Origin of the sequence: Sphingomonas sp. PP-F2F-A104-K0414, from assembly GCF_004340945.1 — a bacterium.
In the GTDB taxonomy this organism is placed as follows: Bacteria; Pseudomonadota; Alphaproteobacteria; order Sphingomonadales; family Sphingomonadaceae; genus Sphingomonas.
Genome location: NZ_SLYD01000004.1, coordinates 396,675 through 454,345 on the forward strand (window position 1 = coordinate 396,675; position 57,671 = coordinate 454,345).

At 66.6% G+C, this 57,671-nt stretch carries 47 protein-coding genes and 1 tRNA gene (1 of these 48 only partly in view); 15 read left to right on the forward strand and 33 right to left on the reverse strand.

Annotation, left to right across the window (positions count from 1 at the left end):
* Positions 1-71: 71 nt before the first annotated feature.
* The 3 genes from rmuC to recR all read right to left on the reverse strand — a co-directional run bounded on the left by rmuC (position 72) and on the right by recR (position 3,143).
* Positions 72-1,523, reverse strand: coding sequence for a DNA recombination protein RmuC (gene rmuC / locus C8J46_RS11840; protein ID WP_132739167.1), 1,452 nt, complete (start codon positions 1,521-1,523; stop codon positions 72-74).
* 450 nt (positions 1,524-1,973) lie between these two features.
* Positions 1,974-2,498, reverse strand: a complete 525-nt coding sequence (gene def, locus C8J46_RS11845) for a peptide deformylase (protein WP_132739170.1) — start codon at positions 2,496-2,498, stop codon at positions 1,974-1,976.
* Between the two features lie 48 nt (positions 2,499-2,546).
* On the reverse strand, positions 2,547-3,143 hold the full coding sequence (gene recR, locus C8J46_RS11850) for a recombination mediator RecR (protein WP_132739173.1): 597 nt from the start codon (positions 3,141-3,143) through the stop codon (positions 2,547-2,549).
* Between the two features lie 53 nt (positions 3,144-3,196).
* Between recR and fmt the strand changes: the two genes are divergently transcribed.
* Both fmt and truA read left to right on the forward strand, forming a co-directional pair.
* On the forward strand, positions 3,197-4,123 hold the full coding sequence (gene fmt, locus C8J46_RS11855) for a methionyl-tRNA formyltransferase (RefSeq protein WP_132739176.1): 927 nt from the start codon (positions 3,197-3,199) through the stop codon (positions 4,121-4,123).
* Positions 4,120-4,866, forward strand: coding sequence for a tRNA pseudouridine(38-40) synthase TruA (truA, locus tag C8J46_RS11860; protein ID WP_132739179.1), 747 nt, complete (start codon positions 4,120-4,122; stop codon positions 4,864-4,866). The genes fmt and truA overlap by 4 nt, the downstream gene beginning before the upstream one ends.
* A 140-nt stretch (positions 4,867-5,006) precedes the next feature.
* Here the strand turns inward: truA and C8J46_RS11865 are convergent, their stop codons facing one another.
* From C8J46_RS11865 to dapA, 11 genes are all read right to left on the reverse strand, one after another.
* A complete protein-coding gene (locus C8J46_RS11865; protein ID WP_132739182.1) occupies positions 5,007-6,203 on the reverse strand; it encodes a class I SAM-dependent RNA methyltransferase in 1,197 nt (398 codons plus the stop codon).
* A complete protein-coding gene (locus C8J46_RS11870; RefSeq protein ID WP_132739185.1) occupies positions 6,200-7,684 on the reverse strand; it encodes an NAD(P)H-hydrate dehydratase in 1,485 nt (494 codons plus the stop codon). Before C8J46_RS11870 ends, C8J46_RS11865 begins: the two co-directional genes overlap by 4 nt.
* A complete protein-coding gene (locus C8J46_RS11875) occupies positions 7,681-8,082 on the reverse strand; it encodes a hypothetical protein (protein WP_132739188.1) in 402 nt (133 codons plus the stop codon). The genes C8J46_RS11870 and C8J46_RS11875 overlap by 4 nt, the downstream gene beginning before the upstream one ends.
* A gap of 154 nt (positions 8,083-8,236) precedes the next feature.
* A complete protein-coding gene (ilvD, locus tag C8J46_RS11880; RefSeq protein WP_132739191.1) occupies positions 8,237-9,958 on the reverse strand; it encodes a dihydroxy-acid dehydratase in 1,722 nt (573 codons plus the stop codon).
* A 217-nt stretch (positions 9,959-10,175) separates the two neighbouring features.
* Entirely contained in the window at positions 10,176-10,526 is a 351-nt protein-coding gene (locus C8J46_RS11885) for a response regulator (RefSeq protein ID WP_132739194.1), read from the reverse strand.
* Between the two features lie 49 nt (positions 10,527-10,575).
* Entirely contained in the window at positions 10,576-12,951 is a 2,376-nt protein-coding gene (locus C8J46_RS11890) for a response regulator (protein WP_132739197.1), read from the reverse strand.
* Between the two features lie 340 nt (positions 12,952-13,291).
* On the reverse strand, positions 13,292-15,340 hold the full coding sequence (locus C8J46_RS11895) for a M13 family metallopeptidase (RefSeq protein WP_132739200.1): 2,049 nt from the start codon (positions 15,338-15,340) through the stop codon (positions 13,292-13,294).
* A 177-nt stretch (positions 15,341-15,517) separates the two neighbouring features.
* On the reverse strand, positions 15,518-17,584 hold the full coding sequence (locus tag C8J46_RS11900; RefSeq protein ID WP_132739203.1) for a M13-type metalloendopeptidase: 2,067 nt from the start codon (positions 17,582-17,584) through the stop codon (positions 15,518-15,520).
* Between the two features lie 83 nt (positions 17,585-17,667).
* Positions 17,668-18,162 carry a DUF2062 domain-containing protein gene (locus C8J46_RS11905; protein ID WP_132739630.1) on the reverse strand — a complete coding sequence of 165 codons (495 nt, stop codon included), beginning with the start codon at positions 18,160-18,162 and terminating at the stop codon, positions 17,668-17,670.
* Between the two features lie 94 nt (positions 18,163-18,256).
* Positions 18,257-18,739 carry an SsrA-binding protein SmpB gene (gene smpB, locus C8J46_RS11910; RefSeq protein ID WP_132739206.1) on the reverse strand — a complete coding sequence of 161 codons (483 nt, stop codon included), beginning with the start codon at positions 18,737-18,739 and terminating at the stop codon, positions 18,257-18,259.
* Positions 18,740-18,910: 171 nt separating this feature from the next.
* Positions 18,911-19,795: a 4-hydroxy-tetrahydrodipicolinate synthase gene (dapA, locus tag C8J46_RS11915; protein ID WP_132739209.1), complete on the reverse strand. Its 885-nt coding sequence runs from the start codon at positions 19,793-19,795 to the stop codon at positions 18,911-18,913.
* A gap of 111 nt (positions 19,796-19,906) precedes the next feature.
* On the opposite strand from dapA, the gene C8J46_RS11920 reads away from it, so the two are divergent.
* The 4 genes from C8J46_RS11920 to C8J46_RS11935 all read left to right on the forward strand — a co-directional run bounded on the left by C8J46_RS11920 (position 19,907) and on the right by C8J46_RS11935 (position 24,005).
* Positions 19,907-21,904 (forward strand): lytic transglycosylase domain-containing protein, encoded by a 1,998-nt coding sequence (locus tag C8J46_RS11920; RefSeq protein WP_132739212.1) that lies wholly within the window; start codon positions 19,907-19,909, stop codon positions 21,902-21,904.
* Between the two features lie 235 nt (positions 21,905-22,139).
* Positions 22,140-22,616 (forward strand): transcription elongation factor GreB, encoded by a 477-nt coding sequence (gene greB, locus C8J46_RS11925; protein ID WP_132739215.1) that lies wholly within the window; start codon positions 22,140-22,142, stop codon positions 22,614-22,616.
* 233 nt (positions 22,617-22,849) lie between these two features.
* Positions 22,850-23,230, forward strand: a complete 381-nt coding sequence (locus tag C8J46_RS11930; protein WP_132739218.1) for a DoxX family protein — start codon at positions 22,850-22,852, stop codon at positions 23,228-23,230.
* A 10-nt stretch (positions 23,231-23,240) separates the two neighbouring features.
* Positions 23,241-24,005 carry an NYN domain-containing protein gene (locus tag C8J46_RS11935; RefSeq protein ID WP_132739221.1) on the forward strand — a complete coding sequence of 255 codons (765 nt, stop codon included), beginning with the start codon at positions 23,241-23,243 and terminating at the stop codon, positions 24,003-24,005.
* 97 nt (positions 24,006-24,102) lie between these two features.
* On the opposite strand, the gene C8J46_RS11940 is transcribed toward C8J46_RS11935, so the two are convergent.
* The 6 genes from C8J46_RS11940 to C8J46_RS11965 form a co-directional block, all read right to left on the reverse strand.
* Complete coding sequence (locus C8J46_RS11940; RefSeq protein WP_243643363.1) at positions 24,103-25,500, reverse strand: MATE family efflux transporter; 1,398 nt, start codon at positions 25,498-25,500, stop codon at positions 24,103-24,105.
* Positions 25,501-26,038: 538 nt separating this feature from the next.
* Positions 26,039-28,957, reverse strand: coding sequence for a valine--tRNA ligase (locus C8J46_RS11945; protein WP_132739224.1), 2,919 nt, complete (start codon positions 28,955-28,957; stop codon positions 26,039-26,041).
* Between the two features lie 53 nt (positions 28,958-29,010).
* Complete coding sequence (locus tag C8J46_RS11950; RefSeq protein ID WP_132739227.1) at positions 29,011-30,615, reverse strand: histidine kinase famiy protein; 1,605 nt, start codon at positions 30,613-30,615, stop codon at positions 29,011-29,013.
* Between the two features lie 222 nt (positions 30,616-30,837).
* Positions 30,838-31,440, reverse strand: coding sequence for a DUF2497 domain-containing protein (locus tag C8J46_RS11955; protein ID WP_132739637.1), 603 nt, complete (start codon positions 31,438-31,440; stop codon positions 30,838-30,840).
* 35 nt (positions 31,441-31,475) lie between these two features.
* Positions 31,476-33,005 (reverse strand): TolC family outer membrane protein, encoded by a 1,530-nt coding sequence (locus tag C8J46_RS11960; protein ID WP_132739230.1) that lies wholly within the window; start codon positions 33,003-33,005, stop codon positions 31,476-31,478.
* An 8-nt stretch (positions 33,006-33,013) separates the two neighbouring features.
* Positions 33,014-33,694, reverse strand: coding sequence for a protein-L-isoaspartate O-methyltransferase (locus C8J46_RS11965; RefSeq protein ID WP_132739233.1), 681 nt, complete (start codon positions 33,692-33,694; stop codon positions 33,014-33,016).
* Between the two features lie 435 nt (positions 33,695-34,129).
* Between C8J46_RS11965 and C8J46_RS11970 the strand changes: the two genes are divergently transcribed.
* Positions 34,130-34,203 (forward strand) — tRNA-Cys (locus C8J46_RS11970).
* Positions 34,204-34,493: 290 nt separating this feature from the next.
* On the opposite strand, the gene C8J46_RS11975 is transcribed toward C8J46_RS11970, so the two are convergent.
* Complete coding sequence (locus tag C8J46_RS11975) at positions 34,494-34,922, reverse strand: (deoxy)nucleoside triphosphate pyrophosphohydrolase (protein ID WP_132739236.1); 429 nt, start codon at positions 34,920-34,922, stop codon at positions 34,494-34,496.
* A gap of 49 nt (positions 34,923-34,971) precedes the next feature.
* On the opposite strand from C8J46_RS11975, the gene C8J46_RS11980 reads away from it, so the two are divergent.
* Both C8J46_RS11980 and C8J46_RS11985 read left to right on the forward strand, forming a co-directional pair.
* On the forward strand, positions 34,972-35,157 hold the full coding sequence (locus tag C8J46_RS11980; protein ID WP_132739239.1) for a Flp family type IVb pilin: 186 nt from the start codon (positions 34,972-34,974) through the stop codon (positions 35,155-35,157).
* Positions 35,158-35,304: 147 nt separating this feature from the next.
* Entirely contained in the window at positions 35,305-35,469 is a 165-nt protein-coding gene (locus C8J46_RS11985; protein ID WP_132739242.1) for a Flp family type IVb pilin, read from the forward strand.
* A 97-nt stretch (positions 35,470-35,566) separates the two neighbouring features.
* Here C8J46_RS11985 and C8J46_RS11990 read toward each other — a convergent pair whose 3' ends face one another.
* From C8J46_RS11990 to C8J46_RS21410, 4 genes are read right to left on the reverse strand one after another with little or no spacing between them, the layout of a single operon-like run.
* Positions 35,567-36,514 carry an acetyl-CoA carboxylase carboxyltransferase subunit alpha gene (locus C8J46_RS11990; RefSeq protein WP_132739245.1) on the reverse strand — a complete coding sequence of 316 codons (948 nt, stop codon included), beginning with the start codon at positions 36,512-36,514 and terminating at the stop codon, positions 35,567-35,569.
* 31 nt (positions 36,515-36,545) lie between these two features.
* A complete protein-coding gene (locus tag C8J46_RS11995) occupies positions 36,546-37,445 on the reverse strand; it encodes a tyrosine recombinase (RefSeq protein WP_279388900.1) in 900 nt (299 codons plus the stop codon).
* A complete protein-coding gene (locus C8J46_RS12000) occupies positions 37,442-39,283 on the reverse strand; it encodes a hypothetical protein (protein ID WP_132739248.1) in 1,842 nt (613 codons plus the stop codon). Before C8J46_RS12000 ends, C8J46_RS11995 begins: the two co-directional genes overlap by 4 nt.
* A complete protein-coding gene (locus C8J46_RS21410) occupies positions 39,267-39,401 on the reverse strand; it encodes a hypothetical protein (RefSeq protein ID WP_267904487.1) in 135 nt (44 codons plus the stop codon). Before C8J46_RS21410 ends, C8J46_RS12000 begins: the two co-directional genes overlap by 17 nt.
* Positions 39,402-39,494: 93 nt before the next feature.
* On the opposite strand from C8J46_RS21410, the gene C8J46_RS12005 reads away from it, so the two are divergent.
* Genes C8J46_RS12005 through C8J46_RS12015 form a run of 3 tightly spaced genes read left to right on the forward strand, consistent with a single transcriptional unit; the run spans position 39,495 to position 41,295 of the window.
* On the forward strand, positions 39,495-40,058 hold the full coding sequence (locus tag C8J46_RS12005) for a shikimate kinase (protein WP_132739251.1): 564 nt from the start codon (positions 39,495-39,497) through the stop codon (positions 40,056-40,058).
* Entirely contained in the window at positions 40,055-41,155 is a 1,101-nt protein-coding gene (gene aroB / locus C8J46_RS12010) for a 3-dehydroquinate synthase (protein ID WP_132739254.1), read from the forward strand. The genes C8J46_RS12005 and aroB overlap by 4 nt, the downstream gene beginning before the upstream one ends.
* Positions 41,155-41,295, forward strand: a complete 141-nt coding sequence (locus C8J46_RS12015) for a DUF2256 domain-containing protein (RefSeq protein WP_132739257.1) — start codon at positions 41,155-41,157, stop codon at positions 41,293-41,295. The genes aroB and C8J46_RS12015 overlap by 1 nt, the downstream gene beginning before the upstream one ends.
* A 10-nt stretch (positions 41,296-41,305) precedes the next feature.
* Here the strand turns inward: C8J46_RS12015 and C8J46_RS12020 are convergent, their stop codons facing one another.
* From C8J46_RS12020 to C8J46_RS12035, 4 genes are read right to left on the reverse strand one after another with little or no spacing between them, the layout of a single operon-like run.
* A complete protein-coding gene (locus tag C8J46_RS12020) occupies positions 41,306-42,718 on the reverse strand; it encodes an amino acid permease (RefSeq protein ID WP_132739260.1) in 1,413 nt (470 codons plus the stop codon).
* Positions 42,719-42,737: 19 nt separating this feature from the next.
* On the reverse strand, positions 42,738-43,391 hold the full coding sequence (locus C8J46_RS12025) for a GntR family transcriptional regulator (protein WP_132739263.1): 654 nt from the start codon (positions 43,389-43,391) through the stop codon (positions 42,738-42,740).
* Between the two features lie 49 nt (positions 43,392-43,440).
* Entirely contained in the window at positions 43,441-44,439 is a 999-nt protein-coding gene (locus C8J46_RS12030; RefSeq protein WP_132739266.1) for a 4-hydroxyproline epimerase, read from the reverse strand.
* Positions 44,439-45,341 carry a dihydrodipicolinate synthase family protein gene (locus C8J46_RS12035; RefSeq protein WP_132739269.1) on the reverse strand — a complete coding sequence of 301 codons (903 nt, stop codon included), beginning with the start codon at positions 45,339-45,341 and terminating at the stop codon, positions 44,439-44,441. Before C8J46_RS12035 ends, C8J46_RS12030 begins: the two co-directional genes overlap by 1 nt.
* Positions 45,342-45,418: 77 nt before the next feature.
* Between C8J46_RS12035 and C8J46_RS12040 the strand changes: the two genes are divergently transcribed.
* Both C8J46_RS12040 and C8J46_RS12045 read left to right on the forward strand, forming a co-directional pair.
* Positions 45,419-46,654 (forward strand): FAD-binding oxidoreductase, encoded by a 1,236-nt coding sequence (locus tag C8J46_RS12040; RefSeq protein ID WP_132739272.1) that lies wholly within the window; start codon positions 45,419-45,421, stop codon positions 46,652-46,654.
* Positions 46,651-47,826, forward strand: a complete 1,176-nt coding sequence (locus C8J46_RS12045; RefSeq protein WP_132739275.1) for a Xaa-Pro peptidase family protein — start codon at positions 46,651-46,653, stop codon at positions 47,824-47,826. The genes C8J46_RS12040 and C8J46_RS12045 overlap by 4 nt, the downstream gene beginning before the upstream one ends.
* Before the next feature lie 142 nt (positions 47,827-47,968).
* Here C8J46_RS12045 and C8J46_RS12050 read toward each other — a convergent pair whose 3' ends face one another.
* Genes C8J46_RS12050 through C8J46_RS12060 form a run of 3 tightly spaced genes read right to left on the reverse strand, consistent with a single transcriptional unit; the run spans position 47,969 to position 53,120 of the window.
* Positions 47,969-49,732, reverse strand: a complete 1,764-nt coding sequence (locus C8J46_RS12050; RefSeq protein WP_243643346.1) for a DUF885 family protein — start codon at positions 49,730-49,732, stop codon at positions 47,969-47,971.
* A gap of 2 nt (positions 49,733-49,734) precedes the next feature.
* Entirely contained in the window at positions 49,735-50,736 is a 1,002-nt protein-coding gene (locus tag C8J46_RS12055) for an Ldh family oxidoreductase (RefSeq protein ID WP_132739643.1), read from the reverse strand.
* 14 nt (positions 50,737-50,750) lie between these two features.
* Positions 50,751-53,120 carry a glycoside hydrolase family 127 protein gene (locus C8J46_RS12060; protein ID WP_132739279.1) on the reverse strand — a complete coding sequence of 790 codons (2,370 nt, stop codon included), beginning with the start codon at positions 53,118-53,120 and terminating at the stop codon, positions 50,751-50,753.
* Positions 53,121-53,212: 92 nt separating this feature from the next.
* On the opposite strand from C8J46_RS12060, the gene C8J46_RS12065 reads away from it, so the two are divergent.
* Positions 53,213-55,942 carry a DUF5695 domain-containing protein gene (locus tag C8J46_RS12065; RefSeq protein WP_132739282.1) on the forward strand — a complete coding sequence of 910 codons (2,730 nt, stop codon included), beginning with the start codon at positions 53,213-53,215 and terminating at the stop codon, positions 55,940-55,942.
* Between the two features lie 143 nt (positions 55,943-56,085).
* On the opposite strand, the gene C8J46_RS12070 is transcribed toward C8J46_RS12065, so the two are convergent.
* Positions 56,086-57,671: the 3' portion of a DPP IV N-terminal domain-containing protein gene (locus tag C8J46_RS12070; RefSeq protein ID WP_132739284.1), read on the reverse strand. Its footprint extends 706 nt past the window's final position; 1,586 of the gene's 2,292 nt are visible here — the last part of the coding sequence; the start codon falls outside the window, past its right edge; its stop codon occupies positions 56,086-56,088.

A 57,671-nucleotide genomic window follows, 5' to 3' on the forward strand; every position in this document is an offset into this window, starting at 1 on the left:
GTCCTGCGCTTAGTTGACGCCGCCCCCAATTGGGCCCCGGCCTTCGCCGGGGTGGTTCACAACTGGCAATGTCAGCTTTCTACGTTTTCCGGCTTTTCGATCAGCGCAGGCCCCTCGCCTAGCGCTAGTGCGTCGACCGAAGATACGTCCTCAAGATCTCGCGCGCCGGTCTCGATGTTCAGATCGCGGAATTTGCGGCCCGTTACCATCAGGCGGCCGTTGAACGAGTTGGTGAAGCCGTTGAAGTTCTTCACCGCGCTGTTGAGGCCGACGCCGACTTTGCGCAGGTCGTCTGCGACCTTCGCAAGGCGATCGTGCATTTCCTTGCCGAGTTCGCCGATCTTCCGTGCTTCGTTGGCGAGTTTTTCCTGGCGCCAAACCGCCGCGACTGTGCGGGCGATCGCGATCAGGTTGGTGGGGGTGGCGAGCAAGACGCGCTTTTCGAAGGCGAAGTCCCAGAGTGTCGGGTCGTGTTCAAGCGCGGCGGAGAGGAAATGCTCGCCGGGGACGAACATGATGACGTAGTCGGGGGTGTCGGCGAACTGGCTCCAATAGGCCTTGTTGCCGAGGCCGTTGACGTGCGCGCGCATCGAGGCTGCGTGCGCCGCGAGGCCGATCAGGCGTTCGGCGTCGTCGACTGCGCCGAATGCATCCTGGTACGCGTTGAGCGAGACCTTGGCGTCGATCACCAGAGCTCGGCCGCCGGGGACGCGGATGATCGCGTCGGGGCGGAGGCGGGCGCCATCGTCGCCTACCGCGACAGAGACTTCCGTCTGGAAGTCGGTGTGTTCGCTGAGGCCGCAGGTTTCGAGGACGTTCTTCAGCTGCTGCTCACCCCAGCGGCCGCGCGACTTGGGGGCGTTGCGCAAGGAATTGACGAGCTTGGCGGCTTCGGTGGAGACCTTTTCCTGGCCGAGGCGCATCTGCTCGATCTGGCCCTTGAGGTCGCCGAATGCGTCGCGGCGCTCGGCTTCTACCTTTGCGACGCCCTCTTCATAGCGTTGCAGGCGGTCGCTGACGGGTTGCAGCATCGACTTGAGGTTGAGACCGGCGGATTCTTCGGACTGGCGGAAGCGAGCGTCGGCGCGTTCGAGGAAGGTCTTCTGCGCGTCGCTGAGCAGCTTGTTGGCGACGTCGCCGAACTGCGCTGCCATCACGTCCTTGGCCTCTCGGAGTTCGAGCAGCCGCGCTTCGAATGCCTCGCCTTGGGCTTTGAGCGTCGCGATTTCGGTGCGGGCGGCGTCTCGGTCGGCGCGGATCGTGCCTAGGTCGAGGCGCAAGCGATCGGTGTCGGTGGCGCGCTCGGCGTTCTGCGCGCGGAGCGTGGCGAGGTCCTGCATCGCGGCGTTGCGTTCGCGTTCGACCGCGTCGCGCGCGGTGCGGATGAGATCGGCGTCGGCGACCTTGGTTTGGGCGACGGCAAGTTCGCTGGCTAGGGTGGCGGCTCGGCGGGAGGCGAGGAGCCAGCCGAGGAGGATGCCGGCGGCTAGCGCGAGGACGGCGATGATGGCGAACTCAGCCATTTTGCGCGGCCGAAACTGGAGTGAAGTATAGGAAGTTTAGACGCTGGCGCAGCATTTCCTTGGGAGGAGATGGGGGCGTTAGCGGGCGGTTTTGGGGAGCGAATGGGGACGTCATGCTTGGAACATACGTCGAACGGTTGATGTAGGACAATCGGAATATTGTTTTGCCGCGGAGGCGGGAGTCTAGGGTTACTGACGGTGGTGCTGGTAGTCTTGGGCCCCTGCCTTCGCGGGGGAACTTGGGGGCGGGTCGGCACCTACTCCACCAGCACTACCCCGGCGGAGGCCGGGGCCCAGTTGGGGGACGTTGCCAACTTAGGGCAGCGCGTCGTTACTAGGACCTTTCCAACTGGGCCCCGGCCTTCGCCGGGGTGGTAGCGTGCTGGGTGAATGAGCCGCGCGCTCTCAGCCCCGCACTCTCAGCACAGAGAGCAGCGACGCCCCCGCCCCTCACCCCAGCTTGCGCTGCTTCGCCAGCTTCTTCAGCACCATGTCGCGCTTGAGGCGGCTGATGTGGTCGATGAACAGCACGCCGTCGAGATGGTCGATCTCGTGCTGCATGCAGGTCGACAGCAGCCCGTCGAAATCTTCCTCATGCGCCGCACCGGTCTCGTCGAGCCACTTCACGCGGCACCGCGCCGGGCGCGCGACTTCAGCATACTGCTCCGGGATCGAGAGGCAGCCCTCGTTGTAGGTGGAGACCTCGTCGCTGACCGACAGGATCTCGGCGTTGATGTACGCCTTGGGGTTCTTGATCGGCTTGTCGTCCTCGTCCTTCTCCTCCTGGAGATCGATGACGAGGACGCGCTGCTGCACGCCGACCTGGGTCGCGGCGAGGCCGATGCCGTTGAAATCGTACATCGTCTCGATCATGTCGGCGACGAGCGTGCGGATGGAGTCGTCGACCGTCTCCACCGGCTCGGCGACGAGGCGCAGGCGGGGATCGGGGACTTCGAGAACGGTCATGACGGTCATAGCGCGTCCGCTAAGGTACGCGTGGGCATCACGTCAAGCCGATGGGCGTCAAGCCATTGGCCGCCTTGCCCTTAGCGCCTGCGCCAACGTGCCCTCGTCGAGATAGTCGAGTTCGCCGCCGACCGGCAGGCCGTGCGCGAGCTGGGTGACGCGGACGGGGAAGCGTTCGATGCGCTCGGCGATGTAGTGCGCGGTGGTCTGGCCTTCGAGCGTGGCATTCATCGCGAGGACGACTTCGTCGATGCCGCCAGTTTCGATGCGGCGGACGAGGCTGTCGATGCTGAGGTCCTCGGGGCGGATGCCTTCTAGCGCCGATAGCCGGCCGCCCAAGACGTGGAAGCGGCCGGGGAATAGCCGCGATCGGTCGAGCGCCCAGAGATCGGCGACTTCCTCGACGACGCACAGCGAACGCTGCTCGCGGCGCGGGTCGGCACAGATCGCGCACGGGTTGGTGGTGTCGACGTTGCCGCAGGTCGAGCAGTTCTCCAGCCGCTCGTCGACCGCGGTCAGCGCCTCGCGCAAGGGACCCAGCGCCGCGTCGCGCTTCTTGAGCAGATGCAGCACGGCTCGACGTGCGGACCGGGGGCCGAGGCCGGGGAGCCGGGCCAGCGCCTGCGTCAGCGCCTCGATCTCGGGGGATGCCATAGGGAACAGATAGGGGGTTGCGCGGCTCCCCGCCAGCGTGTTCGAGAGAGGCCATGCGGATCATCTTCATGGGAACGCCGGACTTCGCAGTGCCGGTGCTGGAGGCCCTCGTCGCGGCGGGGCATGAATTGGTGGCGGCGTATTGCCAGCCTGCCCGGCCAGGGGGGCGGCGCGGGCGCGAGCTGGTGCCCTCGCCGGTGCAGCTTCGGGCGGAGGCGCTGGGGATCGAAGTGCGGACGCCGGTGTCGTTCAAGGCGTCTCTGCCGGAGGGGCTGGAGGCTCGCGAGGCGTTTGCGGCCTTGAACGCGGATGCGGCGGTCGTTGCGGCCTATGGTCTCATTCTGCCGCGCGCGGTGCTGGAGGCGCCTCGGTTCGGGTGCCTGAACGTGCATGGCTCGCTGTTGCCGCGGTGGCGCGGGGCGGCGCCGGTGCAGCGCGCGATCCTCGCGGGCGATGCCGAGACGGGCGTCGGGATCATGCAGATGGAGGCGGGTCTGGATACCGGGCCGGTTCGGCTTGAGGGCCGTACGCCGATCGTCGGCAAGACCGCGGGGGATCTGACGTCCGAGCTGTCGGCGATGGGCGCGCGGTTGATGGTCGAGGTGTTGGGCGATCTCGACGCCTACCCTACCCGGCCGCAACCCAAGGAGGGCGTCACCTATGCGGCCAAGATCGACAAGGCGGAGGCGCGGATCGATTTCGAGCGGTCGGCGGTCGAGGTCGAGCGGCTGGTGCGGGCGATGAACCCGGCGCCGGGGGCGTGGTTCGAACATGCGGGCGAGCGGGTGAAGGTGCTGGCGGCGGACGTGTTGCCGTTCTCGTTCCTTGGGTGCGAGGGGCTGACGGTCAACGCCGAACTGACGATCGGGTGTGGCGACGGCGCGATCCGGCCGACCCTGGTGCAACGGGCGGGGCGTGGTGTTACCTCGGCGGACGAAATGCTGCGCGGGTTTCCGATCCGGTCGGGGACGCAGCTTTGACGCGGTTCGCGTTGACGGTGGAGTTCGACGGGCGGCCGTTCATGGGCTGGCAGCGGCAGAAGCACGGGCCGAGCGTGCAGGCGGCTTTGGAAGCGGCCGTGCTCAAGATGACCGGCGAGACCGTATCCGTACAGGCCGCGGGGCGGACCGATGCGGGCGTGCACGGGATGGCGATGCGCGCGCATGTCGACATCGCGAAGCCGCTCGCGGCGTTTCGGTTGATGGAGGGGCTGAATGCGCTGGTGAAGCCGGCGCCGGTGTCGGTGCTGGCGTGCGAAGTGGTCGACGACGATTGGCATGCGCGGTTTTCGTGTGTCGGGCGGTCTTATGAGTATCGGATCGTCAACCGGCGCTCGCCGTTGACGTTCGAGGCGGGGCTGGCGTGGCAGGTGCCGCAGCTGCTGGATGCGGGGGCGATGGCGGAGGCTGCGGGGGCCTTAGTCGGGCGGCATGACTTCACGACGTTTCGGTCGGCGCATTGCCAGGCGGATAGTCCGGTGCGGACTTTGGACCGGCTTGACGTTGTGCGGGAGGGGGAGCGGCTATTCGTCTATGCGGCGGCGCGGTCGTTCCTGCATCATCAGGTGCGGTCTATGGTCGGGTGTCTGGCGCTGGTGGGTATGGGGCGTTGGGCGGTTGGCGATGTCGCGGCGGCGCTCGAGGCGAAGGATCGGGCGATGCTGGGGCTGAATGCGCCGCCTGACGGGTTGTTCTTCGTGAGTGCGGTGTATCCGGAGATTTAGCCAACGGCTTTGATCGCCACGCTTATCCTCCCCTGGAAGGGGAGGTGTCGCGTAGCGACGGAGGGGTATCGCCCTCTCGATAGCGGGTCACCCCTCCGTCAGCGCAATGCGCTGCCACCTCCCCTTATAGGGGAGGATAGTTAGCGGACGAACTTCGCGGCTAGCTCGACATGCGTCGACCAGCGGAACTGGCCGACCGGCTGGACCCAGTCGATCCGCCAACCTGCGTCGCAAAGTTCCTTCGCATCGCGCGCGAAGCTCGCCGGATTGCAGGACACATAAGCGATCACCGGCGTCTTGCACTCCGCTAGCGCAGTAGCCTGCTCGCGCGCACCGGAGCGAGGCGGATCGATCACCACCGCGTCGAAGCGGTCGAGTTCGGCCACCGTCAGCGGACGGCGGTAGAGATCGCGGTGCTCCGGGTAGACCGGCCGTTGCGTGCGGTGCGCGGCGGCCTTCAGCGAGCCGAGTGCGTCGCGCGCGCCTTCGGCGGCATAGACCTTCGCGGGGATCGCGAGCGTGAAGGTGCCGAGGCCGGCGAACAGGTCCGCGACCGTCGCGGGCTTGCCGATCGCCTCCAGGACGGCAGCGGTGAGTGCAGCTTCGCCATCGGGGGTGGCCTGCAGGAACGACGCGGGCGGGAGTGGCACGGGAACGCCGCCGAGCGTGATCGTGACCGCGTCGGGTTCCCAGCGCGTCTCGGGACCGAGACCATCGTCGAACGCTACGCGGGCGATGCCGTGGTCTTCACAGAATTTGGTGAGCGCTTCGGCGGCGGGGAGGCCTTCGGGGGCGAACCCGGTGATCAGGATGTCCGCGCCCTGGTCGGCGAGCGTCAGATGGATGTCGGCGCGGCGGCGGAAGTTGAGGCGCTTGAGCAGCTGGCGGAGCGGCTGGACGAGCGCGAACAGGCGCGGATCTAGGATCCAGCATTCCTTGATGTCGACGATCGTGTGCGCCTTTTCGGCGGTGAAGCCGAGCGTGATCTTGCCGCCCTTGCCCTCGGCGTGGAGCGTCGCGCGGCGGCGACTGCGTTCGGGGGAGATGTGTGGGGTGCGGATCGGGGCGGACAGGTCCTGGCCGTCGAGCGCGGAGGCGATGCGGTCGGTGACGAACTCGGCATAGGCCTGGTCGTCGAGATGCTGGAGCTGACAGCCGCCGCACGTCGGGAAATGCACGCACGGGGGCGTCTGGTGGTGCGGGCCGGGGATCACGGTGCCGTCGGCGGCCAGCGTGTCGCCGGGGGCCGAGAAGGCAGCGTGGCGACCGTCGGCGGTCATACCGTCGCCGCGTGCCGCGACGCGGATGATGGTGTCGATATTAGATTCAGAGGTCATAGCGATGCTCTGGCGGACCGGAGCGATTCCGCCAAGTCGTCGGCGATGAACGCGGGACCCAATCGGCGGGCAGCGTCACCGTGGAGCCACACTCCGGCGGCGGCGGCCTCCAGTGGTTCGAGCCCGGCGGCGAGCATCGCGCCGATCGCGCCAGCCAGGACGTCGCCGGTGCCGGCGGTGGAGAGCCAGTCGCTGGCGTCCTGTGCGATGCGGACGCGGCCATCGCGTGCGGCGATGACGGTGTCGGCGCCCTTGAAAACGACGACGGCGTTCGCGCGGACGGCTGCGTCTCGGGCTCTCGCGATCTTGTCGGCATCGGATTTGCCGAAGAGCGCGTTGAACTCGCCGGCATGGGGGGTGAGGATGACGGGGACTCTCAGCGCCTCGATTCGCTCTGGGGCGATCAGGCGGAGCGCGTCGCCGTCGATGATTAGCGGGTGGTCCGAGGTCAGCGCCGCTTCGAGGCGGGCCTTGGCGAGGTCGTCGCGGCCGAGACCGGGGCCGATCACGAGTGCGCCGATGCGGTCGTTGGCGAGCGCGTGGTCGGTGAACGGTGCGCGGACGAGCGCGTGGGGCGGGCCTTGGCTGTCGCCGAGCAGGGTCACGTAGCCGGCGCCGGCGCGCATCGCGGCGAGAGCGGCGAGGTCAGCGGCGCCAGACATGGTGCCGGCGATTATCGCGACCATGCCTCGGGTGTATTTGTGCGAGTCTGGGCCGGGGATTGGCAGGTTCGGGGTTTTGAGAACTCGAGCCTGGCTGGCGGTGGGGACGCCGATGTCGAGAAGACGGATCTGGCCGCAGTAGCGCGCGGCGGGTTGGAGGAGGTGCGCGGGTTTTACGGCGCCAAGCGCGAGGGTGAGGTGGAAGACCGGGGGCGTGCTGAGGGCTTGGCCGGAGTCGGTAGCGAGGCCGCTGGGGAGGTCGACGGCGATGCTGAGTTGGGCGGCGTTGGCGAGTGCATGAAGGCACTCGACCACAGACCGTTCCCCCGCGGACGCGGGGGCCCAGAGTAGGCCGTTGGGTGAGCGCTCGGAACTTGGCTGGGCCCCCGCGTCCGCGGGGGAACGGTTAGGGGTGGGTGTCGAACCGGAATCGAGCGGGCGGGTCAGAGCGGTGCCGAACAGCGCGTCCAACAGGATCGCCGCAGGTTTTGCCGCCGCCAGTCTCTCGACCGGGCCGGACCACCCTGCCCTCGCTGCCTTCGCCGCATCCGTCTTGGGCTCGGACAGCGCCGCGACGCGAACCGAAACGCCCATCTCGGCCAGCACCCGTGCGGCGACATAGCCGTCGCCACCGTTGTTGCCGGGGCCGCACAGTATCAGGACTTCGTTCGTGCCCGCCAACCGGCGAACTGCCCCCGCGATTGCGGTACCGGCACGCTCCATCAACGTTTCGACCGACACGCCGCCGGCGATTACCGCGTCTTCCGCCGCGCGCATTTCTGCGGCGGTCAGGATCGCCTGGCCCTCGATACGAATCATGACGGCTTGGTCGCGCTCTTGACGGTGGCCGGGAGGCGATAGCGAGCGTCGCCGATCATCACCTCAATACCGTTGCCCTCGATCAGGCCGACCTTCGCGACCTCTGCTCCGTCCGCCGCGACAACACCACGGCCGTCGTGGGTGACGAGCAGGCGGCGGAACGCGCCATCGGGGTGGCGGATCGTCAGGATCGTGCCGGTCTCACCCTTGGCCTGCTCGATCGTGCAGACCCTTTCGAGCGCTGCGGGCCCGCGCGCGCAGGGGATGCGGGGGTCGCCGGCGGACTTCTTGGCCTGCTTGGCGGTCTGCCCGTGCGCGACCTTCGTGCTGGATGGCTTGCCTGGCCCGCATGCCGCGAGCGGGAGCGAGAGGATGGCGAGGCACAGGAGGCAGTTCACTGTCTTACTGGAGCCGGTATCTGAACCATCATCCGTCATCCTAGCGAAAGCTGGGATCTCCCCGTTCGGGTCGCGGCACGCGCCAACCGGGATACCCCAGCTTTCGCTGGGGTGACGGGTGGAGCGCGCGTCTCGTTTACCTATCCGCGTGGTCTCAGATATCCGCGTAGACATGGGTTTCGGCTGCGGCTCCAGGATGCGTGACCGCGCCCTTGTACGCGGGGCCGACGGTCTTCGCATAGCGCCAGAGTGCGCCCGAGCCGTAATCGTTGGCGCGCGGCACCCACGCCGCGCGCCGCGCCGCCATCACGTCCTCGGGAACGTCGAGGTCGATCGTGCCGGCCTCGGCGTCGATATGGATGATGTCGCCATTCTCGACGAGCGCGATCGGGCCGCCGTCCGCCGCTTCGGGACCGACATGGCCGATGCAGAAGCCGCGGGTGCCGCCCGAGAAACGGCCATCGGTGATCAGCGCGACGCTCTCGCCCATGCCCAGGCCGTAGAGCGCAGCAGTGGTCGACAGCATCTCGCGCATGCCGGGGCCGCCCTTGGGGCCTTCGTAGCGGATGACGATGACTTCACCCTCGTTGATCTCGCGGTTCTCGACCGCGGCGAAGGTGTCCTCCTCACAATCGAACACGCGTGCCGGGCCGCTGAACTGAAGGCGGTGCAAGCCGGCGACCTTCACGATCGCGCCGTCGGGGGCGAGACTGCCGCGCAGGCCGACGACGCCGCCGGTCGGGGTGATCGGCGTGGTGATGTCGTAGATGACCTTCTGGTCGGGATTCCACGTCACCTGGTCGATGTTCTCGCCGAGCGTTTTGCCCGACACGGTCATGCAATTGCCGTCGAGGAACCCGCCGGCGAGCATCGTCTTCATCAGCATGTAGACGCCGCCGGCCTCGTACATGTCCTTCGCGACATATTTCCCGCCGGGCTTGAGGTCGGCGATGTACGGCGTGGTCTTGAAGGCCTCGGCGACGTCGAACAGGTCGAACTCGATCCCGACCTCATGCGCCATCGCGGGCAGATGCAGCGCGGCGTTGGTCGAGCCCCCGGTCGCGGCTACGACGCGCGCGGCGTTGATGAACGCCTCGCGCGTGCAGATATCGCGCGGGCGGATGTTGCGCTCGATCAGCTCCATGATCTGGACGCCGGCGGCATGCGCGATCTGTTCGCGGCTGCTATACGGCGCGGGCGTCATGTTGCTGTTCGGCATCGACAATCCGATCGCCTCGGCGACGCAGGCCATCGTGTTCGCGGTGAACTGGCCACCGCACGCGCCGGCGCTGGGACAGGCGACCTTTTCTAGCGCGTGGACTTCGGACAGCGGGCACGCGCCGGCTGCGTATTTGCCGACGATTTCGAACACGTCGACGACCGTCACGTCCTTGTCGTGGAAACGGCCGGGCAGGATCGAGCCGCCATAGACGAAGATCGACGGCACGTTGAGCCGCAGCATCGCCATCATCATGCCGGGCAGCGACTTGTCGCAGCCGGCAAAGCCGATCAGCGCGTCGTAGCAATGGCCGCGCACGCTGAGCTCGACCGAGTCGGCGATGACCTCGCGGCTGACCAGGCTGGTCTTCATGCCCTGATGGCCCATCGCGATGCCGTCGGTGACGGTGATGGTGTTGAACCGGCGCGGCATGCCGCCGCCCTGGATCACGCCGAGGCGCGCGACATCGGCCTGCGCGTCGAGCGTGATGTTGCAGGGCGCGCTGTCGTTGCCGGCGCTGGCGACGGCGACGAACGGCTTCGCGATATCCTCTTCGGGAATCCCCATCGCGTAATAATAACTGCGATGCGGGGCGCGCTCGGGGCCGACCGAGACATGGCGGCTCGGCAGTCGTGATTTGTCGAAACGGTTGCTCATGGCGACCGCCTATGTCGCGGGAGAGGGCAATTGCGCAAGAGAGTTGCGTTGAATTTTAAGGGGAAGGCTTGATCCCGCTTCGTCATCCTCGCGAAGGCGGGGATCCAGATCCCAAAGGGTTCGCGATCCCGTCGCCGAGGCCAGCCAGTATGGGTTCCCGCCTTCGCGGGAATGACGGAAGAGATAGACGGCAGCTGCCCCCATCATCCCGAAGAAATTAAAGGCCTTCGAGCGCCTTTGCCACGCCGTCCATCGTGAAGGGCTTCTGCAACCGTGGACGATCGCGAAATTCTGGCGCCACACCGTCATCGCCGCCGCCGGTGGCGAAGACGAAGGGGACGCCTATTGCCGCCAGCGCCTCGGCGACCGCGGTGCTCTTCTCGCCGCCACGCAGGTTCACGTCGAGGATCGCGCCGTCGACGCCGCCCTCTTCGATCCGCTTCAGGGCGTCGGCTACGGTATCGACCGAGCCTGCGACTCCCTTGTCCAGAACTTCGAGAAAATCCTCGAGCATCATGGCGATCAACGGTTCGTCCTCGACGATGAGGATCTGCTGGGGAGCGGTCATACCATGCGCATAGTCGGGATTGTTACGACTTGCCAACATCTTGTTCGAATCACCGCGCTGCCAGCACGTCTCGTGCCGCCTCGGCGAGTTCCTGGACCGAGAAGGGCTTGGGCAGGAACGCGACGTTGTCGAGGTCGATCGACTTGCGCAACTGCTCCTCGGCATAGCCCGACATGAAGAGAATCGGCAGGTCGGGGAATTTCTCGCGTGCATGGCGCACCATCGTTGGGCCATCCATCTGCGGCATCACGACGTCGCTGATCAGCAGGTCGGGGCGGCCGTGTTTCTCCAGCACTTCCAGGGCGACTTCGCCGTTTTCCGCGGTCAGCACGGTATAGCCCTGCCGCGCGAGCGCACGTTCGGCGACCGCGCGGACCATGTCCTCGTCCTCGACCAGCAGGATCGTGCCGGTACCCCAGAGATCAACCGGCTTGGGCGTGGGTTTCACCACCGCGGGGCGCGTCGTGGCGGGCGCCGAGTGGACCGGCAGGTACATCGAGAAGGTCGCGCCCTGCCCCGGTTTGCTATCGGCGAATATGTAACCGCCGGACTGCTTGACGATGCCGTAGACGGTCGAAAGGCCGAGCCCAGTGCCCTTGCCGAACTCCTTCGTCGTGAAGAACGGCTCGAAGATCTTGGGCAGCACGTCGGGCGGGATGCCGGTGCCGGTGTCCTGGACGATCAGCGCGGTGTAGTCGGCGACGGGCAGGATGTCGGACGCCATCTCGCGCACTTCCGATGCCGGCACTGCACGTGTGGTGATCGTCAGCACGCCGCCACCGCGCGCGTTGGCGGAAACGATCGCGTCGCGCGCATTGACCGCAAGATTGACGACGACCTGTTCCAGCTGGCCCGGATCGGCGCGCACCGGGCCGAGGTTGCGGCCGTGTGTCATGTCGAGGCGGACGTTCTCGCCCATCAGGCGCTTGAGCAGGTTCGACACCTCGGAGACGACGTCGGGGAGCTGGAGGATCTGCGGACGAAGCGTCTGCTGGCGCGAGAAGGCGAGCAGCTGGCGGGTGAGGCTGGCGGCGCGGTTCGAGTTGGTGCGGACCTGCTGGATGTCGTCGTAGTCGCTGTCGCCGGGCGAATGGCGCATCAGCATCAGGTCGCAATGGCCGATGATCGCGGTCAGGATGTTGTTGAAATCATGCGCGACGCCGCCGGCAAGCTGACCGACCGCCTGCATCTTGGTGGCTTGGGCGACTTCGCGCTTGAGGCGGGACTCCTCGCTGTTGTCCTTGAGGCTGAGCAGGACCGCGGCGTCGCCTAGGCCGCGTGCGCCGGCGATGGTGAGCGCGACCGGCTCGTCGGGATGATCCTTGAGGCGCACGGCCATGTCAGCGGAGTGCGTCGCTCCGTTCGCGAACTTTCGGATCGCGTCGGCGACCGCGGCCTTGTCCTCGCGGACGACGAGATCGCCGGGGTAGAGCGGCGGGGCGACCGAATTGACGCCGGCGGCGCGCAGGAACGAGTCGTTCATCTGCAGGAAGCGGCCGTCGCGATCGACCAGCGCCATCCCGAACGGCATCATGCTGACGAGGCTGCGGACGTGCGCGGAGGCACTGGCGCCGAGTGCGGGCGCGTCCTCCTCGTCGTCGAGCAGCGCGACCAGCACGGGCGCGTCGTCACCTTCGAGGAACGGGATCTGGAGAACGCGGAGTGGCGTCCCTTCGAGGCCTTCGCGTTCGAACCGAACGAGGCCGCGGCTGTCGGTGATGAGGAAACGGGCGAAGTCGCGGCCCTCGATCGGCTCGTAATCATTGCCGCAAGCGCGTTTGCGCAACACCCGGTTGGCGGTGCGGACGCGGCCATCGGGCGATAACAATGCCGCCATGATGCCGCTGCCGCCGAGCCGGTCGCCGGTCGGACCCACGAGCAGCACGGCTAGGGTCTCGGCGAGGTCGTGTTCCTGCGCGGTGACGAAACGCCAGACCAGCATGTCGGCGTCGTCGCCGGCGCGGGCGATGGCCGCGGACAGGCAGATACCGCGGGCGTTGAGACGGTCGACCTGCGCGGTGCCGTCACGCCACGCGGCGCGGCCGGCGTCGGCGAGATCCGCGACGCCGGCTTCGTCGAGCGGCAGGCCCGGCGGTGTAGGAAACCCTTCGAACAGCGCTTCGTAGGCGTCGTTCGCGCAGACCAGCCGCCCGGCACGGTCGGTGATCGCGATCGCGTCAGTGCCGGCCTCGGCGACGGCGCGCGTGAGGTCCCAGTCGACCGGGCGGGGCGCGTCCCTGATCACCGGGTTGAGCAGGCGCCAGGCGATGACCGCACCGACGACGATGATGGCAGCGGCGAAGAATCCGGCCGCGGCGATCCAGCTGCCGACAAGCAGCAGGACGATCCCGGCGGCGGCAATACCGGCGAGCGCGGCGACGAGCGCGGCGTTGCGGGCGGGGGTGGGTTTAGCGAACGATGCCATCGGCGGAGTCATCCGCTCAAGCGGGGTTGGGCGTCAAGCGCGATGCGTGTGATGGGGGTAGCGACGGCCCTGATCCCCACCGCTTCCTGAAACGGCACCACCACCCCGGCGGAGGCCGGGGCCCAGGTGGAAAAATGGTCGTAACGAAGCGCCGTCCGTCCTTAGCACCGTCCCCCAACTGGGCCCCGGCCTTCGCCGGGGTGGCGGCTATGATAGGCCGTCACGATCATCACCCCCGCTGTTCCCCCGCGAAGGCGGGGGTCCAGGGTTACGGAGGACAACGCTTGTGGCTCCTGGGCCCCCGCCTTCGCGGGGGAACCAGAGGTAGCCGGTGCACCCGTTACCAGATTCTAACGCGCTGCTCCGGAGCCAAATACAGCTTCTGGCCAGGCGTCGGCTTATATGCCGCGTACCAGGGGTCGAGGTTGCGCACGACCCAGGCGCGCTGCTGCGACGGCGAGTGAGGATCGGTCAGCAGGCGGTTGCGAAGGTTGGCTTCGCGGTAGTTGCGGCGCCAGACCTGCGCCCAGCCGAGATAGAAGCGCTGGTCGCCAGTGAACCCGTCGAGCACGGGCGCAGTCTTGCCGCCGAGTGCGGTGTGATAGGCGTCGTACGCCACCGTCAGGCCAGCGAGATCGGCGATGTTCTCGCCCATCGTCAGCTGGCCCTTCACGTGCATGCCGGGCAGCGGCTCATACGCGTCGTACTGCGCACCGAGCTTGCCGGTGAGCGCGTTGAAGCCGGCAATGTCCTTGGGCGTCCACCAGTCGGTGAGCTGGCCCTTGGCGTCATATTTCGAGCCCTGGTCGTCGAAATGATGGCTCAGCTCGTGACCGATCACCGCGCCGATGCCGCCGTAATTGACCGCGTCGTCGGCCTTCGGATCGAAGAATGGCGGTTGCAGGATCGCGGCGGGGAAGACGATCTCGACCATGCCGAAATTGGCGTAGGCGTTCACCGTCATCGGCGTCATGCCCCATTCCCAGCGCTGCAACGGCTTGCCGAGCTTCGAAATATTGTCCTGGTGCTGCCATTCGTTCGCGCGCCATTCGTTGCCGAACGCGTCGCCCGACGTGATCGTCAGGCCGGAGAAATCCTTCCACTGGCTCGGATAGCCGATCTTTGGCGTGAACGCGGCGAGCTTGGCGTGTGCCTTGACCTTGGTCTCGGGCGCCATCCATTCGAGCTTGTCGATCCGGCGGCCCATCGCGGCGAGCACGTTCTTGACGAGCTTGTCGGCCGCGGCCTTCGTCTCGGGCGGGAAATACTGCGCGACGTAGAGCTTGCTGACCTCGTCATCGAGCGCGCCGGAGGTGAACTGGACGCCGCGCTTCCAGCGCGCTTCCTGCTCTGGCGTACCGCCGAGGACGGTGCCGTAGAACGCGAACTGCTCGGCGTCGAACGCCTTGGGCAGGACGTCGGCATAGCCGTCGAGCGAGCGGAGGATCAGCTGGTCCTTGAGCACGCCGATCGGCGCAGTCGAGACGAGCTTGGCGATGCCGGTGATCGCCGAGGGCTGCGCGACGATGACGGTCGGGACGGGCGTGCCGATGCCCTTGAAATACGCGGTGAAATCGAAGCCGGGCGCGCGTTTGGCGAGGTCGGCGACGGTCATCTTGTTGTAGGTCTTGGTGGCGTCGCGGCTGTCGACGCGGGTCCAGCTGACCTTGGCGATCTCGGTCTCGAACGCGAGCAAGGCGGTGGCGCGGGCCTCGGCATCGGGTTCGCCGGCGAGGGTAAGCATCTTGACGATGTGCGCGCGGTAGGCGTTGCGCGCTTCGACGAGTTTCGCGTCGGTGCTAAGGTAATAATCGCGGTCGGGGAGGCCGAGGCCGGACTGGCCGAGCGAGAGCGCGTATTGCTCGGGCAGCTTGTCGTCCTGGCCGACGCCGCCGCCGAACGGGCCGCCGATGCCGGCGCGGTCTGCTTCGGCGAGGAGGGCCGGATAGCCCGCGCGGTCCTTCATTGCTGCGATATTCGACAGCCAGGGCTTGATCGGCGCGAGGCCCTTGCCTTCGATCGTGCCGGTGTCGAGGAACGTCGCATAGGCGCGGCCGATCTTCGAGTTGGGGTCCTTCGCGGCGGTGTCGAGGATGCCGCGGGTGCGCGTCTCGGACAGGTCGGACAGGAGGTTGAACGAGCCGTAGTTCGACTTGTCGGCGGGGATCGGGGTGTTCTTGGACCAGTTGCCGTTGGCGAAGGTGTAGAAGTCGTCGCCGGGCTGGACGGTCTTGTCCATGCCCTTCTCGTCGAAGCCGAACGTGCCGTATTGGGCGCCGGTCGAGGTGGCGGGTGCGGCTGGCGTTGGTTCAGCGGTTTGCGAGATGGCGGCGGTGACGCCGGTGATGGCGGTTGCGGCGAGTAGGCCGGCGACGATGAAGGACTTCATGGGGTTCTCCTAGGATTTCGGTGGCACAACCCACCAACACCACCACCCCGGCGAAGGCCGGGGTCCAGTTGGAAAGGTCTTGGTAACGGGGGACAGTCCGCCCTTACGTCTGTCCCCCAACTGGGCCCCGGCCTTCGCCGGGGTGGTGCAAGGTTGGGGTACGCGGCGGAGTCGTAATTACCAGATACGGACGCGGTTGGCGGGGGCGAGGTAGCTCGCCTCACCCGGCTTGGCGCCGAATGCGGCGTACCACGGGTCGAGGTTGCGAACCGTGAGGACGCGCTGATGACCCGGCGAATGCGGGTCCGACAGCAACGCCTGCTGGAGCGCCGCGTCGCGCCACTTGGTGCGCCAGACACCCGCCCAACCGTAGTAGAAGCGTTGGTCGCCGGTGGTGCCGTCGATGATCGGCGCCTGCTTGCCGCCGAGCGACTTGTGATACGCGTCGTACGCGACCGTCAGGCCGGCAAGATCGGCGATGTTCTCGCCGAGAGTCAGGCCGCCCTGGATGTGCTGGCCGGGCAAGGGCTCGTACGCGTCATACTGCTTCACCAGCGCGTCGGTGAACACCTTGAAGCGCGCGACGTCCTGCTGCGTCCACCAATCGGTGAGCTTGCCGTTGAGGTCGTATTTGCGGCCTTGGTCGTCGAAATGATGGCTGATCTCGTGACCGATCACCGCGCCGATGCCGCCGTAATTGACCGCCGGGTCCGCCTTCGGATCGAAGAACGGGGGTTGCAGTATCGCGGCCGGGAAGACGACCTCGTTCATCGTCGGGTTGGCATAGGCGTTGATCGTCATCGGCGTCATGAACCACTCGCCGCGATCGATCGGCTGGCCCAGCTTCTTCAGGTCGCGGTCGTACTCGAACGCGTTGGCGCGCGCGACGTTACCGACGAGGTCGCCGCGCTGGATCTGGAGCGCGGAATAGTCGCGCCACTTGTCCGGATAACCGATCTTCGGGGTGAAGGCGGCGAGCTTGGCGAGCGCCTTGGTCTTGGTCTCGGGCGCCATCCATTCGAGGTTCCGGAGCCGCTCGCCCATCGCTGCGATGACGTTCTTGACGAGATCGTCGGCGGCGGCCTTCGACGCGGGCGGGAAATACTTCGCGACGTACTGCTGGCCGATCGCCTCGCCCATCGCGCCCGACACGGTCGAGACGCCGCGCTTCCAGCGGACCTGCTGCTCGGGCGTGCCCGACAGCGTGGTGCCGTAGAACGCGAAGTTGGTCTTGTCGAAATCGCTCGACAGATACGGCGCGTAGGCGCGCAGCACCTTGAGCATCGCATAGTCCTGGAGGACGGTGACCGGCGTGTCGGCGAAGACCTTGGCCTCGCCCGTCACCGCGCTCGGCTGTGCGACGAGGTAGAACGGACGGCCGGTGACTCCCATCGCGGCCATGTATTGCGCCCAGGGGAAGCCCGGCGCCTTCGCGGCGAAGTCGGCGGCGGTCCACTTGTTGTAGGTCTTGTCGGCGTCGCGGCTTTCGATCCGAGTCCAGTGCGCGGTCGCCAGGCTCTTCTCCATGTTGAACACAGCGGCGGCGCGGGTGGCGGCGTTGGGCTCGCCGGCAAGCGTCAGCATCCGCGTCAGATACGCCTGGTACGCGGTGCGGATCGTTGCGAGCTTGGCGTCGTCCTTGAGGTAATAATCACGGTCGGGGAGACCGATGCCGCTCTGGCCGAGGCTGACGACGTAGGTGGTCGGGTCCTTGTCGTCCTGCTGCACGCCGACGCCGACGAGGCCACCGACGCCCATGCGCTGGAGCTTGGCGACCTCGGTGACGAGCGCGGTCTTGTCCTTGGTCGCCTTGAGCGCGGCGAGCATCGGCTTGACGGGCGTTGCGCCCTTCGCGTTGACCGCGGCCTCGTCCATGAAGCTGGAGTAGAAATCTCCGACCTTGTCGCCGGGCGTCTTGGCGGAGACGTCGAGGATCGTGCGGGTGCGTTCGAGCGACAGGTCCTGAAGGACGTGGAACATGCCGTAGGACGAGCGATCGGCGGGGATCGGCGTCGTCTTCACCCAGCCACCGTTCGCGTAATCGAAGAAGTCGGTGCCCGGCGTCACGCTGGTGTCGCGGCCGGCCATGTCGAAGCCGAAATCGCCGATCTGCGGCTTGTTGGCGTCCTTGGCGGCGACAGGGCCCTTGGCAGCCTTGGCGAGGGTCGGCGACGGGGTGTTCGTTTGGGCGAAGGCCGATGCGGCGGACGCAAGCAGGATCACGGTAACAATCGACTTACGCATCAAGAACCTCGGAGAAAGATCTTCAGGATGCGGTGTGTTCTACGCCGATAGGACGGTCCGTCAATTCCAACCAGTGTCAAATGTTACGAAACATGACCGTGGCGATTATCATGCCGATGTCGCCACTTGCGCGCGATCCACAATCGCCAGCCGAGCGCGCTGAGCGCGTAGCCGCCGACCGAGCAGACCACCGTAATAACCAGCAGGCCGAGCGCGGTGGCGGGCCCCGCCTGCATCAGCCACGGAATCCATTCGGTACGTGCCGCAGCGTCCGCGACGGGCTGGCCGGGGACGTGCGCGTCGAGCCGCAACAGCGATGAGCCGATCCAATAGGCGGCGATCCAGAGCGGCGGCGTGGTCAGCGGGTTGGTGATGAAAGTCGTCAGCGCCGCGGTCGGCACGTTAGCGCGGAACGGCAATGCGAAGATCGCGGCGACCGGTGTCTGCGCGACCGGAATCAGGATGCCTGCGACCATCCCGAGCGCGACGCCACGTGGAACCGAGCGGCGGGTGAAGCGCCAGAGTTCGGGCGCGAGGACGCGGTGCGCGACCGGGCGAAGGAGACGGTTCTTCTCCATCGATTCGCGGGTCGGCAGATTACGATGCGACCACGCCGCGAGACGCCCGAATATGCTCAAGACGATAGGGTCATCGACACCGGCGCCACGTCGGTTATCCGCGATCCCGCATGATCCGGCCCTGCTCGCGCTTCCAGTCCTGTTCCTTCACCGAATCGCGCTTGTCGTGGTTCTGCTTGCCCTTGGCGAGCGCCAGTTCGATCTTCGCGCGGCCCTTCGAATTGAAGTAGATCATCAGCGGCACGAGGGTCATGCCCTGGCGGGCGACCGCACCGAACATCTTGTTGATCTCGCGCTCGTGGAGCAGCAATTTGCGTGGGCGCTTGGGCTCGTGGTTGAAGCGGTTGCCGTGGCTGAATTCGGGGATGTTCGAATTCACCAGGACGACGGTCTTGCCCTTCACCTCGGCATAGGCCTCGGCGATCGAGCCCTCGCCACCGCGCAGCGCCTTCACCTCGGTGCCGGTGAGCGCGATGCCCGCCTCGAACACCTGCTCGATATAATAGTCGTACCGCGCGCGCCGGTTCTCGGCGACGATCTTGGTCTTCTCGAAGGTCGGGGGTTTGGGACGTGCCATGGGACGCGCGATGTAGGAGGTCGGAGGGCTTAGGGGAAGCGGGGGCGGTGTTTGCGCTTCCGTTTATTCCCTCACGCGCCGTCATCCTGACGAAAGTCAGAACCCAGGATTGCGGAGCGATGCCCTGCTTGGCTCTGGGTCCTGACGTTCGTCAGGATGACGGAGTGGGTTTCAGGCGAGACGCGCGTGCGCCACGGCCGCATCAACCGCCGCGCGCGAGGCCTCACCGGCGGGGGTCATCGGCAGTCGGAGCGTTTCGGGGAAGCCTTCCCGCACCTTGGTCATCGCGTATTTCACCGGCCCCGGCGACGCGTCGGTGAACAGCGCTTCGTGGAGCGGATAGAGCTGGTCCTGATACGCCAGCGCCTTGACGAAATCGCCGGCCTGGCATGCTGCCTGGAACTCCGCGCAGAGCTTCGGCGCGACGTTGGCCGTCACCGAGATGCAGCCGGTGCCGCCCATGACGTTGAACGCCAGCGCGAGGTCGTCGTTACCCGACAGCTGGCAGAAGTCCGGCCCGCACGACGCGCGATGCTGGGAAACGCGGGCGAGGACGCCGCTCGCATCCTTCACGCCGACGAAGACGTCCGGGAACGCCTTCACGATCCGTGCGAGCGTCGCGGGCTGGATATCCGTCACCGTCCGCGCGGGGACGTTGTAGAGGATGATCGGCAGCGGGGTCGACGCGGCGAGCGCTTCGAAATGGCGGAAGATACCCTCCTGCCCCGGCCGGTTGTAATAGGGCGGCACCATCAGCGCGGCGTCGGCGCCGGCGTCTTTCGCGGCACGCAGATTGGCGGAGGCGACGCGCGTATCGTTCGAGCCTGCGCCGGCGATGACGGGCACGCGGCCCTTCGCCTGATCGACGCAGACGCGGACCACGTGAAAATGCTCGTCATACGACAAGGTCGCCGCTTCGCCGGTTGTGCCGCACGCGACGAGCCCCGACGAGCCCTCGGCGATCTGCCACTCGATGAAATCGCGATACGCGGGTTCGTCGAAGCTGCCATCGGCGGCGAACGGCGTGACGAGCGCGGGAATCGATCCTGAAAACATGCGGTAGCCTGCGTCCATACTAGAAGAGAAGTCTGGCCTGTTGCGCCAAATACCGGGCGAAATCCGGATTTCGTTCAGGACAGATACGGGTTGGAGGCGTATGCTGTCCACATGGTAGCATCGATGTTGAAAACGAGCCTTCTTCTTGCAGTCGTCGCACAGACCGCTGTTTCCTCAGGCGCGGGTCAACAGACGCTCGATCGATACAGCACGCAGTTGGCCAATATGGGGCCTAATGCGCAGCCGATGGCAACCGACGGCGCGATCGCCTCGACGATCGCCCAGTGGCGTGCGTTGCAGCAGACCGATGCGCTGCCGTTCGACAGCTATGCGGGCTTCCTGATGGCGCATCCGGGCTGGCCTAACGAGACGGCGAACCGGCGTGCGGCCGAGCGCAAGGCGGCGACCGGTTTGCCCAATAGCGTGATCGCCTTCTTCCGCCGGTATCCCCCGCAGTCCGCATCCGGCGGCGTCGCCTACGCACGAGCTTTGCAGGCGACCGGCGCGCGGGATCAGGCCTACGCAGCGGTGCGGACGGCGTGGCGCAGCGCCGGGCTTACGCCAACCGACGAGGCCATGGTGGTGTCGGGCTTCCCCGGCGCACTGACGCCGGACGACCAGGACGCGCGGATGGACGCGCTGTTGTGGGCCGGCCAAACCGGCGCGGCACAGCGGCAGTTAGTGTGGACGAGTGCGGCACGACGGCCGATCTTCGAGGCGCGACTGGCGTTCCGGACGAATGCACCGAACGCGTCGGATATCTCGGCCTCGACACAGACGCTGTATGCGAACGACGCTGGCTATGTCGCGGATCGGGCGCAGTGGTTGCGCAATTCGGGCGCGAGCCCGTCGGCGCGCGCGTGGCTGGCGCGGCCCCGGTCGCTGACGACGCGGCCCGGCAATGCGGCGGAATGGTACGAGGTACTCGTCACCAATGCGAACGGCGCAGCGAACGACGGGCAGTATCAGGTCGCCTACGACATCGCGCGGCAGATCGACGATGCGTATCCGTTCGGCACCGACGTCTCGACGAAATCCTATGCCGAGCGCGACGAATACACCAATCTCGCCTGGCTCGGTGGACGCGTCGCGATGAAGCAGCTCGGTCGGCCGGCGGATGCGATGACGCTGTTCGACCGGTACGCGCGCGGCTCGCGCTCGCCGCAGGTGCGGTCGAAGGGCTATTATTGGGCGGGGCGTGCGGCGGAAGCGGCTGGGTTGGCGCCTCAGGCGGCGGCATTCTACGGCCAGGCGTCAGGGTACCGCGATCAATATTACGGGCAGCTCGCCAACGAGCGCACCGGCCGCGCGCTGGTCGCGCCGCCTTCGGTCGCGTCGGTGGCGGTCGATCCAGCGGCGCGGGCTGCGTTCGACCGGCGCGAGACGGTGCGCGCGGTCAAGTTCCTCGGCCAGATCAACGACTGGCAGGACCAGACCGCGTTCGTCCGCCAGATCGCGGCGGACGCGACGACCGATACCGATCACCTGCTCGCCGCCGAGCTGTCGAAGAGCATCAACCGGCCCGATCTCGGCGTGATGGTCGGGCGGAGTGCGCTGGCGAACGGGCTCAGCGATTATTCCGCGGTCGGCTTCCCGATGGTGTCGGTGCCGTCGGGGTATGAGGACAACTGGACGATAATCCACGCGATCTCGCGGCAGGAGAGCCAGTTCGATCGTGCCGCGGTGTCGCATGCCGGCGCGCGTGGGTTGATGCAGCTGATGCCGGCGACCGCGCGCGAGCAGTCGGGGAAGATTGGCCTCGCCTACAACCAGGCGGCACTGACGACCGATCCGAACATGTCGATCATGCTGGGCTCGAGCTATTTTCAGCGAGTCTACGCCAATTACGGCAGTTATCCGCTGGCTGTGGCGGCGTATAATGCAGGCGGCGGCAACGTGAACAAATGGCTCCGCGCGAACGGCGACCCGCGGACCGGGGCGGTCGACATGGTCGATTGGGTCGAGGCGATCCCGTACCAGGAGACGCGCAACTACGTACAGCGCGTGCTGGAGAATGCGGTGGTGTACGACCTGATGAACCCTGCGCGGGCGAAGAGCCGGGGTGCGGCGCGGTTGTCGTGGTATCTGGGGAAGAACCGGCCCGGTTGATCACTTGGTTGATCCCTTAAGAGTGTTCCCCGCCCCAAACACTCGTCACCCCAGCGAAAGCTGGGGTATCCCGGTTGTCGGTCGGACTGGAACCGCGGGAGACCCCAGCTTTCGCTGGGGTGACGGGCGTTGCTGCCGAGATGACAGATGTTGCGGTCGATGTGACGGGCGTCGTGGTCAAGAAGACGGTTGTTCCGGCTAGGGTGACCGAACTCGAGGCGGTATAGCCTCGCGCATGGACCGCCCGAACTACATCACCCCTGCCGGCTACGCGGTACTCCGCACCGAATACGAGCAACTCCTGTCGACCGAGCGCCCCGCCTTGGTTGAAGTCATCTCCTGGGCCGCCGGCAATGGCGATCGTTCCGAGAACGGCGACTATATCTACGGCCGCAAACGCCTGCGCGAGATCGACCGCCGGCTCGGCTGGCTGTCGAAGCGGATGAAGGCGGCCAAGGTCGTCGATCCCGCCGCGCAAGGTGATCGCTCCCGCGTATGGTTCGGCGCGTGCGTGACGGTCGCGGACGAGGATGACGTCGAGCGTGTGCTGACGCTGGTCGGCGACGACGAGACCGATGCGAGCAATGGACGGATCGGCTGGAACTCACCGTTCGCGCGCGCCTTGCGCGGCGCGGCGATCGGCGATGTGCGGCGGGTCGACCTGCCGGCCGGCGAACGCGAATACGAAGTGATGGCGATCGGGTATCCCTGACGGTGCGATCCTCCCCCGCCAGGGGGAGGTGGCTGGCACTTGCCAGACGGGGGGGGAGGTAAGGGCAACCGCTGTTCCCTGTCCTCCCCCTCCGTCACCTGCGGTGCCACCTCCCTTTGGCGGGGGAGGATCGTGAGTTCCCCCGCGAACGATCCGTTTCGATTTACGCGAATTGACCCAAACCTCGCCCCGTGTGACGTTTCGCCCACGCAACGACACTCGAGGACTTCCCCATGCCGATACCCGCCACTTGGTCCGCCCGCCTGCTGAGCGTCATGCGCATCGTCGTCGCGCTGGTCTTCTTCAGCCACGGCATCTCGAAGTTCTTCGGCCTGCCCCCCTTTCCGATGCCGATGAACCCGTTGCTGACGGTGGCCGGCGTACTCGAAGTCGTCGGCGGCGGGCTGCTCATCATTGGCCTGTTCACGCGGCCAGTAGCGTTCGTGCTGTCGGGCATGTCCGCGGTCGCCTATTTCCTAGCGCATTTCCCCCAAGGTCCCTTCCCGATCGCCAATGGCGGCGAGCCCGCGGTGCTCTACTGCTTCGTCTTCCTGTACCTCGCCGCGGCCGGTGGCGGCGCGTGGAGCGTGGACGCGGGGCGCGCGCGCGGCTAATCCTGCGCGCATGATCGATACCACAACGCGCAACGTCGCCCTTCTGATCGACGCGGACAATGCGTCCGCGGCGACCCTCGACCCGGTGCTGACCGTCCTTGCCGAACTCGGCACGGTCAACGTCCGGCGGGTCTATGGCAACTGGTCGAAACCTGCGCTGAAGGCGTGGAGCGACATGTCGATCAAGCACGGCATCGAGCCGCAGCAGCAGTTCGACCTGACCAAGGGCAAGAACGCGACCGACATGAAGATGACGATCGACGCGATGGACCTGCTGTTCCGCGGACGCATCGACGGGTTCGGGATTATGTCATCGGACAGCGATTTCATGCCGCTCGCGACGCGCATTAGGCAGGACGGAATCCCGGTGTACGGCTTCGGCACCAGCCGCACGCCGGAGGGATTCCGCCAGGCGTGCACCCGGTTCATCGACGTCGGCGCGCTGAACGAGACGTCGCAGGCGATGCCCGCGCCGACCCCGGCCCCCGTCGCTGGCGAGAAGGCTGCGGCGCCGGCACCGGTCGCTCGGCCGAAGACCGCGCAGCCGATCGACGAGCAGGTGATCAAGCTGCTGATCGACGCGTACAATGCGGTGAAGCGCGACGAGAAGGGCTATGCCAGCGTCGCCGAACTCGGCCAGCTGGCGGGCAACCGGTCGAGCTTCGACGCGCGCAACTACGGGTTCAACCGCTTGTCGGATTTGATCGAGACGATCCCGAACTTCCAACATGAGCGCCGCGAAGGTGGCCGGTCGTTCGTGAAGCGGTTGCGGTAACTCCCGTCATCCTGACGAAAGTCAGGATCCAGAGCCACGAGGGGCCGCGCGCGGATATCCTAGATCCTGACTTTCGTCAGGATGACGGGAACCGGACTCACCCCGTAGGCTGCAACCGCCCGCCCGGCTCGCTCATCCCGTGCGCCTGTTCCTCGCTATCGTCGGGCACCACCAGCGCGCCCTTCCGCCAGTTCCCGTCGCGATAATAGCCGATCGCGATCGCCAACGTCGCGAGCGACCCCAGCGGAAAGCTCCACCACAGCGCATCCGCCCCAAGCCACGGCTTCGCCAGCAACGCAAAGCCGATCCGCACGGGATACAGCGCGACGATCAGCGCGATCAGCGGCGCGATTACCGCGCCGTTCGCGCGGACGGTCGAGAACAGCACCATCGTCATGCCGAACAGGATGAAATTCCAGCTCGCGATCAGCTGAATATGCCGCGCGATCGGCAGCGCCGGGCTGTCGCTGCCGATGAACAACGTCATCACAGGGCGGTCGAACAGGATCACCACGGCGACCATCGCCCCGGTCAGCGCGACGTTGAACAACAGGCCGTATTTGGTGATGTCGCCGACCCGGTCCCAGCGGCCCGCGCCGATATTCTGCGCCGCCATCGAACTGACCGCCGCGCCGATCGCCAGCGCGGGCATCTGGATATACGTCCACAGCTGTTGCGACACGGCATAGGCCGCCGCGGTGTCGACGCCGAGCCGGTTGACCAGCCCGACCATCGCGAGACCGGCAGTCGACATGACGAGCATCTGCGCGCCCATCGGCAGGCCCTTCCGCACGATCGTCCCGGTCAGCGCGCGCTCAGGGATGAGGTAGCGGAGTTCGTTGCCGCGAAGCCGCAGCGGTAGGTCGCGCTTGTAGATGTAGATAATCAGCCCGAGCAACGAGACGTGGCTGGCGACCAAAGTCGCCATTGCAGAGCCGGCGATCCCCATCTGCGGGAACGGGCCGATACCGGCGATCAACAGTGGATTGAGCCCGCTGTCGAGGATCGCGCTGAGCAGCATGAACCAGAGCGGCGTCATCGAATCGCCGGTGCCGCGCAGGCCCATCATCAGCAGCACCATCATCATCGACGCGGGCAGCCCGAGGAAGATCACGCGGAGGTACGCGAGCGCGAGCGGCATGGCGTCGCCGGGGGTGGCGAGCAGGTGGAGGATCTCGGGCGCGAACACCCAGCCGAGCGCGGCAATGACGATCGCCCCGCCGAGCACGAGGCCGACCGCGGACCCGAACGCCCGACGCGCGCCCTCCAGATCGCGCCGGCCGAAGCTCTGACCGACCAGGATCGTCGCCGCCATGCCGAACCCAAACACCGCGCCGAAGGTGAGGAACATGATGATGTTGGCGTTCGAGGTGGCGGCGAGTGCGCCCTCGCCGAGATAGCGTCCGACCCAGATCGCGTTGATCGAGCCGTTGAGCGACTGGAGGATGTTGGAGCCGAGTGTCGGGAGGGCGAACGCCAGGAGCGTGCGGCCAATGTGGCCGGTGGTGAGGTCGCGCGGGCCGGGTTTGCCGCGGGGGCGGCTAGGTGCGCCTGAGTCAGAGGCCTGGCCGGGGGTGCCGCCAGGCCGCCGGTCGGATTGCAGATCGCTCACACAGTCACTCCGTCATGCCGGACTCGTTCCGGCATTTACCGGTGTACGCGCGCGCGCCTGTCAACGGTACGCCTAGCCGCGGAGTGGGTTCCGGAACAAGGCGCTAGGTCCCTGCTCCGAAGCAAGCGCATCCTGTTTCCCCGCGAAGGCGGGGATCCAGACTGGGCTCCCGCCTTCGCGGGAGAACAACGAAGGGGTGACATGGCCAGCCCACACAATCCAACGCCCCGCCCAAACCGTCACCCCAGCGAAAGCTGGGGTATCCCCGTTGTCGGGTAGCCGTTGCGTTTACTCACCGGGATACCCCAGCTTTCGCTGGGGTGACGGACGGACGGATGGTTGGACGTACGGGCGGATGGTTGGTTAGCGCGGGGCGCTGTCCAATCACGCATTCCCCTCCCGCAGGCGGGAGGGGAGCAGGTCAGCCCAGGCGGCCGAGGGCCGCTTGGAGGCGAGCGGCTTCGGCGGCCTTGTCGGCGTGGTCGGCCTTGGCCTTTTCCACCGCTTCCGGCTTGGCGCGTTCGACGAAGCTGGCATTGCCCAAGCGGCCGGACAGCGCGTCGCGCTCCTTCTCCGCCGCCGCGATCGCCTTGGTCAGGCGGGCACGTTCGGAGTCTAGGTCGATGACGCCTTCGAGGGGCAGGACAAAGGTTGCTTCGTCGACCACGACCTGCGCCGCGCCGCCGGTCGCTTCACCGTCTGCATGCGTCACGCGGGCGAGACGCGCGAGCGCCGGCGCCTGGCGTTCGAGCCGCGCAAGCGTCGCCGCATTCGCATCGCGGACATGAAGCGGCAGGCGCGCGCCCGGCGGCACGTTCAACTCATTCCGCGCGGTACGGATTTCCTGCACCAGGCGGATTAGCCAATCGACCTCCTTGCTCGCTTCGGGATCGAGCGAGCGCGCATCCGCCATCGGCCACTGCGCGACGATCAGGTCGTGGTCGCGCGGGTGGGCGGGATCAGCCATGGCGTGCCAGAGTTCTTCGGTGATGAACGGCATGAACGGGTGGAGCAGCACCAGGATCTGGTCGAGCACCCAGCCCGCAACCAGCTTCGATTCGGCATCGATGACGCCGCGCTCGTCGCCGACCATCTGCGGCTTGATCAGTTCGAGATACCAGTCGCAGAAGCGGCTCCACGCGAACTGGTAGATCGCGTTGGCGGCGCCGTCGAAGCGGTAGTCGGCGAGCGCGAGGTCGACCGTCTGGACGGTCGCGATCGTCTCGGCGATGATCCACTTGTTGACGGCCAGTTCCGCGCGCGGTGCCTCCAGCGTCGTGCTGGCGACGATGCCGTTGGCCTGCGCGAACCGGGCAGCGTTCCACAGCTTGGTGGCGAAGTTGCGATAGCCCTCGACTCGCTTCTCATCCATCTTGATGTCGCGGCCTTGGCTTTCCATCGCTGCCATGAAGAAGCGCAGCGCGTCGGCGCCGTATTTATCGATCAATCCCAGCGGGTTGACGACGTTACCCTTAGACTTCGACATCTTCGCGCCATCCGCCGCGCGGACGAGGCCGTGGAGATAGAGCGTGCGGAACGGCACATCCTTCATGAAATGCAGCCCCTGCATCATCATCCGCGCGTTCCAGAAGAACAGGATGTCGAAGCCGGAAATGAGGACGTCGTTGGGGTAGCGGCCGCCGAGTTGCTTCTGCTCCCCTGCGGGGAGAGGGTCGGGGTGAGGGGTCGTACCGGGCGTTGCGCTGCTTGGCTGCCCCTCACCCTGGCCCTCTCCCCGGAGGGGAGAGGGAACAGTGGCTTCCTCGGGCCAGCCGAGCGTGGCGAAGGGCCAGAGCGCGGAGGAGAACCAAGTGTCGAGAACGTCTGGATCGCGGTATAAATCTATCTTCATGATAGCTTCGAGCGACGGAGGCTGCCGAAGCCATTCCTCATAGCTTTCGAACACCGCAAAATCTTGGTCATCGCCGTAATAGGCCTTGAGCTGCGTCAGCAGGTCTTCATGATCGGCCGCTACGAATGGTATCCGCTCAGCATCATGTTCGTGGAGTTCATCACCTTCACGCTTTGGTCCGAACCACGCCGGAATCTGGTGGCCCCACCACAGCTGGCGCGAAACGCACCAGGGCTGGATGTTGTCCATCCAGTTGAAGAACGTCTTCTCCCACGTCTTCGGGACGATATCGATCGCCCCCGTCCGCACCGCCTCGATCGCCGGCTGGGCGAGTGTCTTCGCGTCGACATACCATTGGTCGGTCAGCCACGGCTCGATCACCACGCCAGAGCGGTCGCCATACGGCGTCTGGATCGTGCGCGGCTCGGCGTCGTGCTCTTCGCCGTCCTTGTCGACGTGCGGGATCAGGAAGCCTTCGGCCTTCAACCGCGCGACAACGGCCTTCCGGGCCTCTGCCGTCGTCAATCCAAGCAGCTCGGCCGGGATCAGTCCGTCGGACACCTGCACGACGCGCGCTTTCGCATCGAGCATGTTGAGCATCGTCCCGGCGGCCATCCCTGCCCGCTTGCCGACCTCGAAATCGTTGAAGTCGTGCCCTGGCGTGATCTTCACCGCGCCAGAGCCGAGTTCCGGATCGGCATGGTCATCGGCGATGATCGGGATCAGGCGTCCGGTGATCGGCAGCTTCACCTGCTTGCCGATCAGCGCGGTGTAGCGCTCGTCGGAGGCGTTCACCGCCACCGCCATGTCGGCGAGCATCGTCTCGGGCCGCGTGGTCGCGACCTCGATGAAGCCCGAGCCGTCTTCGAGCGGATAGCGCAGATGCCAGAAGCTCCCCTTGATCTCGCGCGTCTCGACCTCGAGGTCGCTGATCGCGGTGCCGAGGCCCGGATCCCAGTTCACGAGACGCTTGTCGCGGTACAGCAGGCCCTGCTTGTAGAGGTCGACGAACACTTTCAGGACGGCCTTCGAAAAGCCCTCGTCCATCGTGAAGCGCTCGTTCGCCCAGTCCATCGAGCAGCCGAGCCGGCGGAGCTGCTGCGTGATCTCGCCGCCGCTCTCTTCCTTCCACGCCCAGACCTTTGCGACGAACTCCTCACGAGTCATGTCGGTCCGCTTCTGCGGGGGATTGAGCGCGCCCATCTGACGCTCGACCACCATCTGCGTTGCGATGCCGGCGTGATCGGTGCCGACCACCCACAATGCGTCCTTGCCCTTCAGCCGCGCGTGCCGCGTGAGGATGTCCTGCAGCGTGTTGTCGAGCGCATGGCCGATGTGCAGCGAGCCCGTGACGTTGGGCGGCGGGTTGACGATCGTCCACGGCTCGGCGTTCGGACGGTCGGGCCGGAACTGGCCGCTCGCCTCCCAATGCGCATACCAGCGCGATTCGATGGAGGCCGGGTCGAAGGTTTTGGGAAGCTCGCTCATGCGCCGAGCCTTAGCGAGCGTCCCCGTACTAGACCAGTGTCAGGTGCGCCAAGTCAGGTGCGGGCGCCAGGCTTGTCGAGCACCTGTCGAATCCGCTCGTTCAGCTCGTTGCGTCGATACGGCTTGCGGATGAGCTCGAACGACCGGCTGCCCTCGTCGATCGCCTCGTCCGCAAATCCCGTAGTCAGCAGCACCGCGGTATGCGGATAATCACGCCGGACCGACTGCGCGAGCGCGACGCCGTTCATCCCGCCGGGCATCAGGATATCGGTGAACAGCAGCTTGAAGTCCGAATTGTTCGCCAGCGTGTCGAGCGCACCGCGTGCGCTGTTCACCAGTACGACCTCGTAGCCGAGATCCTCGAGAATGGTGCGGCCAAGCTCGCCGACCTCGATCTGGTCCTCGACCATCAGCACGCGCTCGGCGCCACCGGTGCGCGGTGCGACCGGGCCTGCGGGCTTGCGCTCGACCGCACCACTAGCGCGCGGGAAATACAGCGAGAATTCCGCACCGCCGCCCGCACCGTTGCGCACCGTGGCGAGGCCGCCCGACTGGCGCATGAAGCCGTACACCATGGCGAGGCCTAGCCCGGCGCCCTTGCCCATTTCCTTGGTGGTGTAGAATGGTTCGAACAGCTTGTCGGCGGTCGTCAGGTCGACACCCGGGCCGTCGTCGCAGATGCTGACCACGACATATTCGCCGGGTTCGAGCTTGGCGACGCTCGCATCCTCGGGCAGCACCGCGTTGCGCGTGGCGATCGTGACCGTCCCCGCGCCGCCGGTCGCATCGCGCGCGTTGGCGGTGATGTTGAGCAGCGCCATCTCGGCCTGGACCGGATCAACGCGGCAATTCCACAGATCGTTGGCAAGGTCGCGCCTGAGCGTGATGCCGCTGCCGATGCTGCGCTCCAGGATCGCGCGGAAATCGCCGATCAACTGATTGAGGTTCATCAGCCGATCACGCAATTCCTGTTTGCGTGCAAACGCGAGCAGCTGCTGCGTCAAAGTCGCCGCACGGGTCGCCGAGGTCGAAATCGCATCGACCGCGCGGCGTGCCGACCGATCGTCAGGATCGATCCGCGCGTCGAGAATATCGGCATAGCCCTGGATGACCTGCAACAGATTGTTGAAATCATGCGCGATGCCGCCGGTCAGCTTGCCGACGGCCTCCATCCGCTGTGCTTCATGCAACGCTTCCTCGGCTTCACGCCGCCGGGAAATATCGAGCTGACTGGCGAAGAAATATTTGAGATTGCCGTCTTCGCCGAACACCGGCGACACGAACAGCGCGTTCCAGAAGGTCGAGCCGTTCTTGCGGTAGTTGAGGATCTCGACCGCAACCTCTTCGCGCCTGGCGATGGCGGCGCGCACTTCGGCGACGGCGGCGCGATCGGTTTCGGGGCCCTGCAGGAAGCGGCAGTTGCGGCCGAGGATCTCATCCTGCGAATAGCCGCTCATGAACGAGAACGCCTCGTTGCAGAAGATGATTGGATTGTCGTCGCGGTGCGGATCGGTGACCACCATCGGCATCCGCGTCGTCTTTACCGCGGCGAAGAAGATATCACTTCCGGCCTCAGCGGGCGAGAAATCGTTCCGTCCGCCGTGCGATGCGGGGCGGTCGGGCTTCTCAGCGGGCACAATGATCTCGGGATCGGACATGCGTGCCAAACCCGGCATCGGGTGGCGTTGTTCCGTAGCGTTTGCATCGCCGACAGGGAGACGTTCGATCCTTCCCCGCCAAGGGGCGGTGGCTGACCCTTGCCATACGGAGGGGAGGGAAACCGCTGCTTCGTGTCCTCCCCCTCCGTCACCTTCGGTGCCACTTCCCCCTGGCGGGGGAGGATCGTATGGTGCCGCCGGAGTAGCGGAAACGTCTGGCTGTCAGGGCTGCTGGTTCATGATCTTGGCGATCTCGCGCGCGACCATGTCCTCGACCATGTGCGGCAGGTTCGCGTCGATCCATTCGCGCAACATCGGCCGAAGCATCTCGCGGACTAGGCCTTCGAGCGTGCCGTCGCTGTTCGATTCGGGCTTGATCATCATCCGCGTCAACGCTTCGAGCGGCGCGCGCGTTGCCGCTGCGGTCTCACGCGAGACGATCGACTCGGATGGCGGCTCTGCGGTGGGCTGCTGCACCTGAGGTTGCGGCTGCTGCTTGGGCGCGGCCACGCGCGGCTCGGGCGCGGCGTCGACCGAGGTCAGCACGGGGGATTTAGGCGTGCGGGGGGTACGGTCGACCATCGGCATCGGATCGCTCAGTTCGAGAACTTCGTCATCGTCCATCTCGTCGTCGAGATAGGCGGCTTCACGATAGGTGGGCGCGTGACCGGCGACATCGCGGTCGGCGGGATACTGATCGACCGGTGCCGTCATCGTCCGCGCAGGACGCCGCGATCGGCCGGGCGTGTCGCCCTCTTCGGCGATGATGCGTTTGATCGACGAGAGGATTTCCTCCATCGACGGCTCGCCGTTCACGTCCCCCATCCGGACCATCCCAAACCCCGTAGCCGCGCGCACCCCTATTGGCGGCTCGGCGCGTCCTTACCTGTCGTCAAGGCGGGGTTCCTGTCAACTGGCGTATCGAGCAAAGGATCGCGCTGCGGCTGGACATGCGCATCCTGTGCGGGCGATTGCGCGGTGCGTGTGCCGACCGGCACCGGCTCGCCATCGCCGCCAAAGTCCCAGATCTTGTGATGCACACGCTGATAATTGGCGACCGGATCGTACAGCACGCCGCCATCGAGCCCGAGATCGCGCGCTTCCGCCTGCCCCATCGCGGCGAGCAGCGCAAAGCCGGCGACATACGCATCGCGCCGTGCGGTGACGAGCGTCACCTGGCTGTTGAGCAGTTCCTGCTCGGCGTTAAGGATGTCGAGGATGGTTCGCGTGCCGACGCTGTTCTCCGCGCGCACGCCTTCGAGGCTGAGCTTGTTTGCGTTGACCGCGGTCTCGGAGGACTGGATGACCTGTTCCGAGGAGCGCCAGACGGCGAAGGCCGAGCGGGCCTGGGAGATCACGTTGCGCTCGGTCGCGGTGACGTTCTCGATCGCGCGGCTCTGGAACGCCTCGGCCTGACGGACCTGCGCGGCGGGGCGACCACCCTGGAACAGCGGCAGGGTAAGCGACAGTCCGGCCTGAACCGTCTTGTTCACGTTGGGGAACGTGATGACGCTGCCGTCGGCATTCGACGCCGAGCCGAGATAGTTGGTATAGGTGGCACCGCCGACCGCACTGATCTGTGGCAGACGAGTCGCCCGGGCGACACCGACATCATAGCGCGTCGCGTCACGCTCTTTCGCCGCTGCGATCAGGACCGGATTGTTCTCGATAGCAACGGTTACGGCGGATGCAGGGCTGTCGGGCAGATGCGGCAAGGTCGGTGGTGTTTCGAGCGTTCCGGCGGGCGTGCCGACGTACCGGATGTAATTCTCACGGCTGGAAATCAGCTGCGCCTCAGCCGACTGGAGCTGCGCACGGGCGAGGGCGAGGCGGGCTTCGGACTGTGCGACGTCGGTACGGGTCAGGTCGCCGACCTGGAATCGATCGCGGCTGGCTTGCAGGTTGACGTCGAGGACGCGGACGTTCTGCGTGTTGAGACCGACGATCGCCTCGTCGCGGATCACGTCCATGTACGCGGCGACGACGTTGGTGAAGAGATCCGCCTCGGTGCCGCGCAGCGTCGCGCGGCCGGCCTCGACGCGGGTCTTGGCGGCGGCAACCGAATTGCGGACCTGTCCCCCCAGGTACAGCGGCACCGACACGTTGGCGCGCGCCGCGGCCTGACGCGGCAAGGCGGTGAAGCTGTTCGCCGCGGTTACGACAAATTCGGTGTAGTCGCCGGTCGCATTGACCGAGGGGAGCCCCGTCGCCCGCGCAATCGGCACGTTCTCATCGGTCGCGCGCAACGTGGCGCGCTGTCCGGTCAGGATCGGATTGGTGGTATACGCCTTGGCCAGCGCCTCGCGCAACGTCTCCGCACCCGCTGGTGCAGCGATGTAGAGCAGCGCAACACTCGCAAGCAAGCGGCGGAAACGAGCGGTGCGCGGCATCATAGGGCTCAGAACCTGAAGGGTTTGGGGATGTCGAAACCGGGAAGCGCGACGCATTCGACGTCGACAAAGGCCGCCAGCGCGAACCCACCATCGGTCTTGCGTCCCGACGCAAGCCGCGTGACGCCGCGTTCGGCGAGCCCCGAGGTGACGCGACCGCCCGAGCGGACCTGCGCGACGAGCGCGTCGGGCATCGCCTCGATCGCGCCGTCGACGATCAGCACGTCATAAGGGGCGCCAGCGGCATGGCCGTCCTGCATCGGTGCCTCGACGAGTTCGACGTTGCCGACCCCGGCCAGCGCCGAGCGCGCCATCGCCAGCAATGCCGGATCACTCTCGACCGCGACCACCGATCCGACGATCTCGCTCAGCACCGCAGCGGTATAGCCGGTCGCGGCACCGATCAGCAGCACGCGATCGGTCGCGGTCAGATAGGCCTCGGTCAGCAGCCGGCCGGTCGCCATCGGCAGATTGGCGTAGCGCCCGCCACCGAGCGCGATCGCGGTGTCGCGGTAGGCGATCGAGCGGACGTCCTCGGGCAGGAACTGCTCGCGCGGCACACGTGCCATCGCCGCGACCACCCGCTGATCGTTCACCGCATTGGTGCGCAGCTGGCTGGCGACCATCGCATGCCGCATGGTGTCGTAGGCCGAAGCGGCAGTCGCGGTATCGAGGCTCATCGTCGTCATAACCCATCCTGTCGCACAACTGTTTTAGTTGCGCAATACACTAGTTGTCGCGCCGATATGTATCGCGCGCCGACGATTGCGCCAAGTCGCAGTTGCGCGCGGCGGGTCGGAGATCGAACGATTTTGCGGTGTAGACGCCCCGCCCGCCCGTGTGACACCGAAGATGTCGCGGGCGGGACGTCGAGGGCGCATGCGGAAGACCACGGCACTACCTCTGCGACGATTCCTAGCAGCGAATGCCGCCGCCGTCGCCCAAAATGGGACGAGGGACGTTTTCGGACCGGCGCAATGCGGTCCGTGGGGTCCTGTCGTGGCGGGTCATGCGACTGGCTCGAGCATCGCGCCCGCCCGCGCCGAATGAGGATAATTCGTGTCCAGCTACACGTCGTGGTTGACCGCGCTGACAAAACGACGCATTTGCGCCGTCCGCATCGAGGCCCGATGGCGGAGTGGTGACGTAGAGGACTGCAAATCCTCGCACCCGGGTTCGATTCCCGGTCGGGCCTCCAGCGGTTTTCCGTTTCACAACATCGACAGATAGAGCACCCCGCAGCGGCATGCGCGGGCAGTGTTGCCAGCGAGCTCGCTGCGTCGAGCGGCGACTGTGCGACCGGAACGGCTCGCTCGAGAAAAGGGAAACGCTCACGCGAGCCGTGGCTCGCCGCCCGCGCGCGGTCTTGGGGCGCACGCTGGCCCTTCGGACTGCGGCACTCATGCAGGAGATCAAGACTTTTATTGTCGAACGCCGATTATGCGGAGGCCCGCAGTCGGGATTATCGCCTTTCGGCGCGCCGTTCGGTCAGATCAGTGCATCGAGCAATCCGATCAGCAGGCGATCGGCGGGCGGCATCGGCAACGCGTGCATCGCGTTCGGTCGCACCCAGCGCAAGGCCGTCGCCTCCAGCGCGCGTGGCACGCCCGTCCATTTCCGCGTGATATAAAGCAGCAGCACGAGGTGGCGATCACCCAGCGGCGCGCTGGCAAACGCTGCGGGGGCAAGACACGCATGCGGCACCGCGATGCCGAGTTCCTCCTCGAGCTCCCTGATCAACGCCGCCTCGGGGGTCTCACCGGGCTCGACCTTGCCTCCGGGAAATTCCCAGAGCCCGGCAAGCGACTTGCCCGGGGGGCGTTGCTGCAACAGCACGCGCCCCTCGAGGTCAACCATCGCCGCCGCCACGACCGGTAAAAGGGATGGCGCGGTTGGAATGGCGCGATCGTTGGTCATTCCTTAATTTTCCTCGATTACACTGATGGTTATGAAGTCTGACAAGTCCATGCTGACGATCACGGGTCGAACGTCGCGGCGCGTCCTGCGCAATACCCGCGGCGCGACCGCGATCGAATACGGGTTGATCCTGGCCTTCGTCGTCATCGCTCTCATTGTCGGCCTGACCAACCTTGCCGATTCGACCATCGGAATGTGGGGCAAGGTCGAAACGAAGGTCGCCACCGCCCGCTGATCGCCCGCATCGGGCCTCGTGAATTACCCGACGAAATGCTCCGACCTTAAGCCTTTCTCAACTCACAACTTCTATTTGTCCTCGTGCTGATCCGGCCTGTCCGGTCCAGCCGGGTGACACTGAAGCAATCCAACCATGGAGACCGGAATGAAGACGATCCGCAAGTTTTTCAAGAATTCCAAGGGCGCAACCGCAATCGAGTACGGCCTCATCGCCGCTCTGATCGCCGTCGCTGCGATCGCTGCAATGCAGGGCCTGGGTAACAGCCTGAACAAGACGTTCAACAACGTCGCGTCGCAGCTCAACAAGTAAGCGTACCGCGATCACCATCGCGGTCGATCAGGGCGGCTGGACTTCGGTTCAGCCGCCCTTTTCATTTGTCCCGTGTTCTGTCGCTGCATCGCGACGCTTAGAGTCGGCCCATCTTCAAGAATTTGGCCTGGCGGTCTTTCCGCAGATCGGCAGGCGCGAGCGATGCGAGGTCGGCGAGTGCGGACGACAGTGCATTGCCGAGCGATTCGATCGCCGTCACGCGGTCGCGGTGCGCGCCGCCGAGCGGTTCGCTCACGATGTCGTCGATGACGCCGAACGCCTTCAAGTCCTGCGCGGTGATCTGCATCGCTTCGGCAGCCTCGGGGGACTTGTCGGCGGTGCGCCACAGGATCGAGGCACAGCCTTCGGGGCTGATCACCGAATAGATCGCGTGTTCGAACATCAGCACGCGGTTACCCGCCGCCAACGCGACCGCACCGCCCGAGCCGCCCTCGCCAACGATCGCCGAGACGATCGGGACGCCGGCGTTGAGGCACGCCTCGGTCGAGCGTGCGATCGCTTCGGCCTGGCCGCGCTCCTCGGCCTGGATGCCGGGGAACGCGCCCGACGTATCGACCAAGGTGACGATCGGCAGGCCGAACCGGTTGGCGAGCTCGACCAGGCGGATCGCCTTCCGATAGCCCTCGGGCTTGCCCATGCCGAAATTGTGACGGAGACGGCTGGCGGTGTCGTCGCCCTTCTCGTGGCCGAGCACCATGATCTTCCGGCCGCGGAAGGTCGCGAAGCCGCCGATGATCGCCTGGTCATCGCCGAACGCGCGGTCCCCCGCGAGCGGCACGAACTCGTCGAACAGCGCGGCGACGTAATCCTTGAAGTGCGGACGCTCGGGATGACGCGCGACCTGCGTCTTCTGCCACGGGGTCAGCCGCGCGAAGGTGTCCTTCAGCAGCTTGTCGGACTTCGCCTGCAAGCGGGCGATGTCGGCGGCGAGATCGACGCTGCCTTCGGCGGCGGTGTCGCGGAGTTCGTCGATCCGGCCCTGGAGTTCGGCGATCGGTTTCTCGAAGTCGAGGAAGCTTGGCATAGGCGGCGGTTACGGTGCGGGATCGCTCGCGTCAACGCGGCGGCATATCAGCCAACGGGTGACGCGTGTTGACCAGCTCGACAAGGCGGCTCGAATCGACGTGCGTGTAGATCTCGGTGGTGGCGATGTCGGCGTGGCCGAGCATCGATTGCAGCGCGCGCAGATCGGCGCCGCCTGCGAGCAAATGCGTGGCGAAAGCGTGACGCAGGACGTGCGGGCTGACTCGATCGGGCGGGATGCCGGCCTCGGCGGCGAGCGCCTTGACGAGCTGATACAGGCGGATGCGTGAAAGATGCCCCTTGCCCGAGGGAAACAGCCATAGACGGTCCGTAGCGACATGGGTGCGCCAGAGCGCCACCGCCGCGCGCGCGCGATCGGAGATCGGGACGAGCCGCTCGCGCCCGCCCTTGCCGCGCAGGATCAGGAACGGGCGATCGGGATGCACCGCGTTGCGCGGCAGGCTGACGAGTTCGGTCGCGCGCAGTCCCGATCCGTAGAGCAGTTCGAACAGCGCGGAGAGCCGCAGGTCGTTGGGGTCGAGCGGATCGCGCGCGGATCGCTCGGCGATCGCGGCGAACAATCGGTCGATATCGGCATGGCTCAGCACTTTGGGCAACGTGCGCGCGGTGCCGGGTCGCGATAGTGCTTTGCCGGGATCGTCGGCGCGGTGACCTTCGTCGGCCAGGAACGCGAAGAAGCGGCGGAGCGAGGCGGACTTTCGCCCGACGGTCGAGCGGGACAGCGCCGACCAGCCACCGGCGAGCGTCGCAAGCGCGTCCGCATCCGCTTCGACCAGCCTGCCTTCAAGCACCTGCGATGCGAGCGTCAGGTCGCTGCGATACGCGGCAACGGTGTTGGCCGCCGCGCCCGCTTCCGCCGTCATCATCTCAAGGAACCGGTCGATCAGGGCGCGGTCGTTGGCGTGGGTCACGCCCGTGCGATGGCCTCGGCAGCTATCATCCGCGCCTCGCCATCGAGCCCGACCGCGCGCAAGGCGCCGACGATCCGGTACAGCGCTTCGGGCGGGATGCCCTTCCAGTCCGGTGCCTGCATGCCGATCGCAGCGAGAACGACGACCGTACCCGCCTGCCCGTCGCGCGCGGCGCGATCGAGTGCACGCGTCCACGCATTGTCCGCGCCGATCCGGACGCCGAGCGATTGCGCGGCACGTTCGATGTCGCCCGAGTTGAGCCGCCCTAGTCCGGCAAGCCCCGCAAACAGCATCCGCTGCTTCAACGCCGAGTCGCCTTCGCCACCCGAATAGGAGGCGAGGTCGGCATAGCTGAGGCGACGATACGCGTCGGGGTCGCTGAGCATGATCATCGCCCAGGCGTCACCCCCGGCGGGTACGGTCCCGAGCCAGCGCGCCGCGGTGCGATCAAGCCCGGCGGACAGCATCGACGCGATTAGATGATCCGCCTCGTCCTTCGCCAGCGCCGGGTTCATCCGCGCCGCCGCCCGCGCGGTCAGCACGAGGCGCGCATAGGCCGGCCGCGTATCCGCCCCGCCCCACAATTGGCGCAGCGCGTTCAGCCGCGCATCGGGACTGCGATCGGCATAGGCGGTCTGGAGATCGTTCGCGGCGGCGGTCGCTGTGCTTTGTGTGTCGTCGTCGGTGGCGGCCGCGGCATAGAGATCGACCAGCGCAGCGCTGGAGAGCACACCCTGCCCCGCCGCGGACTCCGCCGGCGCCAGTCGCGCGCCGAGCGGAACCGAAGGCGACAATGCCTGCCAGTATTTCACCTGCGGACCAGCGCTAGCATAGAGATCGTCGGGGACCGCGACGCCCGTCGCCATCGCCAGCCCGAACCGCCACGCGGTCAGCTGGTCGACGCCATCCCATTCGATCGTCACCGCCTGACGGCCTTGCGCGCCGGCACCGACGACCTTCTGCGCGAGCAGCATGTCGACGCCGCTCGCGACGTTGCGACGCTTGGCGGTCGCGATCAGCGGGGTCGCCCGCGCGGGATTGCCCGAAAGCCCCGCGCACATCGCCTGCGCCATTGTCCAGCCCCGCGCCGCCGCATAGCGCATCGCGCCGGGTACCAGCGGGCACAGCCCCGCCGGATCGCCGGTCGCCAGCGACGCGTTCATCGCGACGTCGTACAGCTTCGGCGTATAATTGTCGGTGTCGACGCTCTGCGTGACGGCGCGCGCGGCGACCGATTCGCCCATCCGCAACAACAGCCATGCGCGCTCGGCCGCGAAGTCCGCGCCGTTGGTGCGGCTCGGCGTGTCGACGCGCGACACCAGCGCACGCCGCAGCAGGATCGACATCCACCGCGACGGCAGCGGCGCATTCAGTCGGCGCATCAGCGTCTCGACATACTGGCCATCGACAGAGCCGAACGCATCGGTATCGAGGCCGCCTTCGCTCGCCATAACCGGACCGACCGTCGCGAGCGAGCGACGCGCAGACTCCGGCATCTCGTACTGCGCCAGCACGGCAGGATCGACTGGCGCAGGCGCCGCGACAGGCGGCACTGGGGGTGCGTCGCCCGGCGTCGTCGGCGGCAAAGGCTGGATCATCGCGCCCGGCTGTGCCGGTGCGGCGCTTGGCGGCGGGGTGGTCGGCTGCGATGGACCCGTCGAGCGCGTTGGCTGCGTCCCGGCCGGAGCGGTCGGGCGCGGCGCAGGCGCGGGCGTCGGCTCGCCGAACCCGGGCGGCAGGATCGATTCAGGCCGGTCCTGCCCGATTGCAGGGGCAAGCGCGACCAATGCCCCGACGGCAACCGCCGCCGCAAGCGTCGCCTTAAGAGAGGTTCGCAAGCGTCACGGCCTTTTCGACGCGGCTCTGCGGGCGCTCGGTGGCGCGCCCTGCCAGCAGGAACAGGCCGCCGACCACCACGACAAGAACGACGACGACCGAGACGATGAAACGGGACATGGCGGCGTAACCTTGTAGTGGACGGGGTAGTGGACAAAACAGGTGCCAAGAGCTTTTGCCCTCGCGCGGTGCCGCTGTATAGCGCCCCTCACGATGTTGCAAAGCCACAACCCCTCAGGCGGGCCCGCAGGCGGCCCCGCCCCAGCCCCGATCGATCGACCGATCGTGCTCGTCGGGCTGATGGGCGTCGGCAAGACTACCGTAGGCCGAAGGCTCGCCTTGCGCATGAACCTGCCATTCGTCGACGCCGACCACGAGATAGAGGCGGCTTCAGGCATGACCGTCGCCGAGATCTTCGCCAAATACGGCGAAGAGTATTTCCGCGATGGCGAACGCCGGGTGATCGCGCGGTTGATCGACGGCACGCCGAAAATCATCGCGACCGGTGGCGGCGCGTTCATCAACGACGACACGCGGGCGCTGATCCTGCGCGACTCCATCTCCGTGTGGCTCAGCGCGCATCCCGACATCCTGGTCGAGCGCGTCGGGCGGCGCGATACGCGACCGCTTCTCCGCAACCGCGATCCGGGCAAAGTGCTCGCCGAACTGGCGCGCGTGCGCAACCCGATCTACGCGCAGGCGCACATCCATATCGTCAGCAACAAGACGCCGCACGAAGCGACCGTCGCCGCAATCCTGAGAGCGCTTGGCCGATGAAGACCGTTACCGTTGAACTGGGTTCGCGGACCTACCCGATCCACATCGAAGCGGGAATTCTCGCGCGGGCTGGCGAATTTCTCGCGCCGCTCGCGAAGGGTCGGCGCGTAGCGATCGTCACCGACAAAAATTTATCAGTGCATCTGGCGACGTTGCAGACGTCGCTGACCGCGGCGGACATTGCGAGCGAGGCGATCGTCCTCGCGCCGGGTGAAGGCAGCAAGAGCTGGGCGACGCTGGAGACACTGTGCGACCGGCTGCTCGAACTCGGCGTCGAGCGCGGCGATCATGTCGTGGCGCTGGGCGGCGGCGTGATGGGGGATCTTGTCGGGTTCGCCTGCTCGATCCTCAAGCGCGGTTGCAACTTCGTTCAGATTCCGACGAGCCTGCTCGCGCAGGTCGACAGCTCGGTCGGCGGCAAGACCGCGATCAACACGAAGGCCGGCAAGAACCTGATCGGTGCGTTCCATCAGCCGGTGATGGTGCTGATCGATCCACAGGTGCTCGACACGCTGCCGATCCGCGAACTCCGCGCAGGCTATGCGGAGGTCGTGAAATACGGCCTGATCGACGACTTCGCGTTCTTCGAATGGTGCGAGGCGAATGGTGCGGCGTTGCTCGCGGGCGACCTGACGCTGCGCGAATATGCGATCGCGCACAGCGTATCGGCGAAGGCGCGGATCGTCGCGGCGGACGAGCATGAGACCAATGGGACGCGCGCACTGCTCAATCTTGGCCACACCTTTGGCCATGCGCTGGAGGCAGAGACCGGGTTCTCGCAGGCGCTGATTCACGGTGAGGGTGTCGCGGCAGGCTGTTCGCTGGCGTTCGGGTTCTCGGCGTCGCAGGGGATTTGCTCGGGGCAGGATGCTGAGCGTGTCGCTGCGCACTGGCGCGACGTCGGGCTGCCGGACGGGCTGGCTGCTGCAAAGATCGGCGCGAGCGGTGCCCGCCTTGTCGACCACATGCGGCACGACAAGAAGATGGCGGCAGGAACCCTCCCATTCCTGCTCGCGCGCGGGATCGGCCAGACGTATCTCGACAAGACCGTCGACCTCACCGAGGTCGAAACCTTCCTCGATTCGCAGCCCCGCTGATGCCCAACGGCATCGCCAAGCAGAACCTGCCGACCAAGGTATGTCCGGCATGCGAGCGCCCCTTCACCTGGCGCAAGAAGTGGGCGCGCGACTGGGACAGCGTGATCTATTGCTCGGACGCGTGCCGCAAGAAGCGGTGACGCGCGCCGGTCAGGCCGCGTGTGCCGGATTGCCGGCGTCGCTGTTGCGCCGGCCATAGACGAAATACAGTAAAAATCCGGCGACGTTCCAGATCACGAACCGGACCAGCGTCGAAGTCGGCAGGCTCGCGAGCAGATACAGACAGCCGAGCACGGTCACCGTACCGACGACATAGGCCGCCGGGCAACGGAACAGGCGGGGCAGTTGCGGCGCAGTTCGACGCAGCGCCATCAGGCATACCCCGACCGAGATGAACGCGATCAGTGTCCCCGCATTGGCGAGTTCGGCGATCTCGTCGAGCCGGAAGAACCCCGCGACCGCCGCGATCGACAGGCCGGTCAGCAGCGTGATCAGCGTCGGCGATCCGGTCCGCTTGCTGACCTTGGCGAGACCGCGCGGCAGCAGGCCGTCGCGCGCCATCACGAAGAAGATCCGGCTCTGCCCGTACATCATCACCAGGATCACCGACGGCAGCGCGATCACTGCGGCCAGCGCGATGATCTGCGCGGCGAACGGCTGGCTCAACTGGCGCAGCACGAGCGCGAGCGGTTCGGGCGAATTGGCGAGCTGCTTGAACGGCAGCGCGCCGATCGCGCTGACCGCCACCGCCATGTAGATCACCGTGCAGACCAGCATCGAGCCGACGATACCGATCGTCAGGTCGCGCTTGGGGTTCTTGGTCTCCTCCGCCGAGGTCGCGACCGCGTCGAAGCCGTAAAAGGCGAAGAACACGATCGCCGCCGCCGCCATCACACCGCGCTTATGCCCGCCAAGCTCGGTCGAGCCGAAGCCGTACGGCATGAACGGGTGGAGGTTGTCGGCCTTGAACGCAGGCGCGGCGTAGACGACGAAGATCGTCAGCGCGACCAGCTTGATCAGCACCAGCACGATGTTGAGCGTCGCGCTCTGCCGCGTGCCGAGGATCAGCATCCCCATCACCGCGAGCGACACCAGCACCGCGGGCATGTTGACGATCCCGCCACCATGCGGACCGACCAGCAACGCGTGCGGCAAATGTATCCCCGCCGCCTCGATCCAGCCGACCAGATAGCCCGACCAGCCGACCGCGACGGTCGAGCACGCCAGCGAATATTCGAGGATCAGGCTCCAGCCCACTACCCAGGCGACACCCTCGCCGAGCGCCGTATAGCTGAAGGTATAGGCGCTGCCCGCGGCGGGGATCAGCGTCGCGAGTTCGGTATAGGCGAGCGCCGCACACGCGCAGATCACGCCGCAGATCACGAAGGCGAGGATCACCCCCGGCCCTGCCCGCTCGGCACCGACGCCGACCAAGGTATAGATCCCGGTGCCGACGATCGCGCCCACTCCGAGCGCGATCAGATGCGGCCAGCTCAGCGTCTTGGCGAGGCTGTGTTCGCGGCTATGGGCAGACGATTCGAACGATTTACGCGGTCCAAACATTGCCCATCCCCTGTGATCTCTAGTCTCGGGCCGTGTCGAACTGCGCGCGCAGATCGGTCAGCGTCGATTGAATATGGCTGGTCAGCAGCGTCAGCATGCGATCGTCGTCGCGTGCGAGCCATGCGTCGAGCAGCTGGCGATGCTCCAGATGCGCGCGATCCTCGCGCCCCGCGGGCCGCAGATGCGCGACGACGTAGCGCTCGGCGAGAATCGCCAGCCGCTCGACCATCTGCGTGGTGAGCAGGCGGCGGCCCGGCCGGACCAGCGCGGTGTGGAACACGCGATTACGGATCGCGACTTCGGCTAGCCGCTCGCTCGCCGCGCTGTCGAGTTCCTCGAATGCGAGGATCGCAACGGCACGGTCATCGTCGTTCGCGACGGTCGATGCATAGGCGGCGGCCTGCGGCTCGATCGCCAGCCGCAGCGCGAAGATATCGTCCACCTCATCAGCCGACATCGGCTGGACCGAGTACCCCCGGTTGGCGTGGCTGGTCAGCAGGCCCTCCTGCTCCAGCCGCGCCAGCGCCTCGCGCAACGGGATTTTGCTGACGCCGAGTTCGGTCGCCAGCGCATCCTGGCGGATCGCGGTATGACCGGCGAGCTTGCCGGTGACGATCTGCTCGCGGACAATCTCGAACACCTGCTCGGACAGGGTGCGGACGACGATGCTCATGGATGGACGGCTCCGAAAACGGGATTACCGGGCCAGCATAGCCGAAATGTCATGAAACTTGGAAACCGTTCCAGAAACGATCGTCGCGATCGATCCAGATCGTGTTGAACCCGGTCGCGATCGCCGATCCCTCGATCGACGGGACGATCGCGGGGGTATCACCGAGCGACGTTTCCGCCTCGACGCGGCCGATGAAGCGGCTGCCGATATAGCTTTCGTGGACGAACCGGTCGCCGACCGCCAATCGCCCCTTGTCCGCCAGATGCGCGAGCCGTGCCGACGTGCCGGTGCCGCACGGGCTGCGGTCGATCGCCTTGTCGCCGTAGAATACCGCGTTGCGACCGTCGGCGCCGTCTCCGCGTGGCACGTCCGCCCACAGCACATGGCTGACGCCGCGGATCGTCGGATCGAGCGGATGGACCGGCTCGAACTGTGCCCGCACCGCCTCGCGAACGCGACCGCTGAGCGCGATGATCTCCGCCGCGCCGAGATCGTCGAGCCCGGTATAGCGCCCCTGCGGCTCGACGATCGCGTAGTAATTGCCACCATAGGCGACATCGATGCTCAGCGGACCGATCCCCTCGACGTCGACCGCGATCCCGCGTGCCGCGACATACGCGGGCACGTTGGTGATCCGCACCGAAGTCACCTTCGCGCCCTCGGTTTCGTAGGCCACGTCGATCACGCCCGCGGGCACCTCGATCCGCAACCGGCCCGGTACGGCCGGCTGGATCAACCCGTGTTCGAGCCCGAACGTCACCATCCCGATCGTGCCATGCCCGCACATCGGCAGGCACCCGCTCGTCTCGATGAACAGGAGGCCGATGTCGGTATCGTCGCGCGTCGGCGGATACAGGAACCCGCCCGACATCATGTCGTGCCCGCGCGGCTCGAAGCAGAGCCCGGTACGGATCCAGTCGAACCGGGTCATGAAATCCTGCCGCCGCTCCGACATCGACGCGCCCTTGAGCAACGGCGCCCCACCCGCGACGAGGCGGACCGGATTGCCGGCAGTGTGGCCGTCGATGCAGAAGAAGGTGTGGCGCATCAGTTCGAGAGCGTCGGGCGCGTTGCCGCCGCCTTCTCGACCATCGCGATCACCTCGGCACGGCGTTCGCCGATCAGCGGATAGCGTGGCGGCAAGACGCGTTCGGAGCCGCGCCCCATGACCTGCTCGGCGAGCTTGATCGACTGGACCAGGTCATGCTCGGCATCGAGATGGAGCAAAGGCATGAACCAGCGATAGATCTCCATCGCCTTGGCATGATCGCCGCGCGCGAACGCGTTGACCAGTTCGACCGATTCCCGCGGGAATGCGTTGGTGAGCCCGGAGACCCAGCCCTGCGCCCCCAGATACAGCCCCTCGAGCGCAACGTCGTCGAGCCCGGCGAACAGCACGTAGCGGTCGCCGAACGCGGTCTTCACGTCGGTGAAACGCCGCGTGTCGGGCGCCGACTCCTTGACCGCGACGATGTTCGCGACATCGACCAGCGCAGCGAGCACGTCGTTGTCGATCAGCGTGCGATATGCCGGCGGGTTGTTATAGAGCATGATCGGCAGACCGACCTGCTCCGCCACGCCCTTGAAATGCGCAACAAGCTCATGCGGCTTCGGCACATAGACCATCGGCGGCAACAGCATCAGGCCGTCCGCGCCGGCCTTTTCGGCGGCCTGCGCATACCGAACGGCGCGCCGCGTGTCGTATTCCGACACCCCGGTGATGACCGGCACGCGGCCGTCGACCGCCTCGACGATCGCGGTCAGTACCTCGACCTTTTCATCATAGTCGAACGAGTTATTCTCGCCGACCGTGCCGAGCGCGATCACCCCGGTCACGCCGTCGCGGATCAGGTCGTCGACGACGCGCTGCGTGTCGGCGAGATCGACGCTCATGTCCTCGCGGATCTGCGTCGTTACGGCCGGAAATACACCCTTCCATTCGACAGACATTCGGTATCGACCTTCCTGCGTTTCAATATATATACCGTATACGAAATCGATGGGTGCGGTGCAACAGGAGAAATGGGTTGAAAACGATCGGCATCGTGGGAGGCGGCGTAGTCGGCCTCAGTTGCGCCGTCGCGCTGCTCGATCGCGGGTATGGCGTGAGTGTGTTCGAACGCGATACCGATTACAACGCCGCATCCTGGGGCAATGCCGGGCACATCGCGGTCGAACAGGTCGAGCCGCTCGCCTCCCCCGCCGCACTGCGATCGGTGCCGAAGCGACTGTTCAGCGCGGGTGGTGCGCTCGCGCTGCCGCCGTCGATGGCAGCGCAATGGTTGCCGTTCGCCGCACGGCTGATCGCGGCGTCGACACCGGCGAAGTTCACCGTGGGAACGGCCGCGCTGACCTCCTTGCTTGCCGGCGCGATGCCAGCGTGGCGCGATCTGGTCGGAGCGCTCGACGCTCCCGATCTGCTGCGGGAAGACGGCCACATCGTCGTCTGGGATTCGGCCGCGCGCGCACGAACCGGCCGGCAGCGCTGGGCGCAAACCGCGATTGGGACGGCGCGGATCGTCGATGCTGAGCCCGCCTTGCTCGACCGACTGGGCTTCCTCGCCGATCCGGTCGGCGGCGCGATCCGCTTCACCGGCAGCGGCCAGATTACTGAACTGCGCCAGCTTGCGACGACGCTTGAGGCCTCGGTCGAAGCCCGGGGTGGCCAGATCGTCCGCCAGGCGGCGCGATTGGTGGAAGACGCCGATCGGATCGTTATCGCCGGACATGATGTCGATCAGGTGCTGGTAACCGCTGGCGTCCGCTCTCGCGCGCTGCTCGAACCGCTCGGATACCGCGTGCCGATGATCGCCGAGCGCGGCTATCATATCCGTGCGCGCGCCGAGGGCTGGCCCGCCGACCTGCCGCCGGTCGTGTTCGAGGACCGCTCGATGATCGTCACGCGCTATGCCGATTGCGTCCAGGCGGCGAGCTTCGTCGAACTCGGCGATCCCGACGGTCCGCCCGATCCGCGCAAATGGGACCGGCTGGAACATCACGTCCGGTCGCTAGGCCTGCCGATCGAGGGGCCGTTCACGCGTTGGATGGGGGCCAGGCCGACGCTGCCCGACTATCTCCCCGCGATCGGCTGCTCGACGCACCACGCAAATCTCGCTTATGCGTTCGGTCATCAACATCTCGGGCTGACGCTCGCGCCGGTGACCGCGACGCTCATCGCGGCGATGTTGGCAGGAGAAACTCCGGCGGTGCCGCTCGCGCCGTTCGACCTCGACCGTTTCGGCAAAAAAGGACCTCACGCATGACCATCGGCGGATCTTCGATAGCCGACGAACTCGCGACCATCGCTCCTTGGGCAGACCGCGCGCCGCGCATCACGTCGGCGGAGCGTACCGCGCGTCTCGACAAGGCGCGCGCACTGACCGAGGCGGCGGGCGCCGATGCGCTACTGATCGCTGCGGGTGCGAGCCTGCGCTATTTCGCGGGTATCCCTTGGGGTGCGACCGAGCGGCTGGTGGCGTTGCTGCTGCCGGTGAAGGGCCAGCCGATCCTGATCTGTCCGCGGTTCGAACAGGGCTCGCTGGAGGCCGCGGTCGAGATCGACGCCGATCCGCGTCTCTGGGAAGAGGACGAGAGCCCGTATGCGCTAGTGGCGGACGCGGTAGCTGGCCGGCTACTGCTCGACCCGCAACTTCCCTACGGTATGGCGAGCGCGCTCGCTGCCACGCGGCTGGACGTCGCCGACGGCGCGGCGGTGATCGACGCCTGCCGGATGATCAAGAGCCCTGCCGAGCTCGCGCTGCTACGCCAAGCCAAGGCGATGACGCTCGACATCCAGCGCCGCGCCGCGCGCATCCTCCACCCCGGCATCGCCGCCAGCGCGGTGATCCGCTTCATCGACGACGCACACCGAGCGATCGGCTCGTCGGGCTCGTATTTCTGCGCCGTCCAGTTCGGTCGCGCGACCGCGTTTCCGCACGGCCTGCCCGGCGATCAGCTGCTCGAGGAGGACCAGCTCGTGCTGATCGACACCGGCTGCCAGGTCGAGGGCTATCATTCCGACATCACGCGGACCTACGCGTTCGGCAATGTCGGCGACGAGGCGCGGGCGATCTGGGACATCGAACACGAGGCGCAAGCCGCCGCGTTCGCCGCGGTGAAGCCCGGCGTACCCTGCGAAGCGATCGACAGCGCCGCCCGCGCGGTGCTGGAGAAAGCCGGTCTCGGCCCCGACTACCGCCTCCCCGGCCTGCCGCACCGCACCGGTCACGGCATCGGCCTGTCGATCCACGAACCCGCCTATCTCGTTCGCGGCGACCGCACGCCGCTGGCTCCGGGGATGTGCTTCTCGAACGAGCCGATGATCGTCGTGCCGGACCGCTTCGGCATCCGCCTGGAGGATCATTTCCACGTTACCGACACCGGCGGCGCCTGGTTCACAGAACCACAACCCTCGATCGACCGCCCGTTCGGCTGACGCAGGATACCCCGCTCTCCGTCATCCTGGGCTCGACCCAGGATCCAGAGCCACGCAAGCCAGCGTTCGTGGTTCTGGATCCCAGCTTTCGCTGGGATGACGGGGCGAAGATAACGGGGCCGGGATGATGGGGAGCCCGCACTCACTCCTCGTCGGGATACGGCCCCTTGCCACCCGCCGCGATCAGCTCATCCGTACGCGCCTCGATCACCGGCACCGGCACCGATCCCATCTCCAGCATTGCATCGTGGAACGCGCGGATATTGAACTTCGCGCCGAGCTTGTCCTGCGCCTTCTTCCGCGCGGTCTGGAACGCGATCTGCCCCATGTAATAGGACAGCGCCTGCCCCGGCCACGCGATGTAGCGATCGACCTCGGTCTCGATCTCATGGTTCGACAGCGCGGTATTGTCGTGCAGATAGTCCTGCGCCTGTTTCCGGCTCCAGCCCTTCGCATGGATGCCGGTATCGACCACCAGCCGCGCCGCGCGCCACGCCTGATAGCTCAGCATCCCGAACAGATCGTACGGCGTCTCGTACATCCCCATGTCCTCGCCGAGCGTCTCGCAATACAGCGCCCAGCCCTCGCCATAGACCGACAGATACGTGTCGCGCCGGAACGCCGGCAGCGTCTTGTTCTCGGACGCGAGCGGCATCTGGAACGCGTGGCCGGGCGCGCTCTCATGCAGCGTCAGCGCGACCTGGGAATAGAACGGCCGGGATGGCAGGTCGTAGGTGTTGACCAGATAGATCCCCGGCCCGCCGCGCCCGCCGGTGTAGAACGGCGCGATGTCCGCCGGCACCGGCTTGATCGCGAACCGGCTGCGCGGCAGATGCCCGAACCACGACGACGCCTTGCCGTCGAACGTCTTGGCGATCCACGCCGCGCGGTACAGCAGCTCGTTCGGCGTCTTGGGATAGAATTGCGGATCGGTGCGCAGGTGGTTGAAGAACGCCTGCAGATCGCCTTGGAACTTCACGCTCCGCATCACGCCGTCCATCCGGCCGCGAATCTTGGCGATCTCCGCGAGCCCGAGCGCGTGGATCTGTTCGGGCGTGATATCCTGCGTGGTGTATTCGCGGACCTTCGACAGGTAATAAGCCTTGCCGTCCGGCAGGTCGTACGCCGCCAGCCCCTCGCGAGCGTGCGGGATATACTCGGTGCGCAGGAACTTCAGCAGCGTCGCATAGGCCGGCACCACCGCCTGCGAGATCGCCGCCGTCCCCTGGGCCCTAAGCGCAGCCTGATCGGCAGCCGGGATCGTCGATGGGAAGCTCTTGAACGGTTCGTAGAACGGCGACTCCGGCGGCGTCTTCGCCTCGGCGACCTGCGCGACGCCATTGTCGCGCCCCGTCAGCGTTACCCGCGCCGGCGTGAACCCGCGTGCCAGCCCGGCGCGCATGTTGCCGGTCTGCTGGTCGAAATAGCGCGGGATCTGGCGCATCACCGCGATATAGTCGCGATAGTCCTTCACCGACTTGAAATTGCCGCGCGCGCTCTCCGCGACGTCACCCCAGAAACTCGTATCGGCGGTCAGCGGCTTTTCGTAATCGCGAAAGCGTTGCTCGGCGAGCAAGGCGTCGATCTGTTGCGTATAGACCGCATAATTGACGCGATTGGCGGGCGAGAGTGTCGCCGGCGAGATCGCCGCCAGTTGCCGCGACACATCGGTCCACCGCGCGAGCCGCTCGGCCTGCGCCTTGGGGCCGACATCGGGGAGGCGCGGCGGGGCGGTCGGATTGTCCTCGCCCTGCGCGAACTGAAGTTGCCGCCACGCATATTCAGACGTGTAGAGCGCCTCGAACCGCGCATCCGCCGACGTCGCCACGGCCGATTTCGGAGTTTTTGGAGGCATTGCCCCCAGCGCAGTCGAGCCTAGCGCCAGCAACAGGATCATCGCCTTCATCGTCATTCTCCTGGAACCAGCGCCATGATGTCGCGGTACAGTGCGGCGGGTATAACCACACCCTCGGTCAAGCTCCGCGCCCGCGCCGCATACCGCCGTTGCGACGGCAGCCGAGCACCCTGCCCCTCGATCGCCGCGAACATCGCTTCCGCGCGCGCGAGGTGCTCGGCGACCGCATCGCCAAGAAACCCGACGGGATCGATCGCGATGATCAGTTCGCCCCCGATCGGCGATCCACCGCGCGCCGCGTCAGCCTCCAGCGATTCCCGGCTGGTCATGTCGCCGATCAGCGGCCCGGCGAGCAGCTCGACCATCGCCGCCAGCGCCGACCCCTTGTGCCCGCCGAACGTCCGCATCGCGCCGTTCAGCACCGCCGCAGCCTCGGTCGTCGGCTGCCCGTCCGTATCATAGCCCCAGTCGTTGGGAACAGCCTTCCCCGCCCGCCGGTGCAGTTCAATCTCGCCCCGCGCGACTGCACTCGTTGCAAAGTCGAACACAAAGGGATGCCCACCAGGCCGCGGCCAGCCGAACGCGATCGGATTGGTCCCGAACACGGGCAAGGTACCCCCCGCCGGCGCGACCCAAGCATGGCTCGGCGTGACCGCGAGCGCGACCAGCCCGTCCTCCGCGAGCGCCTCGACCTCGGGCCACAACGCCGCGAAATGCACCACGTTGTTCAGTGCCATCGCGGCGATCCCATACGCGCGCGCCTTCTCCGCCAGTACTGGCCGACCCCGCTTGAACGCGAGTTGCGCGAACCCGCCGCCGCCATCGACCCGCACGAGCGCGCGCGCCGGTTCGCTCACCACCGGCTCGGCATCGAGCGCGACGACACCCTTGGCGATGCTGTTCGCCGCGACCAGCAATCGGTAAATGCCGTGGCTTGCACAGCCGTCGCGCTCGCCCGCGACCATCGTCTCCGCCACCGCCTCGGCATGCGCGCGCGACAGGCCAGCGCCGAGCAGCACTGTCCGCGCGAGCCCCCGCACCTCGTCGAGCGTCATCCGCACGTCGTCGCTCACGCGGTCGCACCCGGCTTGGCTGTGACCATCCGCACCCCGAACACCGGCCCGGCCGACGACCGGTCATGCGGGACGAACCGCACCTTCACGCTCGTCTTGCCCTTGGTCAGCCCGATCGGCAGCGGATAGTCGACATCGAAGAACTTGCCGGGCTGGTCCGCCTCCAGATGCTGTGTCGCCACCTTCACGTTATCCACGAGGATGTCGAAATCGCGCGCGCGCTCGTCGCCCCAATAGGTCGCCTGCACCACCAGCGGCCCCGGCCGCGTCTTCATCGCGAACTCGAAATAGCCGCCCGACCGCGCATCGCGCCCGTTCCGCCCGCGATAGCTGACCGGATACGAGATTTCCGACGTCAGCGCATGATCGCGCTCCGGCTGCATCTCGCCGAGATGCATCACGTCGACCGACCGTGCGGCGAGATCCTTCAGCCGCGCCTGCTCGGTCAGGAACGCCGCTTCCTCGGTCTTCCACGCCGCCTCGCTGAAGCGCTTGAAATACACCGCGCTGCGTCGATCATACTGGCTGTAGAACGGCACGAAGTTGAGGTCGGCAGGCCGGATAATCCCCTTCGTCGCATAGCCCGCGCCAGCCGTCGGCGTAAACGCGGCGAGCAGGTCGGCGCCGACCATCGCCGGATCGGCCTGCTCCCATTTCGCCTCGGTCGGCCCGAGATCGGCGGCCATCACCATCGGCCCGCGCAGCACCGCGACCGTATCGACGTCGCCCGGGGCACTCTCCAGCCGCAGGTCGAGCGGCACGCTGATCGCAACGACATCGCCCGCCTTCCATTTGCGCTCGACGATCGCATAGCCCTTCGCCAGCACCGGCTCGACCGCCGCGCCGTTGACCGTCACCGTCGCGCGCCCGTTCGCCCAGCCCGGCACGCGCAGCGCGATAGGAAACCGCCCCGGCCTTGCCAGCTTCGTCAGCGTCACCCGCGATTCCGGCTCGAACGGATAGCGCGTATCGAGCGTCAGCACCGCACCGCGCGCACGCCACTGCGCCTCCGCCGGGATGTAGAGATTGACCAGCAGCGTATCGCCGCCCTCCCAGAAGATCGCCTCGCCGTGCTTGGCATGGCTCTCCATCCCCGTACCGACGCAGCACCAGAACGCGTCGTCCTTCGGCGTCGAATATTCGCGCGCGGTGCCCGTCATCAGCGGCGTCATATAGGTGAAGCCGGCAGTCTTCGGGTCCTGCGCCGCCATGATGTGGTTCAGATGCGCGCGCTCGTAATAGTCGAACATCGCGCCGTCCGGTGCCCAACCATAGAGCTGCTGCGTCAGCTTCAGCATGTTGTAGCTGTTGCAATGCTCGCAGGTCTGCTCGGTGATGTGGTTGGCGATGCTGTCGGGGCCGGAGAAATACTCGCGGTCGGCATTGCCGCCGATCACATAGCTGTGATGCTGCGTGACGGTCGTCCAGAAGAACCGCGCGGCGTTCGCAGGTGCGGGTTTGCCGTTCAGTTCGTGGATCCGCGCCAGCCCGACCAGCTTCGGCACCTGCGTATTGGCATGGAAGTTGGCCAGCTTGTCCTCACCCGCGACCATCGGATCGAGCATCTTCCGGTCGTACAGCCGCTCCGCGACGTCGAGCCATTGCTTGTTCCCGGTGCGCGCGGACAGCTCGGCATAGCTCTCGTTCAACCCGCCATATTCGCACCCGAGCAGCGTCTGCATCTGCGCATCGTCGAGCGCCGCGAACACCTTCGCGAAATACGTCGCGAGGCCCGTCGCGACGGTCAGCGCCTGTGTGTTGCCCCACGCGGCATGCACGTCGAGCAGCCCCGCGAACACCTTGTGCACCGTATATAGCGGCGACCACGAGCCGTTGAGATCGAACCCGCCCGACTTGATCTCGCCGCGCATCACCTCGGGGAAGATCTCCTCGCCGTCGACGATCGTCCCGTCCTTCCGCTTGCGCCCCAGCGCGCCGACATAACCGGTGCCGCGCTTAGCCTGCGCCCGCGCCAGCTCGGCGACGATATAATCCGCACGAGTACGGCACTCCGCATCACCGGTCTGCGCATGCATCAGCACGAGCGCGGTCAGATAATGCCCCAGCGTGTGCCCGGCGATCGTGTCGCTTTCCCACCCGCCATAGAGCGGCGCCTTCGCGGGGAACCCGGCATAGACCATGAAATTGTGCAGCAACCGATCCGCGCTCAACCGCAGCAGATAGGCGCGATTGACCTCGACCGCGGTCGCGTAGGCGGACGGGAGCAAGCGTACCGCGGACAATGGGAAAGGCCTGGCCTTGGTCGGAAGTGAGATCGACGCCCCCTTGCCAAGCGCTTGTTCGCCCACCGACAACAGCGCCACCGCCGTCGTCCCCATCAATACATCCCGGCGGTTTGCGAACATCTTTATCTCCATTCGGATATCGTATACTAAACGTCGAGAGGAGTGGCGCAAGTGCCATTTCGCACCCACCGTCGAGCCCGAGCGAGCCATTCATGACCGCATTCCGCCCCCTCCTCGCGCTCCTCCTGCTCGGCACCGCGACGTTGCCCGGGTATGCGCAACCCAAGCCCGCCAAGCCAGTGTTCCGCCCGATTGCGCAGACCGCGCTTCGCACCTCCGCCTTCCGCGTCGCACTGCGCACCGACACGCAGACGCTCGCCCGATTGTCCCCCGCCGCCGAACCCGGTTTCGACTTCGTCCCCGGCGCGCGCGAAGCCGAGCGCGCCGCCGACGGCTATGTCCATATCGGCGACATCCACCTCCGCGTCCGTCAACCCGGCGGCGCCTGGACCGACTTCGCTTCCGCGCAGCACCGCAAGGCGATCCGCCGCCTGCCCGCGACCGGCGCGACGCTCGCCGCCGCCGATATCACCGCCTCGCTCGGGACCACCAGCCCGTTGCGCGTCGAGCGCCGCTGGATCGACGACCACGGCGTCCTCGCACTCCGCTTCACGCTGACCAACACGACGACCGCCCCCATCGAAATCGGCGCGCTCGGCCTGCCGATGGTGTTCGACAACATCATCACCGACCGCAGCCTCGAACAGGCGCATGCGCAGGCGAGCTTCGTCGACCCGTATATCGGCCGCGACGCCGGCTATCTCCAGGTCACTCGCCTCAACGGCGCGGGTCCGGCGCTGCTCGTCCTTCCCGAAAAGGGCACGCCGCTCGAGGCCTACCGCCCGATCCTCGAAGCCGCCAAGGCCCCCAAGGGCGACATCTTCACCGACCGCAGCAAGCGCGGCCAGACCTCGGAAGGCTTCTACGACTGGACCGTCGCCAGCAAAGCCTTTGCCGAGAAGGAATGGGCGAAGGCCGACGAGCAATGGAACACGCCGACCGGCTTCACGCTGGCCCCCGGCGCGGCGCGCACGATCGGCGTCCGCTTCGTCACCGCGCCGTCGATCGCGGCCATCGAGGACACGCTCGTCGCCAACCACCGCCCCGTCGCGGTCGGCATCCCCGGCTACGTCGTTCCGACCGACCAGGACGCCTCGCTGTTCCTCAAGACGCCTCTACCCGTCGCCAAGGTCGAGAGCTTCCCTGCTGGTGCGCTCACCGCAACGCCGGCCGCCAGCGCGAAAGGCTGGGCCCGCTACACCGTTCGCAGCAAGGGCTGGGGCCGCGCGAGCCTCGCGATCACCTATGCCGACGGCAGCGTCCAGACGGTCAGCTATTACATCACCAAGCCGCTCGACCAGACGATGGCCGACCTCGGCCGGTTCTCGACGACGCAGCAATGGTACGAGGACAAGGCCGACCCGTTCGGCCGCAACCCCGCGATCCTCACCTACGACCGCGAGACCGGCAAAGTGGTCACGCAGGACCCGCGCGTCTGGATCTCGGGGATGAGCGACGAAGGCGGCGCGGGCAGCTGGGTCGCGGCGATTTCAAAGCAGCTCGACAACCCCGACCCGGTCGAGATCGCCAAGCTGCAACGCCTGGTCGACGAGACGATCCAGGGCGACCTGCAAGTCCCGGACGGCCCGCACGCCGGCGCGGTGCGGAAGAGCCTGTTCTACTACGACCCCGCCGCACATCCCGGCTGTTACGACCCGACCGTCGACTGGAAGACCTGGACCTCCTGGTCGAAGAAGGACGCGGGCGATCTCGGTCGCGCGTACAACTACCCACACGTCGCGATCGGCCACTGGGTGCTGTACCGCGTCGCGCGCAACCACCCCGGGCTCGTCACCGCGCATCCGTGGCGCTGGTATCTCGACCACGCGTTCCAGACCACCACCGCGATGATGCGTGACGCGCCCTATTACACGCAGTTCGGGCTGATGGAGGGCGACGTGTTCGTCGACATCCTTAAGGAGCTGAAGCGCGAAGGGCTGACCGCCGAAGCGACCGAGATGGAGCGCCTGATGAAGCAGCGCGCCGATCACTGGCGCACGCTACGCTATCCATTCGGCAGCGAGATGGCCTGGGATTCGACGGGCCAGCCCGAGGTCTACGCCTGGATGCGCTATTTCGGTTACCAGCCGCAGGCCGACGTGACGCGGAAAGTGATCCTCGCCTACGACCCGACGATCCCGAGCTGGGGCTATAACGGCAATGCGCGCCGCTATTGGGACTTCCTCTACGGCGGCAAATACCCGCGGATCGAGCGCCAGCTCCACCATTACGGCTCGACGCTCAATGCCGTCCCGCTGTTCGACGCCTACCGCGCCGACCCGACCGACCTGCGGCTGCTCCGCATCGCCTATGGCGGCATGATGGGCGGCATCACCAACATCGACCGCGACGGCTTCTCGTCGGCCGCGTTCCACTCCGCCCCCGACATGATGAAATGGGACCCGTATAGCGGCGACTACGGCATGGGCTTCTACGGCCACGCGATCACCGCCGCGAGCTATCTGGTGAACGACCCGACCTTTGGCTGGCTGGGCTTCGGCGGCAATGTCGAACAGGCGGCGGGCGCGGTCAGCATCACCCCGAGGGACGGCGCCCGCACGCGGCTGTTCATCGCCCCCGCTGGATTGTGGATCACGCTGGAGGCAGGGAAGATTGCGCGCGCGACGTATATGCCAGCGACCGGAGCGGTCACGCTGACGCTCGATGCGGCGACGAAGATCAATCCGACCGCGCGCGTCTTCGTCGAAACGACGACCAAGACCGGTCGGTCTTACACGATGGCAGGAGCCCGGTTCGAACGCGGCGGCTACACCGTCCCACTGGGATCGGCACCAATCAGTGTCGGCCTGTCACCTCAATAGTCAGAACACCACCCCGGCGGAGGCCGGGGCCCAATTGGAAAGGTCACCGTGACGAAGGACCGTCCACAGTCAGCGACGTCCCCCAATTGGGCCCCGGCCTCCGCCGGGGTGGGACGTTGAGGGGCATGTATCTCAGTCTGCCCTCACTTGACCCCATTCCACTCCGGCACGGCTTCCCCAGCCAGCTCCCGAACGAAAAACCCGAACTGCCGCCGCGCGACATAATCGATCGGCCCGGTCGAGCGCCCGACACTATGCTCGCCCCCCGGCACCGCCAGCAGCTCGAAATCCTTCCCCGCACGGATCAGCGCGTCGGCGACCTGCATCGTCGAGGCGGGGTCGACATTGCTGTCCTGCTCGCCGACGATCATCAGCAGCTTGCCCGTCAATTGCGCGGCGTGATCGACCCCCGAGGCGGCTGCATAGCTCGCATCGACCGGCCAGCCGAGCCACTGTTCGTTCCAGCTGATCTTGTCCATCCGGTTGTCGTAACACCCGGCATAGGCCACCCCGACTTTGTAGAAATTGCCGTGGAACAGCAACGCGTTCAGCGTACTCTGCCCGCCCGCCGACGCGCCGTAGATGCCGACCCGGCCGATATCGTAAGACGGGTCCTTCGCCGCCATCGCGCGGTGCCACGCGATGCGATCGGGGAAGCCAGAGTCCACGAGGTTCTTCCACGCGACGTCGTGGAACGCCTTCGAGCGGTTCGCCGTCCCCATCCCGTCGATCTGCACGACGATGAAACCGAGATCGGCCTGCTCCTGCATCCCGATGACCTTGTCGCCGCCGGAATGGTACCCGAACGGCCAATATTGCTTGGGCACGAAACTGTCGTGCGGCCCCGCATAGATGTTCTCGATCACCGGATAGCGCTTGCGCGGGTCGTAGTCGCGCGGCCTGACGACGACGCCCCATATGTCGGTCCTGCCGTCGCGCCCCTTCGCAACGAACACCTCGGGCGGCCTGAATCCCGCCGTGCGCAACGCGCTGTCGTCGCCCCTGGTGATCGTCGCGACCAGCGCGCCGTCGCTCGACCGGTGCAGTTCGCTGACAGTCGGCAGGTCGACGCGCGAATAGGTGTCGACGTAGAGAGTCCCATCGGGCGAGAACCGCGCGTCGTGATCCGCCTTGGCCGGCGTCAGCGCGGTCAGGTGGCGACCGTCGAAATCGATCCGGTAGGCGTGGCGGAAATACGGGTCCTCGCCCGCGTTCATCCCGCTCGCGGCAAACACGATCTGGCGCTTGGCGTCGTCGACAGCGACCACGTCGCGCACCACCCAGTCCCCGGTCGTAATCCGGTTTTTTACGGCCCCGGTGCGGCCGTCGATCAGGTACAGGTGGTTCCAGCCATCGCGTTCCGACGCCCAGACGATCTCGCGGCCATCCGCGCCGACCTCGTGCGCATAGCGGCGGTCGGCATAGACGAAGGTCTTCGCATCCTCGGTCACCGCGGCGTGCGCGACGCCGGTCTCCGCATCGACCGCGACGATCCGCGCCTGGCCGAAACCGCGCCGGACATAATCGAACGCCACACTCCGTCCGTCACTCCGCCAGCGTGGCGCGGAGAGTTCGTACGCGTTGGGGAACAGCGCGTCGTCGATCACCGTCTGCCGCCGCGTCGCCACGTCGAACAGCACCGGCCGCTCCTGGTCGATTGCGTCGCCGGGCTTCGGATAAAGCTGGCTCTGCAATTCCGGCTGGAGCTGATCGCGCGGCGACGATTCCA

What these genes read in the sequence shown, in the direction of transcription:
- fmt (WP_132739176.1), top strand. Translation starts at nt 3,197, where the DNA reads ATGCGGATCATCTTCATGGGAACGCCGGACTTCGCAGTGCCGGTGCTG.
- C8J46_RS11930 (WP_132739218.1), top strand. Translation starts at nt 22,850, where the DNA reads ATGCCGATACCCGCCACTTGGTCCGCCCGCCTGCTGAGCGTCATGCGC.
- C8J46_RS12015 (WP_132739257.1), top strand. Translation starts at nt 41,155, where the DNA reads ATGCCCAACGGCATCGCCAAGCAGAACCTGCCGACCAAGGTATGTCCG.
- C8J46_RS12030 (WP_132739266.1), bottom strand. Translation starts at nt 44,439, where the DNA reads ATGCGCCACACCTTCTTCTGCATCGACGGCCACACTGCCGGCAATCCG.
- dapA (WP_132739209.1), bottom strand. Translation starts at nt 19,795, where the DNA reads ATGTTTTCAGGATCGATTCCCGCGCTCGTCACGCCGTTCGCCGCCGAT.
- C8J46_RS12020 (WP_132739260.1), bottom strand. Translation starts at nt 42,718, where the DNA reads ATGTTTGGACCGCGTAAATCGTTCGAATCGTCTGCCCATAGCCGCGAA.
- C8J46_RS21410 (WP_267904487.1), bottom strand. Translation starts at nt 39,401, where the DNA reads ATGTCCCGTTTCATCGTCTCGGTCGTCGTCGTTCTTGTCGTGGTGGTC.
- C8J46_RS11865 (WP_132739182.1), bottom strand. Translation starts at nt 6,203, where the DNA reads ATGACCTCTGAATCTAATATCGACACCATCATCCGCGTCGCGGCACGC.
- C8J46_RS11885 (WP_132739194.1), bottom strand. Translation starts at nt 10,526, where the DNA reads ATGACCGCTCCCCAGCAGATCCTCATCGTCGAGGACGAACCGTTGATC.
- C8J46_RS11960 (WP_132739230.1), bottom strand. Translation starts at nt 33,005, where the DNA reads ATGCCGCGCACCGCTCGTTTCCGCCGCTTGCTTGCGAGTGTTGCGCTG.
- C8J46_RS11870 (WP_132739185.1), bottom strand. Translation starts at nt 7,684, where the DNA reads ATGATTCGTATCGAGGGCCAGGCGATCCTGACCGCCGCAGAAATGCGC.
- C8J46_RS11950 (WP_132739227.1), bottom strand. Translation starts at nt 30,615, where the DNA reads ATGTCCGATCCCGAGATCATTGTGCCCGCTGAGAAGCCCGACCGCCCC.
- C8J46_RS11900 (WP_132739203.1), bottom strand. Translation starts at nt 17,584, where the DNA reads ATGCGTAAGTCGATTGTTACCGTGATCCTGCTTGCGTCCGCCGCATCG.
- C8J46_RS11920 (WP_132739212.1), top strand. Translation starts at nt 19,907, where the DNA reads ATGGTAGCATCGATGTTGAAAACGAGCCTTCTTCTTGCAGTCGTCGCA.
- C8J46_RS12060 (WP_132739279.1), bottom strand. Translation starts at nt 53,120, where the DNA reads ATGTTCGCAAACCGCCGGGATGTATTGATGGGGACGACGGCGGTGGCG.
- C8J46_RS12025 (WP_132739263.1), bottom strand. Translation starts at nt 43,391, where the DNA reads ATGAGCATCGTCGTCCGCACCCTGTCCGAGCAGGTGTTCGAGATTGTC.
- ilvD (WP_132739191.1), bottom strand. Translation starts at nt 9,958, where the DNA reads ATGAGCAACCGTTTCGACAAATCACGACTGCCGAGCCGCCATGTCTCG.
- C8J46_RS11935 (WP_132739221.1), top strand. Translation starts at nt 23,241, where the DNA reads ATGATCGATACCACAACGCGCAACGTCGCCCTTCTGATCGACGCGGAC.
- C8J46_RS12045 (WP_132739275.1), top strand. Translation starts at nt 46,651, where the DNA reads ATGACCATCGGCGGATCTTCGATAGCCGACGAACTCGCGACCATCGCT.
- C8J46_RS11945 (WP_132739224.1), bottom strand. Translation starts at nt 28,957, where the DNA reads ATGAGCGAGCTTCCCAAAACCTTCGACCCGGCCTCCATCGAATCGCGC.
- C8J46_RS12035 (WP_132739269.1), bottom strand. Translation starts at nt 45,341, where the DNA reads ATGTCTGTCGAATGGAAGGGTGTATTTCCGGCCGTAACGACGCAGATC.
- C8J46_RS11980 (WP_132739239.1), top strand. Translation starts at nt 34,972, where the DNA reads ATGCTGACGATCACGGGTCGAACGTCGCGGCGCGTCCTGCGCAATACC.
- C8J46_RS11890 (WP_132739197.1), bottom strand. Translation starts at nt 12,951, where the DNA reads ATGGCATCGTTCGCTAAACCCACCCCCGCCCGCAACGCCGCGCTCGTC.
- aroB (WP_132739254.1), top strand. Translation starts at nt 40,055, where the DNA reads ATGAAGACCGTTACCGTTGAACTGGGTTCGCGGACCTACCCGATCCAC.
- C8J46_RS12065 (WP_132739282.1), top strand. Translation starts at nt 53,213, where the DNA reads ATGACCGCATTCCGCCCCCTCCTCGCGCTCCTCCTGCTCGGCACCGCG.
- C8J46_RS11955 (WP_132739637.1), bottom strand. Translation starts at nt 31,440, where the DNA reads ATGGGGGACGTGAACGGCGAGCCGTCGATGGAGGAAATCCTCTCGTCG.
- C8J46_RS12055 (WP_132739643.1), bottom strand. Translation starts at nt 50,736, where the DNA reads ATGACGCTCGACGAGGTGCGGGGGCTCGCGCGGACAGTGCTGCTCGGC.
- C8J46_RS11895 (WP_132739200.1), bottom strand. Translation starts at nt 15,340, where the DNA reads ATGAAGTCCTTCATCGTCGCCGGCCTACTCGCCGCAACCGCCATCACC.
- C8J46_RS11965 (WP_132739233.1), bottom strand. Translation starts at nt 33,694, where the DNA reads ATGACGACGATGAGCCTCGATACCGCGACTGCCGCTTCGGCCTACGAC.
- C8J46_RS12005 (WP_132739251.1), top strand. Translation starts at nt 39,495, where the DNA reads ATGTTGCAAAGCCACAACCCCTCAGGCGGGCCCGCAGGCGGCCCCGCC.
- C8J46_RS11905 (WP_132739630.1), bottom strand. Translation starts at nt 18,162, where the DNA reads ATGGAGAAGAACCGTCTCCTTCGCCCGGTCGCGCACCGCGTCCTCGCG.
- rmuC (WP_132739167.1), bottom strand. Translation starts at nt 1,523, where the DNA reads ATGGCTGAGTTCGCCATCATCGCCGTCCTCGCGCTAGCCGCCGGCATC.
- smpB (WP_132739206.1), bottom strand. Translation starts at nt 18,739, where the DNA reads ATGGCACGTCCCAAACCCCCGACCTTCGAGAAGACCAAGATCGTCGCC.
- recR (WP_132739173.1), bottom strand. Translation starts at nt 3,143, where the DNA reads ATGGCATCCCCCGAGATCGAGGCGCTGACGCAGGCGCTGGCCCGGCTC.
- C8J46_RS11990 (WP_132739245.1), bottom strand. Translation starts at nt 36,514, where the DNA reads ATGCCAAGCTTCCTCGACTTCGAGAAACCGATCGCCGAACTCCAGGGC.
- greB (WP_132739215.1), top strand. Translation starts at nt 22,140, where the DNA reads ATGGACCGCCCGAACTACATCACCCCTGCCGGCTACGCGGTACTCCGC.
- C8J46_RS11985 (WP_132739242.1), top strand. Translation starts at nt 35,305, where the DNA reads ATGAAGACGATCCGCAAGTTTTTCAAGAATTCCAAGGGCGCAACCGCA.
- C8J46_RS11975 (WP_132739236.1), bottom strand. Translation starts at nt 34,922, where the DNA reads ATGACCAACGATCGCGCCATTCCAACCGCGCCATCCCTTTTACCGGTC.
- C8J46_RS12050 (WP_243643346.1), bottom strand. Translation starts at nt 49,732, where the DNA reads ATGAAGGCGATGATCCTGTTGCTGGCGCTAGGCTCGACTGCGCTGGGG.
- def (WP_132739170.1), bottom strand. Translation starts at nt 2,498, where the DNA reads ATGACCGTCATGACCGTTCTCGAAGTCCCCGATCCCCGCCTGCGCCTC.